Raw genomic sequence first — 57671 nt, forward strand, 5'->3', positions numbered from 1 at the left:
CCCGGCGTCGTCCATGCCGCCGACAAACGCGCCACGGCCACGTCGGCTGCTACGGGCCTGGCGTTTGCTGGCCGGGGTGATCAGCGCCCGCAACCCGGCAAAGCTGTCGGCATTGACCAGGCCGGCCCCCACCAGCTCCTGCAGGGCAATCTCCAGTTCGCTGCGCAGCAGGTGGGCCTCGTGCACCAGCTCATCGAAAAACAGTGCCCCGTGCTGGCTCAGGGCGGCATGCACCTTTTGCGCCTTGGGTGACAGTTCATGGCTCTCGGGCGGCGCGGTGAGTGAACTCCAGAGCGGCACCTGGGCCCGGGGCAGCAGGACCACTGGCGTGCTGCGCAGCGCGCTGCCGCTGAAGCTGGGCTGGGCGCTGAGGCGGCTCCACACCAGCTTGCCGCTGCGGCACAGTTCGTCGAGCCAGGTGGCGGAATAATCCTTGAGCCGCGCCGGCAACAGGTCGCTGTCCCAGGCCGAAGCCGCTGCCGGGTAGCCTTCCAGCTGGCCGACCACTTGCGCCAGCATGGCGCTGCCCTGGCCCCGGGTGTCGGCAGACAGGTGCTGCCAGTCGAATAGAAAACGCATGAAATCCTGCAACGCCACCGGTTCGATTTCCCGGCGCAGGCGCTTGACCGTGTAGCGATGAATGCGCGCCAACAGGTGCCGTTCACACCATTGCGCCTCCTCGGTGCCGGGGCTGAAATGCCCGCGCAGCACGTAGCCCTCGCTTTCCAGTTGGGCCAGGGCCTGGGCGATGGCCGAGGGCGGCATTGGCAGGGGTGCGGCGATCTGCTCCAGGGTCAGCGGGCCAAAGCCGCCCAGGCGCGCGCGGAGGATTTCCACCCGTGCCGCGTCGGCGTCCCAGGGCTGGTCAAAACCCGGCAGCGGGGCCAGCGCCGGCTGCGCGCGAGCCTCGGGGTACAGCGCTTGCAGGCACACCAGGCGCTCCCGGGCGACCCACAGGGCGTGGCCCTGGCCGAGTTGCAGGCAACTGGCTCGGCCCTGCTCGGCCAGGTCCTGCAACCACTGCGGCCATTGCGGTTGGGCCAGGGCCTCGCCGACGCTGATCGTGCCCAGGCTCATCAGCGCTTCGTGCATTTCATCGGCATTGGCCGGCAGCGGCCAGGCCTCGTCGCGCACGCTCTGGATCGCTTCGGGGTCCAGGGCGCCGAGGTCGTCGCTGGCTTGCGGGTCGCTCCAGCGCCGGTTGAGCACGGCCTGGGTCCGGCGCTCTTCGAGCGGCGCATCGTCGAGAAAGGTGTAGGGCTTGGCGTTGAGGATTTCTGCGGCCAGGGGCGAGGGCGCCGGCAAGTCGCGGCTGATCAGGCGCACCTGCCCCTGCTCGATGCGCCGCAGCAGCGCCAGCCAGCCTTCGCTGTCCATGGCTTCGTGCAGGCAATCGTCGAGGGTCTGTTCCACCAGCGGGTGGTCGGGGATTTCCCGCTCGCCGGCGAGGTTTTCCAGGCAGGCGATCTGGTCGGGAAAGACGCTGGCGATCAGGTCTTCGCTTTTCATGCGCTGGATCTGCGGCGCCACTTTGCGCCCGCCGGTAAAACGCGGCAGCGCCATGGCCACCCCGGCGTTCCAGCGCCAGCGCACCCCGAACAGCGGCGCATCGAGCACCGCCTGGATCAGGATGTGCTCGGCGCTGTGGCTGTGCAGGTAACGCCAGACCTCGTCGAGCTCGAAGCTGTGGCTGGTGGACAGCGACAGCACGATCGCGTCCTCGCTGGCCGCCGCCTGCAATTCGAAGTTGAAGGTGCGACAGAAGCGCTTGCGCAGGGCCAGGCCCCAGGCGCGGTTGATCCGGCTGCCGTAGGGCGTATGGATAATCAGTTGGGTGCCGCCGGACTCATCGAAAAAACGCTCCATGACCAGGGTGTCCTGGGACGGCAACGCGCCGAGGGCCAGCCGCGCCCGGGCCAGGTATTCCACCAGTTGCTCGGCGCTGGCGAGGTTCAGGCCCAGGTGTTCGGTGAGCCAGTCGAGGCTTGGTTGCAAGTCGCCGGGGCTGGCGGCCAGCAAGGTGTCGAGTTGCCCCAACAGGCGCGCCACGGCCTGGGACAGCTCGGCACTGCGCCCCGGCGTCTCCCCCAGCCAGAAAGGGATGGTCGGCGGCTGGCCCTGGGCGTCCTCGACCCGCACCCGGCCCGGTTCGACCCGCAGGATGCGGTACGAGGTATTGCCCAACTGGAACACGTCGCCGGCGATGCTCTCGACCGCGAAGTCTTCGTTGACGCTGCCGATGTTCAGCGCCTGGGGTTCGAGCAGCACGCTGTAGTCGGCGTTGTCGGGGATGGTGCCGCCGCTGGTCACCGCCGTCAGCCGGCTGCCCCGGCGCCCGCGCAAGGTGCCGCCCACGGCGTCGCGATGCAGGTAGGCGCTGCGGATGCCCTGGCGTCCGTTGTAGCCTTCGGCGAGCATTTTCAGCAGGGCCTGGTAATGCGCGTCGTCGAGGGCGGCATAGGGCGTGGCCCGGCGAATCATCTGCAACAGCGCCTGCTCCTGCCATTCCTGGCAACTGACTTCGGCAATGATCTGCTGCGCCAGCACGTCCAGCGGAGCCACGGGGATGTGCAGGGTGTCCAGTTCGCCACGACGCACACAGTCGAGCAGGGCCGCGCATTCGATCAAGTCGTCGCGGGACAGGGCGAATAGCCGGCCTTTGGGGGTGCCGCCGACCTGGTGCCCGGAGCGCCCGACCCGTTGCAGGAACGCGGAGATGGAGCGCGGCGAGCCGATCTGGCACACCAGGTCGACCTCGCCGATATCGATCCCCAGCTCCAGTGAGGCGGTGGCGATCAGTACCTGCAGTTCGCCGCGCTTGAGCCGCTGTTCGGCATCCAGGCGCTGTTCCTTGGCCAGGCTGCCGTGGTGCGCGGCTACCGCCTGCTTGCCCAGGCGCTCGCTCAAATGCCGTGCCAGGCGTTCGGCCAGGCGCCGGGTATTGACGAAAATCAGCGTGGTGCGGTGTTCCCGCGCCAGTTGGGCCAGGCGCTCATACACCCGCTCCCAGACATCGTTGGCCATCACCGCCGACAGCGGCACCGGGGGCACCTCGATGCCCAGGTCCCGGGGGCGTGCATGGCCGATGTCAACCATGGCGCAGGGCCGCTGGGTGCCGACCAGGAAGCGCGATACGGCCTCGATCGGCTTTTGCGTGGCCGACAGGCCGATGCGCATCAGCGGTTCGGCGCACAGCGCTTGCAGACGCTCCAGGCTCAGGGCCAGGTGGCTGCCGCGCTTGCCGGCGGCGATGGCGTGGATTTCATCGACGATCACCGTGCGCGTGCTGGCGAGCATGCGCCGTCCGGAGTCGGAACCCAGCAGCACGTACAGCGATTCCGGGGTGGTCACCAGGATGTGCGGCGCATGCTTGCGCATGGCGCTGCGTTCTTTCTGCGGGGTGTCGCCGGTGCGCACGGCGGTGCTGATGCGCAGCTCGGGCAGGCCCATGGCGCGCAGCTGTTCGGTGATGCCGGCCAGGGGGTTCTGCAGGTTGATCTGGATATCGTTACTCAGCGCCTTGAGCGGCGAGACGTACACCACCAGGGTCGCGTCCGGCAGCTCGCCGCCTTGTTCCAGGCCACGCCAGACCAGGTCGTCGAGCACCGCGAGGAACGCGGTCAGGGTCTTGCCGGAGCCGGTGGGCGCGGCGATCAGGGTCGACTGGCGCTGGCGAATCAGCGGCCAGGCCTGCGCCTGCGCGGCGGTGACCGCGGGAAAGGTGGCGTTGAACCAGGCGCTGACGGCGGGGTGGAAGCCGGCCAGGGCGTTGTCCGCGGAGTGGGGAAGATTCATGGGCTGAGTTATGCGGTCGCTTCAAGTCACTTGCAAGGCCCGCCGGGCGGCCTGGGCGGCACACCGGGCATGGCTGCGGCTACAAGGGTGATTTTTTCGGGTAAGGTGCCAACGGCTTGGCGCGTGTTTACTTTATCCGTGACGGTTGCGCCACAAACCCGCAAAATGCAACGATTCCGGCAATTCTCGATGGCTGAACCCGCGGGTTTGGCCGACTCAAACCATCGTTCCGAACAGACTGGGCCTGCTGACTCTATGCGAATGCGCCTTATGTTACTGGGCGGCGGAAATGCCCTTGGGCAGGCGCTGATTCGCCTGGGTGCGGAGGAAGACATCGGCTTCCTCGCCCCCCGTCCGCCGCAAGACGGCTGGGACGCCGCGAGCCTCACGCAACTGCTCGACGACACCCGCCCGGATGCCTTGATCAACCTTGCGTACTACTTCGACTGGTTTCAGGCGGAGGCCGTGCCCGAGGCACGCCTGGCCGGCCAGGAACGTGCTGTCGAGCGGCTGTCCGAGCTGTGCCAGCATCACAACATCATTCTTGTGCAGCCTTCGAGCTACCGGGTCTTCGACGGTTCGCGGGCCACCGCCTACAGCGAAAAAGACGAACCCGTCCCCCTGGGGCTACGCGGCCAGGCCTTGTGGCGGATCGAGCAAAGCGTGCGCGCCACCTGCCCGCAGCATGTGCTGCTGCGTTTTGGCTGGCTGCTCGACGACAGCGCCGATGGCACCCTCGGGCGCTTCCTGGCCAGCGCCGAAACCGCTGAAGAACTGTTTATGGCCGATGACCGGCGCGGCAACCCGACGCCGGTGGACGATGCGGCACGGGTGATTATCTCGGTGCTCAAGCAACTCGATTGCGCCGCGCCGCTGTGGGGCACTTATCACTACGCCGGCCACGAGGCGACCACCACATTGGCCCTGGGCCAGGCGGTGCTCACCGAAGCGCGCCAGCAACACCCTCTGGCCATCGAGTCGCCCACCGCCCAGGCCCACGCCGCGCGGCCGGACGCCGCCGACGAGCCGCAGCACGCGGTGCTGGCCTGCAAGAAAATTCTGCACACCTTCGGGATCAAGCCCCGCGCCTGGCGCGCCGGGCTCCCGGCTTTACTGGATAGGTATTACCGACATGGCTGATGATCGCCCTGTACTGATCACCGGCGGTGCCGGTTTCATCGGCTCGCACCTGAGCGATGCGCTGCTGGCCAAGGGCTACGCGGTGCGTATCCTCGATAACCTGTCGACCGGCAAGGTGCAGCAACCTGGCACTGGGTAACCCGCGCCTGGAATTGATCGAAGGCGATGTTGCCGACGCGGCCCTGGTGGCCCGGGCTATGGTCGGTTGCCAGGCCGTGGCCCATCTGGCGGCCGTGGCCTCGGTGCAAGCCTCGGTGGACGATCCGGTGCGCACCCACCAGAGCAACTTCATCGGCACCTTGAACGTCTGCGAAGCCATGCGTGAGGCCGGGGTCAAGCGCGTGCTGTTCGCTTCCAGCGCGGCGGTCTACGGCAACAATGGCGAAGGCCATTCGATCGACGAAGACACGCCCAAGGCACCCTTGACGCCCTACGCTTCGGACAAGCTGGCCAGCGAGTACTACCTGGATTTCTACCGGCGCCAACATGGGCTGGAGCCGGCGATCTTCCGCTTCTTCAACATCTTCGGCCCACGCCAGGATCCGTCCTCGCCGTACTCCGGGGTGATCAGCATTTTCTGCGCGCGCGCGCAGCAGGGCCTGCCGATCACCGTGTTCGGCGACGGCGAGCAGACCCGCGACTTCATGTATGTCGAAGACCTGGTCAGCATCCTGATCCAGGCGCTGCAAGCCGATCAGCCGGCCCCTGGCGCGGTCAACGTCGGCCTCAGCCGTTCCACCAGTCTCAATGACCTGATCGGCGAACTGGGCCGCGCCACCGGCAGCCCCTTGACCGTGATCCACCACGCGCCACGTCTGGGCGACATTCGCCACTCGCGCGCCAACAACGCTCGCCTGCTCGAGCGCTTCACCCTGCCAGCACCGACCTCCATCGGCGATGGCCTGGGGCAACTGATCCGCAGCTTGTAACTCGGTCCGTCACATCAGCCGAGACATCCACGTATCGGCTCAGTCATCTCAAGAGTGAGTTATGGAAAACGTTTTTCGCGGGACGCACTTCTGCTCGGCCATCAAACGCCTTCTGGCTGCCCTGACGCTCTGTTTTACCGGCGCGGCGGTGCATGCCGCGGCCCCGCTGGCACCCTCCAGCGTGGCGTTCTGGTACGCCGATAAACCGCCACTGCCGGAGCTGGCGCAATTTGACTGGGCCGTGGTCGAGCCGGGGCACATGGCGGCCGCGGATGTCAAAACCCTGAGTGGAATGGGCAGCCAGCCGTTCGCTTATCTCTCGGTGGGTGAGTTCCACGGCGGCAAGCGTGAGCTGGACCAGCAAGCCCTGGGCGGCGCCGTCAGCCCGACGCGCAACAAGGCCTGGAACAGTCAGGTGATGGACCTGGCGGCACCGGCCTGGCGCGAGCACCTGTTCGCCCAGGCCAAGGCGCTGCAGGCCCAGGGTTATGCCGGTCTGTTCCTCGACACCCTGGACAGTTTTCAGTTGCTGGCGGCCGCAGACCAGGAAGCCCAGCGCCTGGCCCTGGCCAGTTTCCTGCGGGAGCTGCATCAGCGCCAACCGGCCCTGAAGCTGTTTTTCAACCGTGGTTTCGAGGTGTTGCCGGAGCTGGATGGCGTGCCTGCGGCGGTCGCTGTGGAGTCGATCCACGCCGGTTGGGATGCTTCGGCCAAGCGTTATCGCCCGGTCCCGGAAGCGGATCGCCAGTGGCTGGAAACCCACCTGCAACCGCTGCGCGCCAAGGGTATCCCGCTGGTGGCCATCGACTACCTGCCGCCGGAACGGCGTGAAGAGGCGCGCAAACTGGCGTCGCGCCTGCGCGACGAGGGCTTCATCCCTTACATCGGCACCCCGGACCTGGATTCCCTGGGCATCAGCAGCATTGAAGTGCAGCCCCGGCGTATCGCCCTGGTGTTCGACCCGCGGGAAGGCGACCTGATCCGCAATGCCGGGCACACCCTGCTCGGCGGCTTGCTGGAATACCTGGGCTATCGCGTGGATTACCTGGCGGCCGATGCACTGCCTGAGTACAGCTTCAGCGGCCTGTACGCTGGCGTTCTGACCTGGATGACCAGCGGTGCGCCGCAAGACAGCCAGGTGTTCAACCGCTGGCTCAACAAGCGCCTCGACGAGCAGGTGCCGCTGGTGTTTTTCGCCGGCCTGCCGGTGGAAGACAAGGTCCTGCTCAAGCGCCTGGGGCTTGAACGCTCCGCGCCGCCGGCGACCCAGGCGTTGCAGATCACCTACCAGGACAAGGCCCTGATCGGTGCGTTCGAAGCACCGGTGCAGCCTCGCTCCCGTGACCTGACCGCCATCTCTCTGTTGCCCAAAGGTCCCAAGGCCGCGTTGCTGCTCAAGGGCGCGGGCGGCCAGGAATTTGCGCCGGTGGCGGTCGCGGCGTGGGGTGGCCTGGCGCTGGCGCCTTATGTTCTGGAAGTGAACAACGAGCGCAGCCGCTGGATTCTCGATCCGTTTGCTTTCCTCCAGGCGGCCTTGCGCCTGCCGGTGCAGCCGCGCCCGGACACCACCACCGAAAACGGTCGGCGCATTGCCACGGTGCACATTGACGGTGACGGTTTTCCTTCGCGCGCCGAGGTCCGGGGTACGCCCTATGCCGGCAAGCAGGTGCTGGATGATTTCATCCGTCCCAACCCGTTCCTGACGTCGGTGTCGATCATCGAAGGCGAGATTTCCCCGCGCGGCATGTTCCCGTTCCTGGCCCGGGAGCTGGAGCCGATTGCCCGGGATATTTTTGCCGACCCGAAAGTTGAAGTCGCCACCCACACCTTCAGCCATCCGTTTTTCATGCAGCCGGAAGTGGCGAAGAAGCGCGAAGGTTTCAACCCTGAGTACGGCTTGAAAATGGCCATCCCGGGCTACGACAAAATCGATTTTCGGCGTGAGGTCTTCGGTTCGCGGGACTACATCAACCAGCACCTGACCACCCCCGAGAAACCGGTCAAGCTGGTGTTCTGGCCGGGTGACGCCTTGCCTGCGCCGTCGACCATCAAGCTGGCCTACGACGCCGGGCTGAAGAACGTGAACGGCGCCGAGACCATGCTGACCCGCGCCAACCCTTCGCTGACCGGGCTCAACCCGCTGCTGCGTCCCACCGAAGGCGGCTTGCAGTATTACGCGCCGATCATCAACGAGAACCTCTACACCAACCTGTGGAAAGGCCCGTACTACGGCTTTCGCGATGTGATCGACACCTTCGAGCTGACCGACAGCCCACGGCGCATGCGCGGCCTGCACCTGTATTACCACTTCTATTCCAGCACCAAGCAGGCCTCGATCAAGGCCATGAACGAGATCTACGGCTACATGAAAGGCCAGCAGCCGATCTCCCTGTGGATGAGTGATTACCTGGATCGCCTGCACGGCCTGTACCAGTCCAGCCTGGCCCGCACCGCCGATGGCGCCTGGCAGGTACGGGGCATGGATGCCTTGCGCACCCTGCGCCTGGACCCGCAGATGGGCTGGCCGGACCTGGGCCGCTCCAGCGGTATCGCCGGGGTGCGCGATTTGCCCCAGGGGCGATATGTGCACTTGAGCAGCGACCGTGCGTTGCTGGTTTTGCGAGCCGATCGCGACCCGCGTCCGGCCCTGGAGGAAGCCAACCTGCCGCTGCAGGAATGGCGCTACCTGGATGAGCGCCGGGTGAGTTTCTCTTTTGCCGGCCAGGTCGATTTGAGTTTCTCGGTACGTGCGCCTGGCGCCTGCCGGGTTGAAGTCGACGGCCAGCGTTTCGCGGGTCAGGGGTCTGCCGGCCTCTGGCATTTCCAACTTCCCATGAAGCAGGTGAGTCATGCCCAACTCCTCTGCAACTGAAAACAGTCGGCTGCTCAACCCCTGGGCACTGGTGGTGGTCGCGGTCGCCGTGGGCGGCCTGTTGTGGCTGACCTTCCAGCGAGAAGAACTGTTCGAGCCCGATGGCCGACAGCCCGACGCCGTGTCGGCCAATTACGCCGAACTGCTGCTGGCTGCGCACCCGGAAGATGACCGCCTGCGCTTGCAACTGGTGGACCTGTTGATCCAGTTGGGCGACTACACCAAGGCCCGACAGAACCTGGACAGCTGGGCCCATCCGCAGCCGACGCTGCTCGCGTATTACCAGCTGGAAATCGACACCCTGGTCGCCGCCAGCAGCCACGAGCCGGGCGCCGCAAAGGGCCTGCTGGAGCGCCTGCAGGCCTTCGACCATCGCCAGTTGCCACTGCCGCAATTGCAACGCCTGGCCAAGTTGGCGCTGAGCCTGCAAGCCCCGGCGTTCGCCGCCGGGGTTTATGAAGAACTGGCCGGGCGCGACCCGCAGCAGCGTACCGAATCGCTCAAATCCGCTGCCCAGTGGTACCTGGCGGGGGAGGAGCCGGGCCGTGCCGCGGACATCTACCTGTTGCTCAAGCAGGACAGCCAGCAACCCGAAGAGCGCCGTCGCTACGCGCAGCTGGCTTTCAACAGCCTGCTGGCCGCCGGGCGTGGCGAGCAGGCGGCGCAGGTATTGGCCGATGAACTGGACCAGCTCACCAACCCGGAAACCGACGCGGCCTGGCTGGAGCAGGGCGTGGATGTGGCCGTGGCCAACAAGCGCTTCGACCTGGCGCAGTGCCTGGTGCAGCAATGGCGCACCTTGCAGCCGGATAACCCGCGGATCCTGGCCAAGGACTTCACGATGCGCCTGGCCCTGGGCGACCTCGACGGCGCCTGGAGTGCCGGCCAGCAACTGCTGGCGGTTCACCCGGATGACCCCGAGCTGCTGGAGCAGATGGGCCACCTTGGCGAATGGCGGGGCCAGACCTATGAGGCCCTGGGGTACTGGATCCGCCTGCTGGCGCTGCGTGAAGACCCGCAGACTCGCGAGCACGCCTGGCGCCTGGCGAGCCAGCAGTTCGACTTTGATCGCAGCATCCCGTTGCTGGCCGGCATCATGGACCAGCGGGCGCTGACCGACGTCGAGCTCGATGCGCTGATCTACGGCCATGAATCCCGTGGCACCCCGGAGCAGGCCCAGGCCTGGCTGCAGACCTATCTGCGCAAGTACCCGAAACACCGCCTGGCCTGGACCCGCCTGCTGCAGAACCTGGAAAACACCGGCCAGTTCGCAGCCAAGACCAAGGCCTACAGCGGCATGTCGAGCCGCTTTGCCCTGACCAGCACCGAGCGCGTCGACTGGGCCAACACCTGGCTCAAGCTCTTCGACAATCAGGCCGCCTGGAAGGTGTTGCAGGTGGATAACCGCAAGATCACCGACGACAGCTACTGGCGTACCCGCGCGGCACTGGCCTGGGACCTGGAGCTGGATGATGAGCTGCAGGGTTCCCTGGAAAAACTGCTGGCGCTCAAGGGCTCGCTGAACAGCGGCGATGAGAGCCAGTTGATCACCCTGTATCGCACCAGCGATCCGCAACGAGCCTTGGCCCTGATGGTGGCCGGCTGGCAGCGCAGTCATGATCCGCAGCGTCTGGTGGAAGCTTTGCAGCAAGCCCAGGAGCTGCAGGACTGGCCGCAGGTGGCCGCGTTGATCAAGGACGCCGAGCAGTACCCGGCGGTCTACGATCAGGCCCAGGTGCTGGCGGCGCGCGGTGCCCTGGCGATGCAGCAGGGGCAGTTCGACGAGGCGCAGCGCCTGTACCTGTCGGGCCTGGCCCGATTCCCCTACGACAACCTGTTTCGCGAGCGGTTGATGTGGCTGTATGTCGATCAGGGCCGGGTCGAGCAGCTCAAGCCATTGCTCAGCCAGTGGCGGACTCAGGCGCGGCAGGACCGGACCCTGTGGCTGCCATTCGCCAGCGCCAGCCAGATGCTCGGCCGCAACAGCGAGGCCCTGGCCTGGTATCGCCTGTACCTCAAGGGCAGCCCCAACGACTGGCTGGTGCAGGCGGCCTATGCCGATGCCCTGGACGGCGCCGGTTATCAGGACGCGGCCCAGCGTTTGCGGCTCAAGCTGTTGCGCAGCCCCGAGGGTGACAACCTGCAACCGCAATCGCCGCGCTACGGGATCTGGCTGCGCCTGGTGGCCAGCAGTTACTCGCCGCGCAAGGCCCAGCAGCAGGTGCTGAAGTGGCAGGACGGTTCGCCGGCCATGCTGCAACTCTGGTTCGACCGCTTGCTGGCGCGCCTCGACGCGACCAACCAGGAAGCGCAAAAGGATCAATGGCTGGCCTGGGCTCGCCAGCAAGGCCTGAAGGTCGAGCGCTATGAGCAGATCCAGGAAGCCCTGCGCAGCCGCAATACGGCGCAGGTCGAAACCTTGCTCGCCAGCACTGACCTCAACCCGGCCCAACGGGCCCAGGCCCTGAGTCGCCTGGGGCGTGACGGCGCGGCCCTGGACGTGAGCCTGTCGGCCCTCGGTGATGAGCAGCCCCAGGCCGTACGCGAGCAGTTGCGACGCCAGGCCGTGGAGATCCACGAGCGCACGCCCCAGGGCGCGCAACTGTCGTGGCAGGAGCAGGACTACGGCGGGCTGGAGTTCAACGCGCCGCGCCTGCGGGTTGCACGCAACCTGGGGGACCAGTGGTACGCCAACCTGGTCCTGGAGCAGGGCACCTATAACAGTGACCAGCTGATTTCTTCGCGCCTGGGCCAAGAGCGCAATGGTGAACTGACCTTGCAGCGTCAGGTGGAGAACGGCAGCTACAAACTGATCGCCGATACCAGCCAGCGCCGGGACGATGACCGCAATGGCCTGGGGCTCAGCCGCACTTGGCAACTGGGCGTCAGCGATGAGCTGGAGACCGGGGTCGACTGGCACCGCAAGAGCGAAGACAGCGGGCTGATGCGTGCTTTCGGCCAGCACGACAGTGTCTGGCTGGCCGGGCGCCATGGGTTGTCTGCCCGTGACCAACTGAGCTGGGAAGTGGCGCAGAAGTCGTTTTCCACCCGGGGTGGCGACTCCCTGGGCCAGGGGCAGGCGTTGAAGATGGAATACAACCACACCCTGGAATTCGAAGGGCCGAACTGGACCCTGCGCAGCGGTATCGACTACCAGCACAACCGGGTCGACAACCGCACCCTGGACGATCTGGCCAGTGGCAACGGTGGCCCGGTGAAGAACCCGGACGACCCGCTTGAGTCGCCCACGGTGCTGGCCAGTGATCTGCTGCAAAGCCGTTACGGCCAGTTGTATGTGGGCAGTTCGTGGCGGCGTGGCATGCCCGGCGCCTTGAACCGCACGCGCCCGCAATACACCTGGCTGGTGGATGTCACGGCCGGCTGGCAGTGGTTCGATAGAAGTTTCAACTACGGCCTCAGCACCGGTGTCGGTGTCGAGATTCTTGGGGATGACGAACTGGCCCTGACCCTGGGCTACCAATCTGCGCCACAAGGCGGCGACGGGCAGTCCGGCGGCATCCTGGGTGTGAGCTACGGCGTGCGTTTCGGACGCTGATCATGGAATGTCTACAGGAGATAAAACCTATGCAATCAATTCGTAACCTGAGCCTGGCGCTGGCCGCCCTGCTCATGGCCGGTTGCGCCAGCTTCACCAGCGAAACCAGCCCGGGCCTGCCGCGCAATGCACAGTGGGGCATCGTGCCGATGGTCAACTACTCGCAGACGCCCCAGGCCGGTGAACGCAGCGAGCAGATTCTGCTCAGCGTGCTCAGCAGCCATGGCGTGCAGCCGCAGGTCTATCCGGTCTCGACCCAGGGCGAGCAGGCGCTGATGGATGACAACGAGCGCCTGGCCGGTGCCCTGGATTGGGCCCGTGAGCAGAAGCTCGATTACGTGGTTGCCGGCAGTGTCGAGGAATGGCAGTACAAGAACGGTCTGGACGGCGAACCGGCGGTGGGCATCAGCCTGCGCGTGCTGGAAGCCGGCACCGGCCGTGTGCTGTGGAGCAAGAGTGGCGCGCGCGCTGGCTGGTCCCGTGAAAGCCTGGCCGGCACTGCGCAAAAGGTGCTCGGCAAACTTGTTGGCGCCCTTCGGTTCGAGTGATCGCAATGAATTCTCCGCACATGGATTACAGCCTGGCGCCTCGCGCCAGCGGCCCGGTGTCTTGGCTGGAAACCTTCCTGGTCACCGGCCTGGCCATCGGCCTGGGGCTGTGGCTGGCCCCGAACGACCCGCTGCAGATGTTCGCGCCATTTCCCTGGCCGGTGCTGGCGCCATTGCTGGTCGGGGTGCGCTACGGTTTTGTCCGTGGCCTGCTCAGCGCCGGGCTGTTGGTGCTGGCGGTGTTTGTCCTGCGCCATAACGGGCTTGAAGGTTATGCCGAGATCGAACCGTCATTCATTGTCGGCGTGCTGGTCTGCGGGATGCTGGTGGGCGAGGTCCGCGATCTGTGGGAACGGCGCCTGCAGCGCTTGCAGATGGCCAACAACTACCGCCAGTACCGCCTTGATGAGTTCACCCGCTCGCACCAGATCCTCAGGGTTTCCCACGATCTGCTGGAGCAGCGGGTGGCGGGCAGCGACCAGAGCCTGCGCAGCTCCTTGCTGGGCCTGCGCGACAAACTGCGGCTGATGCCGGGGCAGGGCGATGGCCTGGCGCTGTTGGCCGACGCGGTGTTGGCGGTGCTGGGCCAGTACGGCTCGTTGCGGGTAGCCGGTTTATACCGAGTGCATGAGAACGAAAAACAGCTGCTGCCTGAGGCCTTGGCCAGCATCGGGGTCATGGGCGCGCTGGATGTCGACGACGAGCTGATCAAACTGTGCCTGGAGCGCGGCGAACTGGTGAGCGTGCGTCAGGAACTGATCGATGCCGGTCATTCGATGCAGTTTTCTTCGTTGCAGGCCTGCATCCCGTTGATCGACGCCGAAGACCGCCTGCTGGCGATCCTGGCGGTGCGGCAGATGCCGTTCTTCGCTTTCCAGGAGCGCACCCTGAGCTTGCTGGCGCTGCTGGCTGGGCACATCGCCGACCTGCTGCGTCGCGACCAACAGGTCCTGCAACTGGCGGATGCCGATGCGCAGCATTTCACCCAGCAGCTCAAGCGTTCGCTGGTGGATGTCGAGCAGCACGGCCTGAGCGCCGGCCTGTTCGGTTTCGAAATGACCCGCGCCAACGACGAGCTGGCGCGGCTGTTCGAACGCAGCCAGCGTGGCCTGGACCTGCAGTTGCCGTTACTCAACAGCCGGGGCAATCGCCTGCTGCTGGTGCTCCTGCCCCTGACCAGCCCGCAAGGCGCCGAAGGCTACCTGGCCCGTATCGGCCTGATGCTGCACGAGCACTTCGGCATCGACAGCGACCTGGCCAGCCTGGGTGTGCGGGTGCTGCCTTACAGCCTGGAACCTGCCGGTGAGCGTAATGAGCTGCGTAATTTCCTGTTCAATGAGTGTGGTCTGAATGATCAGCAAGTGGCTGTTTAGCGGCGCACTGCTGCTGGAAGCGGGGAGTTGGGCCAGCCTGTGGATGGTCGCCCCGCAATGGCAGCAATTCCTGGCTTTTGTCCTCAGCCATGGCCTGGCCAGCGCGCTGTTGTGCGCGGCCGTGTGGCGCCTGTTGCCGGCACGCTACCGTGCGCCGTTGCCCTGGAGCCCGCTGTTTATCTTCAGCCTGGCGTTCTTTGTGCCGGTGCTGGGCACCCTGGGCGTGGTGGCGGCGATCTTCCCGGCGCTGTACCTGCCGCGCAAACGCGACAAGCAGGCCTGGCAGGCGGTGGGCATTCCCACGCTGCCGTTCCGTGCCCAGGTGCAATTGCATTCGCCAACCTTCGCCGATGCCGGGCTGCAGGATGTACTGCGCCATGCGCCGGACCCGGATCAGCGCCTGGCCGGCCTGCTGGCCACCCGGCGCATGCCCGGGCGGGACGCGGTGCCGATCCTCAAGCTGGCCCTGGGCGACCCGAGTGACGACGTGCGGCTACTGGCGTATTCGATGCTCGACAAGCAGGAAAACGACATCAACCTGCGGATCCAGCTGGCCCTCGCGCAGTTGCCCAGCGCAAACGCGCAGGCGGCGGGAGCCTTGCATGCGACCCTGGCGCGCTGGTACTGGGAGCTGGCCTACCTGGGCCTGGCCCAGGGCAGCGTGCTCGAACACGTGTTGAACCAGGCCAGTGAACATGCCGAGCAGGGCCTGCAGGCCGGCAAGGGCGGCGAACTGTTGCTGCTGGCCGGGCGTATCGCCCTGGAGCGGGGCGATATTCCACGGGCCGAAGTGCTGTTGAACCAGGCCCGCGCCAGCGACATGGATGAAGCCCAGGTGCTGCCGTTCTGTGCCGAGCTGGCCTTCGAGGCCCGGCGCTACCACGAGATCGGCGGGCTGCTGGCCCGTCTGCCGGAAGACATGCGCCAGCGTCCGCCCTTCGCGGCCTTGGTCAGGAGCTGGACATGAGCCATAGCGACGACACCCCGTTGACCGATATCTGCCTGCTGCTCGAAGGCACCTGGCCGTACGTGCGCGGCGGTGTTTCCAGCTGGATCCACCAGATGATCCTCGGTTTGCCGGACCTCACCTTTTCCGTGATGTTTATCGGCGGCCAGCGCGAGGCGTATGCCGAACGACGCTATGGGATTCCGGCCAATGTGCTGCATATCGAGGAGGTGTTTCTCGAGGACGCCACGCACCTGAGCGAAAACCGCGCCGCGCCGCGAGCGGCCGACGAGCAGCAACTGTCGGACCTGTACCGTTTTCTGCATCACCCGGAGCAGCCGGCGGTCGAGCTCGGTGAGCGCCTGTTGGCGAGCATCGCCCAGGGCCAGCTGACCCTGGACGATGTGCTGCGCAGCCGCGCCAGTTGGGCCACCCTCAGCGAGGGCTATCGCGAGCATTGCGCCGACCCGTCGTTCGTCAATTATTTCTGGACCCTGCGCTCGATGCAGTCGCCGCTGCTGATGCTGGCCGAAGCGTCGCGGCGCATGCCCCGGGCGCGGGTGCTGCATGCGATCTCCACCGGGTATGCGGGCATGCTGGGGTGCATTCTCAAGCAGCGCTGGAATTGCGCCTACCTGCTCAGCGAGCACGGCATCTACACCAAGGAACGCAAGATCGACCTGGCCCAGGCCAGCTGGATCGCCGAGAGCTCGGGCCAGGCGCTGAACGGCAGCCTGGATGCGGGTTCGGGTTACATCCGCACCTTGTGGGTTCGTTTTTTCGAACGCATCGGGCAACTGACCTACAACAGCGCCGACCAGATCATCGCCCTGTACGACGGCAACCGCCAACGGCAGATCAAGGACGGTGCCGACCCGGCGCGGACCCAGGTGATCCCCAACGGCATCGACCTGCCGCAATGGAGCGCCGCCCTCGAGGCGCGCGCGCCGGGTATCGCCCCGGTGGTCGGGCTGATCGGTCGCGTGGTGCCGATCAAGGACGTCAAAACCTTCCTGCGGGCCATGCGCGGAGTGATCAGCGCCATGCCCGAGGCCGAGGGCTGGATTGTCGGCCCGGAAGAAGAAGACCCGGAATACGTCAGCGAATGCCGCAGCCTGATGGCCAGCCTGGGGCTGGAGGGCAAGGTGCATTTCCTTGGTTTCCAGCGTATCCAGGACATCCTGCCGCAGTTGGGCCTGATGGTGTTGACCTCCATCAGCGAGGCCCAACCTCTGGTGATTCTCGAGGCCTGGGCCGCCGGGACGCCGGTGGTCAGCAGTGACGTGGGCTCGTGCCGCGAGCTGATCGAAGGCGGCAGCGCCGAAGACCGTGACCTGGGCAGTGCGGGCAAGGTGGTGGCGATCGCCGACCCCCAGGCCACCTGCGCGGCGATCCTCGAGCTGCTGCGCAGCCCGGCGAGCTGGCAGGCGGCCCAGGCCAGTGGCCTGTTGCGCGTGACCCGCTATTACACCGAGGCCTTGATGCTCAAGCGCTATCGCGAGCTGTACCAGACTGCCATGGAGAATTGCTAATGGCCGGGATCGGCTTCGAACTGCGGAAAATCCTCTCCCGGGATTCCTACACCGCCACCTTGCACGCCTATGTCTATGCCGGGCTGATCAGCTCGGGGCCCTGGGTCCTGTCGATTGTCAGCGTGATGCTGGTGGGCATCATCAGCCTCGGCCTGCTGTTGCCCGATGTGCTGGTGCGGCAGTTTCTGGTGACGGTCACCTATCTGATGGCCACCTCGCTGATTCTCACCGGCGGCTTGCAGCTGTTTTTCACCCGCTTCGTTTCCGACCGATTGTTCGAGCGGCGCTTTGAGCAGATCCTGCCCAACCTGCTGGGGGTGCTGTTGCTGGTGACCCTGGCGGCGGGAATCCTGGGGACGTTGACCCTGGCGCTGCTGTTCGATCAGCCGCTGATCTACCGGTTGCTGGTGCTGGCCAACTTTGTGGTGCTGTGCAACCTGTGGCTGGTGATCATCTTCCTGTCGGGGATGAAGGCCTATAACCGCATCCTGCTGGTGATGCTGGTGGGCTATACGCTGATGGTGGTCAGCGCCTACCTGCTGAGTTTCCTGCAGATGCCCGGGTTGCTGCTGGCGCTGTTGATTGGCCATAGCACGCTGCTGTTCCTGTTCCTGTACGACATCCTGCGCGAATACCGCGCCGAGAAACTGATCGCCTTCGATTTCCTCGAGCGCCGCCAGGTGTTCCTCAGTCTGTTGGCCACCGGCTTCTTCTATAACCTGGGAATCTGGATCGACAAGTTCATGTTCTGGTTCAACCCCGGGACCTCGGGGCAGGTGATCGGCCCGTTGCGCGCGTCGATCCTCTATGACCTGCCGATCTTTATCGCGTACCTGGCGATCATCCCCGGCATGGCGGTGTTTCTGGTGCGCATCGAAACCGACTTCGCCGAATGGTACGACCGTCTGTTCCGGGCGATCCGCGATGGCGAGACGCTGCAACACATCGGCCAGTTGAAAACCGAAATGACCCTGTCGATTCGTCAGGGGCTGCTGGAAATCTGCAAGGTGCAGGGGCTGACGGTGGTGCTGCTGTTTCTGTTTGCCCCGCGTCTGCTGGACTGGCTGGGGATCTCCAGTTACTACCTGCCGCTGTTCTACATCGACCTGGTGGGGGTGAGTATCCAGGTGGTGTTCATGGCATTGCTCAACGTGTTTTTCTACCTCGACAAGCGCACCGTGGTCCTGGAGTTGTGCGTGCTGTTCGCGGTATTGAACGCGGTCCTGACCCTGTTCAGCCAGTACCTGGGCCCGAGCTTCTTCGGCTATGGGTTCACCCTGTCGCTGCTGGTGTGCGTGCTGCTGGGCTTGCACCGGCTTTCCAGCGCCCTGGAAGACCTGGAGTACGACACCTTCATGCTGTCACGCTGAACCTTCAGCAGGCGCGGAAACCAAAAAAGGCCCGTCGGCAATCATTGCCGGCGGGCCTTTTTGGTAGGCGTGAGGCTACATCGACAGGATCAGGCGCCCGGCGAAAAGAATCAGGATCACCCCCATGCTGCGTTCGAACCAGTGCCCCAGGCGCATGAACAACTGGCGCACGCGGGCGCTGGAAAAGAACAGCGCGACGATGATGAACCACAGGGCGTTGACCATGCACATCCACACCCCGTACAGCGCCTGAATCTTCAGCGGCGTGCTGGCGCTGATGACCGTGGTGAAAATCGCCAGGAAAAACAGCGTGGCCTTGGGGTTGGTGGCGTTGGTCAGAAAGCCGGTCATAAAGGCTTTGCCCAGCGTCTGCTGTTGCACCGGTTCGACGCTGTCGTTGCTGCCTTCGACGGCGGTCTTGGGTTTGCTGCGCAACAGGCTGATCCCCAGGTACAGGATGTAGGCCCCGCCGATCACCTTGGCCACCGTCAGCAGCCAGGGCGTGGTGTGCATCAGCGCGCCAACCCCCAGCAGGGTGTACAGCACATGCACGGAAATACCCGCGCCAATGCCAATGGCGGTGCACAGCCCGACCATTCGCCCGAAACGCACGCTCTGGCGGATGGTCACCGCAAAGTCCGGGCCGGGGGCGACTACGGCCAGGAAGTGGATGGTCGCCAGGGCGAGGAATTCGCCTAGATAGTTGGAAAGCATTTCAACTCCAGAAAGTCAGGGGCGACGCGTTGCCGCGGTAGCCGACAAAGAACGACAGGCTCAGGCGCGGTGCCGCGATGCCGGGCGTGACCGAGTGCATGCGTCGCGAATTGAACATGATGAAATCCCCGGGCTCGGGCAGGATTTCCAGGGTCGGCGGGCCGAGCAGGGCCGGGTCGATGCCGTAGCTGTCGCCGCGCATCTCGTCGAACTGGTCGGGGGAAATATCGTGGTCCCACAGCTGCAAGGCGCCCCCGGCGTCGGGCATGTTCAGGTAGACGTTGCAGGCAAATTGCGCTTCCAGGCTGCGGGCCTGAAAGCTCTCCGGCGCGTCCTTGGCGAAGATGTCGTGGTGGGCCAGAAAGCACACGCCGGGTTTGACCACGCGCGACAGGCCGACGTACATCTTGCGTCCGTAGAGGTTCTCCAGGTGGGCACCGGCGGGCCAGGATTCGTCGAGCATGCAGCGCAGGGTGTCGACAGGGGAGGCGAAGGGCGCGCAGCGATTGCGCAGTTCGGTGATGTTGGAGGTGGCGCGCTCGAAGTAGTCCTCGATCAGCAGCGGCTGGTTTTCCGCTTCGTAGAACGCCATGCCGATGCGCCCGATGCTGGGGGCATTGATATAGCCTTCGAAGCCGGGCGCGAGAATCTTGTCGCCCAGTTCGATCGCCTGGGGCTGGCCCAGGAAGTTTTTCAGCCTCAGGGCGAGCACTTCCTCCGTGGCCAGTTTTTTTATGCACGTTTCATCGAGCCGCTCGACGTCAAGCATCATGTCCTAGATCCCTCTATCAGATATGTCTTGGGGACCGCGCACGCGCAATCCCCCCTTGCTTCAGGCGATGAGTCGCGCGTGATGTCTGCAGCGACATCGCTGAATGAGTCAGTCCACGCTGTAGTGAACCGAGAGCGTTCCCTTTTTGTTGGAAAGGGAAGCGATATTGACTGTGCCCAACTCCTGTAGGCGCTTGACGTGAGTGCCGCCGCATCCGTAGGCGGGCAACTCGCCGAAGCCGATTTCCCGCGAGCCTTCGCGTAGGGAAATCAGGCGTGGCAGGTCATCGTCGATCCATTGTTCGAGGGCGTGCTGAAGGGTTGCGGTGTCGAAATCCTGAGGGTTTTCCCCGGGCTTGAATGACACCCGACCTTCGCCCGGCCAGTGGTGGGCCTTGGTGGGTATCCAGCCCAGGGTTTCGCCGAAGTGGCCGATCAGGTGGCCGGCCGAATGCATTCGGGTATTGAATTGGCGTCGCTGGGGGTCGACCTGGATCTGAATCATCCCCGGCTTCACCGGCTGGTCGACGTAATGCACGATGCGCTCCGGTTCCTGGACTACTTTCAGTACCTGGCTTTCGCCGATCCAGCCGGTGTCGCAGGGTTGTCCGCCGCCTTGAGGGTGGAAAAGGGTGGCGCGCAGCACGACTGCAAAGTGGTCCTCGTGAGCGCTGCACTCGAGAACTTCCACGTTGGCCTTGAGTTCATCGCTGTGGAAGAAGAGGCGAAGCGTCATATTCCCGGCTCTTATTAAAATTGAATTTTTAATTATATGAAGGGGCTGATTGCGTGATAATCCATTCAAACATCAAAGGACTGTTGCGTTGTGAGCATAAATCTTCCGCTGCCGCTGCTGGGTGAAATGGCGATTTTCGTCAAAGTCGTGGAGACCGGAAGCTTCTCGGAGGCCTCGCGACAACTGGGCTCGTCGCCCTCGGCGGTGAGCCGCAGCATCTCCCGCCTGGAAAAGGCCCTGGCCACGCGTTTGCTGCAACGCACCACGCGCAAGCTGCGGTTGAGCGAAGGCGGGGAGGAGGTGTTCAAGCGTTGCAGCGAGATGGTCAGTGCCGCCAAGTCAGTGATGGAGATCAGCGGCCAGTTCACCCACGAGGCCGAAGGCTTGGTGCGTATCAGCGTGCCCAAGGCCGTGGGGCGGTTTGTCGTGCACCCTCATATGCCGGAATTTCTGCGCCGTTATCCCAAAGTGGATGTGGAGTTGCTGCTGGAGGATCGCAGCGTCGATCTGATCGACGATAACGTCGACCTGGCGATCCGCATCACCGATCGGCCGCCTGCGGGGTTGGTGGGGCGCCAGTTGTTGACCATCGACCACATCCTCTGCGCGACACCCCACTACCTGGCGCAACATGGCACCCCCCGCCACCCCCATGACCTGCTCGAGCACAGTTGCATCTACCTGGGAGAAACCCCGAGCGACGCCCGCTGGAAATTCAAGAAAGGCTCGAAGGCGGTGACCGTGGGGGTGCGTGGACGCTACGCCGCCAATCACACCGGCGTGCGCCTGGGCGCGGTGCTGGAGCATATCGGCATCGGCAGCCTGCCTTACTTCACCGCGCGTCATGCCCTGGCCCAGGGGCTGATCGTGCAGGTACTGCCGGACTGGACCTTCCACGCCTCCTACCACGGCGGCGCCTGGCTGCTGCATTCGCCGACCCGTTATCTGCCGCCCAAGTTGCGGGTGTTTATCGACTACCTGGTGGAGTGCCTGGCCAAGGAGCCGACCTTGAGCAAGCCGGGCAAGCAGGGCGACGCGGCCCGGGTCGCGGGTAAATACGAATTGCCCGAGTGCGACGGCTTGCTCTAGGGCGCCGCTTCGAACATAAAAAAAGGCCCGCCGGGAGTACCGTGCGGGCCTTTTTAGCAAGCGGTTCGAGCTCAGTGCTTGCTGTCCTGGGCGGAGAGCGCCAGCAGCTGTTTTTCCTGGTTCCAATCGAACGGCTCGTCGTTCTGCTCCGCTTCGAAGCGACGCTCTTCGAGGGCCTGGTACAGGTCGATTTCTTCATCGGGCATGTAGTGCAGGCAGTCACCGGCGAAGAACCACAGCAAATCCCGCGGCACCAGGTGCGCCACTTGTGGATAACGCTGGATGACCTGGCACATCAGGTCCTGGCCCAGGTACTGGCTTTCGATCGGGTCGACCGGCAGCAGGGCACGCAGTTCGTCGAAACGTTCCAGAAACAGGGCGTGGCTTTCTTCGGGAACCTGCTCGGCTTCACCTACCGCGACCAGAATGCTGCGCAGGTGGTCAAGCAGGACAAGATGATCGGCGACGACGTTGGACATGACATAAGTCCTCAAGAGCAAAACGGGCGCGGGAGTATATAGCTCCGGCGCCCGGTTTCATAATCGCCCCGCTGCGAGGCGTTCTGGCCTAGCGGATTTTCCCTTCGCTCAAGGTCAACTCATCCTTGGCGAAATCATCCACATCAATCACGCGGCGGCGCGCAGCTTCTGCGTCACGCAGGGTCTGGGCTTCCCCAGGCTGCAGGACGCCGGCTTGCAGCGCAGCCTCGATGGCATGTTCGCCGGAGGCGGGTTTGACCTGGCCGCTTTTGAGCGCCTCGTGGAGTTTTTTCTGCAGCGGATGGCTGGCGCCCAGCAAGTCATAGGCGTGTTGCAGGGCACCCACCGGGTCGTCGCTCGATTGCGGGCGATAACAGCCGGCGAGCACCGCTTCCAGCGCCGGATCACCTTTGGCCCGCCCCAGGATGGCCGCGACTTCAGCGTCCAGCTTGTCCGAAGGCCCGGTGTGACGACGGCCAAACGGGAATACCACCACTCGCAACAGGCAGCCGAGAGTCCGGCTCGGGAAGTTGCTCAGCAGTTCATCCAGTGCGCGCTCGGAATGCCCCAGGCTTTCTTCCATGGCCCAGGCGAACAGTGGCTGCAGGTATTCCGGCGAGTCCAGATCGTGATAACGCTTGAGCGCCGCCGAAGCCAGGTACATATGGCTGAGCACATCGCCCAGGCGCGCCGAGAGGCGTTCACGACGCTTCAATTCGCCACCCAGCAGCATCATGCTCAGGTCGGCCAGCATGGCAAACGCCGCCGCCTGCCGGTTGAGGGCGCGGAAATAACCCTGGCTGAGCTTGTCGCCGGGGGCCGGTTCGAGGTGCCCGAAGCCGAGGTTCAGGACCAGGGTGCTGGCGGCGTTGCTCACCGCAAACCCGATGTGGTCAAGCAGCAGGCCATCGAATTCGCGCAGGGCCTGATCCTTGTCTTCACGCCCGGCCAGGGCCATTTCCTTGAGCACGAACGGATGGCAGCGAATCGCTCCCTGACCAAAGATCATCAGGTTGCGCGACAGGATATTCGCGCCTTCCACGGTGATGAAGATCGGTGCGCCCTGCCAGCTGCGGCCCAGGTAGTTGTTGGGGCCCATGATGATGCCCTTGCCGCCGTGCACGTCCATGGCGTGGCTGATGCATTCGCGGCCGCGTTCGGTCAGGTGGTACTTGAGGATGGCCGAGAGCACCGAGGGCTTTTCCCCGAGGTCGACGGCGTTGGCGGTCAGCATGCGTGCGCTGTCCATCAGCCAGGCGTTGCCGCCGATGCGCGCCAGGGCTTCCTGGATACCTTCAAAGGCTGCCAGGGGCACGTTGAACTGCTCGCGCACCTGGGCGTACTGGCCGGTCACCAGGCTGGTGAACTTGGCCGCGCCGGTGCCCACCGCCGGCAGGGAGATGGAGCGCCCGACCGATAGGCAGTTCATCAGCATCATCCAGCCCTTGCCGAGCATTTCCTGGCCACCGATCAGGAATTCGAGGGGGATGAACACATCCTTGCCCGAGTTCGGACCATTCATGAACGCCGCGCCCAGGGGCAGGTGGCGCCGGCCGATGTCGACACCCGGGGTTTCGGTCGGGATCAACGCCAGGCTGATGCCCAGGTCTTCCTTGTCGCCCAGCAGGTGGTCCGGGTCATAGGCCTTGAAGGCCAGGCCAAGCAATGTGGCAACCGGGCCGAGGGTGATGTAGCGCTTTTCCCAGTTCAGGCGCAGGCCGAGGGTTTCCTCGCCTTGCCATTGTCCTTTGCAGATCACCCCGGTATCGGGCATGGCACCGGCGTCGGAGCCGGCCAACGGACCGGTCAGGGCGAAGCAGGGAATATCGTCGCCACGGGCCAGCCGCGGCAGGTAATGGTTGCGTTGCTCGTCGGTGCCGTAGTGCAGCAGCAATTCGGCCGGGCCGAGGGAGTTGGGGACCATCACGGTGGAGGCGAGGTCGCCACTGCGGGTCGCCAGCTTCATCGCCACTTGCGAGTGGGCGTAGGCGGAAAAGCCCTTGCCGCCGAACTCCTTGGGAATGATCAGGGCAAAGAAGCCATGCTGCTTGATGTGGTCCCAGGCTTCGGGCGGCAGGTCCATGGATTGGCCGATCTGCCAATCGCTGACCATGGCGCAGAGCTCTTCGGTCGGGCCGTCGATAAAGGCCTGTTCCTCTTCGCTCAGCTGGGCTTTGGGGTAGGCCAGCAGGGTGTCCCAGTTCGGCCGACCGCTGAACAATTCGCCGTCCCACCAGACGGTGCCGGCATCGATGGCGTCGCGTTCGGTCTGCGACATCGGTGGCAATACTTTTTGAAACCAATTGAACAGCGGCGCGCTGAAATGCTTGCGCCGCAGATCAGGCAGCAGCAACGGCGCGGCAACGGCCGCCAGCAGCACCCAGAAAATCAGCAGCAGCCAGCCTGGCGCGTGGCTGAATGCGCCCATGGCCAACAGGTAAACGGCGACCACACCCAGGGCGGGCAGGGGGGCGATGCGCCGGTGTGCCAGATAGGCAATACCGACCACCAGAACCAGTATCCACAACAACAGCATAATTAATCCTCCGTGAAACCAGGGGCAAAATCACCCTCAGAGCTTAGTCGGCATCCGATAAAACGGGTGATCAGCACGGTACCTTTGAATCGGTAAGAAATAGCCGACAGACAACGTCAGGCGGGTTCTTGAGTGGTGTGCAGCACACAGCGCCAGGCACTGATAATTGGCTGAAACGTCGTTATCTCTGGGCCGGATGCCTGGTTAGACTCCAGCTTTGCGCCGGAGACCAGCCTCATGCATCAGTACCTGAGCCCCAGCCGCTTCATCGATAGTGACCACCCAGCGGTGGTGGAGTTCGCCGAAACTCATCGAGGTTCCAGTCGTGACCCTCGACAGCAGGCGATAAGCCTCTACTACGCGGTTCGCGAAGCGGTGCGCTACAACCCCTACACCTTCAGTCTCGATCCCCAGACCCTGTGCGGCAGCTACGCGTTGCAGGCTGGCGAAAGCTACTGCGTGCCCAAGGCCACCCTGCTTGCCGGTTGTGCCCGGCATTGCGCGATACCGGCGCGGATCGGCCTGGCCGACGTGCGCAATCATCTGTCGACCCCGCGCCTCTTGGAGTTGCTGCGCAGCGATGTGTTTGCCATGCACGGCTATACCGAGTTGTACCTGGAAGGCCGTTGGGTCAAGGCCACGCCAGCCTTCAACGAAGGTTTGTGCACCCTGTTCGATGTGGCGCCGCTGGAATTCGACGGGGTGCACGACAGCGTGTTCCACCCGTTCAACCGCCAGGGCGCGCCGCTGATGGAGTATCTGGTGGACCACGGCCAGTTCCCCGATGTGCCCGAGGCTTTCTTCTTTGCCCACCTGGAAAAATGCTACCCCCATCTGTTTGGTGAGCAGCAACCCCAGTTGCTGGGGGATATGCAGAGTGATGTGAGTCGCGGCTGATCCGGCGTAGACTGCTGCGCACTCACTATTTAGGAGCGGTCATGCTGAAGATCTGGGGTCGGAAAAACTCATCGAACGTCAGGAAGGCACTGTGGTGCGCCGAGGAACTGGGGCTGAGCTACCAGGCATTGGATGCCGGCGGCGCCTTTGGTGTGGTGGACACTCCTGAATACCGGGCGATGAATCCCAACGGGCGGATTCCGTTGATCGAGGACGACGGTTTCGTGCTCTGGGAATCCAACACCATCGTGCGCTACCTGGCCGCGCGCCACGCCGCCGATTCGTCCTGGTACCCCGCGGATCCCCAGGCCCGAGCCAGCGCCGAGAAGTGGATGGACTGGACCACCTCGACCTTTGCCGAACCGTTCCGGCAGCTGTTCTGGGGCGTATTGCGCACTCCTGCGGCGGAGCAAGACTGGGTCAAGATCAACGCCGCGCTGAAAACCTGCGGTGATCTGTTGCAGGTGGTCGAGCAGGCACTGGCGCAGCATCCGTACCTGTCCGGCGAGGAAATCGGTGTCGGCGATATTCCCCTAGGCAGCTTTATCTATGCCTGGTTCGAGATGCCCGTCGAGCGGCCGCAGATGCCCAATCTAGAGGCCTGGTATCAACGTTTGAAGGCGCGTCCGGCGTATCGCCTGGCGGTCATGACCGCGTTGACTTAATACTGACTATCACTACGCGTGACTGTACTTGTGCGGCGTCGCCAAGCAACATTGCCGAGTTCGACGCCGTTGTAATTGCAACGGTGCGCCCTTATTTATTCTCTTTCCCCCTTCTTGGTGCATGAATCCGATATGAGTTCCGCTCTGTCCATCCGGCAGTTAACCAAAACCTACGGCAACGGTTTCCAGGCCCTGAGTGGTATCGATCTGGACGTCGCCGAAGGTGACTTTTTTGCCTTGCTCGGCCCCAATGGCGCCGGTAAATCCACCACCATCGGCATCCTCTCGACCCTGGTGAACAAGACCAGCGGTACGGTGAATATCTTCGGCCACGACCTGGATCGTCAGCCGGCCGCGCTCAAGCGCTGCATTGGCGTGGTGCCGCAGGAATTCAACTTCAACCAGTTCGAAAAGACTTTCGACATCGTCGTGACCCAGGCTGGCTACTACGGCATCCCGGCGAAAATCGCCAAGGAGCGCGCCGAGCAGTACCTGACCCAGCTTGGCCTGTGGGACAAGCGCGATGTGCCGTCGCGCTCGCTGTCCGGCGGGATGAAGCGGCGCCTGATGATCGCCCGGGCCCTGGTGCACGAACCGCGGCTGTTGATTCTCGACGAACCGACGGCCGGCGTGGACATCGAGCTGCGGCGTTCGATGTGGACCTTCCTCACCGAACTGAACCAGAAAGGCATCACCATCATCCTCACCACCCACTACCTGGAAGAGGCTGAACAGCTGTGCCGCAACATCGGCATCATCGACCACGGCACCATCGTCGAGAACACCAGCATGCGTAACCTGCTGGGTCAGTTGCATGTGGAAACCTTCCTGCTCGATCTGAAAAACGACATGCAGGTGGCGCCGCAACTGATCGGTTACCCGAATCGCCTGGTCGACAGCCACACCCTCGAAGTGCAGGTCGATAAAGCCGTGGGCATCACTGCGTTGTTCGGGCAACTGGCATTGCAGAACATCGAGGTCTTGAGCCTGCGTAATAAAACCAATCGCCTTGAGGAGTTGTTCGTGTCCCTGGTGGAGAAAAACTTGTCGAAGGTGGCGGTATGAGTTCCGAGCTGCAGCCCAACCTAGTCGCGCTCAATACCATTGTTTACCGCGAAGTGCGGCGCTTCACCCGGATCTGGCCCCAGACCCTGCTGCCGCCAGCGATCACCATGGTTCTGTACTTCGTGATCTTCGGTAATCTGATCGGTCGGCAAATCGGCGATATGGGTGGTTTCACCTATATGGAGTACATCGTGCCGGGGCTGATCATGATGTCGGTGATCACCAACTCCTACGGCAACGTGGTGTCGAGTTTCTTCGGCAGCAAGTTTCAGCGCTCCATCGAGGAACTGATGGTGTCGCCGGTGTCGCCGCACACCATTCTCATCGGCTACACCCTGGGCGGCGTGCTGCGCGGGTTGATGGTCGGGGTGATCGTGACCTTGCTCTCGCTGTTCTTCACCCATTTGCAGGTGCATCACCTGGGCCTGACCATCCTGGTGGTGGTGCTGACGGCGACGATCTTCTCCCTGCTGGGCTTTATCAACGCGGTGTTTGCGCGCAACTTCGACGATATATCGATTATCCCGACCTTCGTCCTGACGCCGCTGACGTACCTGGGCGGGGTGTTCTACTCCATTACCCTGCTGCCGCCGTTCTGGCAGACCGTGTCCCTGGCCAACCCGGTGCTGCACATGGTCAATGCCTTCCGGTACGGCATCCTGGGCGTGTCGGACATCAAGATCAGCGTGGCCATCACCTTTATGCTGGTGGCGACCGTGGTCCTGTACATCGGCTGCGCGCGGTTGCTGGTCAGCGGGCGCGGCATGCGCCAGTAGGCGTCATGGCCACGACCGCTGCATAAAAAAGGCCTCCCGTGCGGAGGCCTTTTTGCATGTCAGGAACGGCTGCGCTGGCGGCGTTTCCATTGTCGAGCCACCCACCAGCGCCAATAGAGCATCGTCAGGCAATAGGCGAGGGCGCCAAGCACCACGCCGGCCACTACCGAACCCAGCAGGAACGGTTGCCACAGGGTCGAGAGCTGGCTGCTGATCCATTCCCAGGTCAGCTCATCGGGCAAGCTGCGCGGCGGCACATTCATCAGCCAGGCGCCGAGCTGGTAAGTGCAGAAGAACACGGGAGGCATGGTGATGGGGTTGGTCAGCCACACTAGGCTGACCGCAATCGGCATATTGCCGCGCACTGTCACCGCGAGCACGGCGGCGAGCAGCATCTGCATCGGTATCGGGATAAAGGCTGCAAACAGACCCACGGCCATGGCTCGGGCTACCGAGTGCCGGTTCAGGTGCCAGAGGTTCGGGTCATGCAGCAGGGTGCCTAGAAAGCGTAAGGACTTGTGTTCCCTGATGCTGCTCGGATCGGGCATGTAACGTCTGATTAAGCGCCGGGGCATAAGGCTTCTCGGTCGGTTCGAGGGGCAAGTATGCCCGGATTCTACGAGGCGCCCATTCAGACTTTGTGACAAATGATATAGCGGTGGCGGCCGCCGCTGAGCTAAGCCAAGAGAGGGGATTCTCAAGGACTGGCTTATGCGCACAGGGATGTTGGCGCTGGCTACGGGGCTGCTGACGCTGCGTTTTCTGCCGCAGTTGCCGCCTGGCTGGCTGTTGGGGCTGATGCCGGTACTGGGCTTGATGCTGTTGCCGTTTCGCAGCTATCCGCTGGCATTTTGGCTGTTTGGCTTGAGTTGGGCCTGCATCAGCGCGCAGTGGGCGCTCACTGACCGTTTGTCGCCCGAGCTCGACGGCCAGACCCGTTGGCTTGAAGGGCGGGTCAGCGGCTTGCCGCAGCAGGTGGACGGCGTGATGCGTTTTGAGCTGGAAGAGGCCCGCTCCAGGCGCGGGCGCTTGCCGCAGCGCCTGCGCCTTGCCTGGCATGGCGGGCCGCCGATTCATGCCGGCCAGCGCTGGCGGCTGGCGGTCAAACTCAAGCGTCCGGTGGGGCTGCTCAATGTGCAGGGCTTTGACTATGAGGCGTGGTTGTTTGCCCAGCGCATCGGTGCCACCGGTACGGTCAAGGACGGCCAGTTACTGCGCCCCGCCCGCGCGCCCTGGCGTGACGACCTGCGCCAGCGTCTGCTGCAAGTCGATGCCCAAGGCCGCGAAGGCGGCCTGGTGGCCCTGGTACTGGGCGACGGATCAGGGCTGACGAGGGAGGACTGGCGGGTACTGCAAGACACCGGCACCGTGCACCTGATGGTGATTTCCGGGCAGCACATCAGCCTTCTGGCCGGGGTGATCTACGCCATGGTTGCAGGGCTGGCGCGCTACGGGCTGTGGCCGCGGCGCCTACCCTGGCTGCCGTGGGCCTGTGCGCTGGCTTTTGCCGCTGCGCTGGGTTACGGGCTGCTGGCCGGGTTCGATGTGCCGGTGCAGCGCGCCTGCGTGATGGTCAGCCTGGTATTGCTCTGGCGCCTGCGCTTTCGCCATCTGGGGGCCTGGTGGCCGCTGCTGCTGGCATTGAATGCGGTGTTGTTGTGGGAGCCGCTGGCCAGCCTGCAACCAGGATTCTGGTTGTCTTTTGCTGCGGTGGCGGTGTTGATCTTCACCTTTGGCGGGCGATTGGGGGCGTGGCGCTGGTGGCAGGCCTGGACCCGCGCCCAATGGCTGATTGCCATTGGCCTGTGCCCCGTGTTGCTGGCGTTGGGGCTGCCCATCAGCCTCAGTGGCCCCTTGGCCAACTTGCTGGCGGTGCCCTGGGTCAGCCTGGTGGTGTTGCCGCCGGCCCTGCTCGGGACCTTGTTGCTGCCGCTGCCGCCTGTGGGCGAAGGGTTGCTGTGGTTGGCCGGTGGTTTGCTCGACGGCTTGTTTCGGGCCCTGGCCCTGGTGGCCGGCTACTGGCCGGCCTGGGTCGCACCGCTGATTCCGTTCTGGGCCTGGGTGATCAGCACCTTGGGCGCACTGTTGCTGTTGCTGCCCAAGGGTGTGCCGATGCGCCTGCTGGGCTGGCCGATGTTACTGCTGGCGGTGTATCCGCCGGGCAACCGCGTACCCGAAGGGCAGGTCGAAGTCTGGCAGCTGGATGTCGGACAGGGCCTGGCGGTTATTCTGCGGACCCGCGATCACTCCATGCTGTACGACGCCGGCCCGCGCTTTGGCGACTTTGACCTGGGCGAACGCGTGGTACTGCCGGCCCTGGGGCAACTGGCGATCCGGCGCCTGGATCTGCTGTTGCTCAGCCATGCCGATGCCGATCACGCGGGCGGAGCCTTGGCGGTTCAGCGCGGCTTGCCCGTGGCTGAGGTCGTCAGTGGTGAGCCGGGGGCCTTGCCCGCCAGCTTGCAGGCCGGTCCCTGCCAAAGCGGACGCGGTTGGCAGTGGAACGGGGTGAGCTTCAGGCTCTGGCAGGCGCTCGACGGGGCGACCGGCAACCAGCGTTCCTGCGTGCTGCAAGTCGAGGCCAATGGCGAGCGCCTGTTGCTGACGGGAGATATCGACAGCTGGGCCGAAGCCCGGTTGCTCGACAGCCCATTGGCGGTCGCGACCGACTGGTTGCAGGCGCCGCACCATGGCAGTCGCAGTTCTTCATCCATGGCCCTGCTGCAGCAGTTGTCGCCGGCGGCGGTGCTGATTTCCCGGAGCCACGGCAACAGTTTTGGTCACCCGCACCCCGAGGTGCTGGAGCGTTATCGGCGGCTCGGAAGCGAGGTCTACGACAGCGCACGCCACGGCGCCCTGAGGCTGCAATTGGGTACTTTCAGCGCGCCGCAGGTGATGTGCGCGCAACCCAGGTTTTGGCGCCAGGGGTCAGCATCTCCTTAAATAGCCGTGAGTTATTAAAGCGTCGGAGGATGCGACATCACGGTCTTCGGTGCGCCCGGGCCCTATGTTAGAGTGGCGCACTTTTTCGAGGGGGCTGTCACTGTGTGGGAATTGGTCAAATCCGGCGGCTGGATGATGTTGCCGATCATTCTGAGTTCCATCGCCGCTGTCGGCATCATCGCCGAGCGTTTGTGGACCCTGCGCGCCAGCCGTGTCACTCCGCCCCATTTGCTGGGCCAGGTATGGCGCTGGATCAAGGACAAGCAACTCAATAAAGACAAGCTCAAGGAGCTGCGGGCCGATTCGCCCCTGGGGGAAATCCTCGCGGCGGGCCTGGCCAACTCCAAGCATGGTCGCGAGATCATGAAGGAATGCATCGAAGAGGCCGCGGCCCGGGTCATTCATGAACTGGAGCGCTACCTCAACGCCCTCGGCACCATCGCCGCCATGGCCCCATTGCTCGGGTTGCTGGGTACGGTGCTGGGCATGATCGATATCTTCAGCTCGTTCATGGGCTCGGGCATGACCACCAACGCCGCGGTGCTGGCGGGTGGTATCTCCAAGGCGCTGATTACCACGGCGGCCGGTTTGATGGTGGGTATCCCTGCGGTGTTCTTCCACCGTTTCCTGCAACGCCGGGTCGATGAACTGGTTGTGGGCATGGAGCAGGAAGCGATCAAGCTGGTTGAAGTGGTACAGGGCGACCGTGACGTCGACATGGTCGAGGGCAAAGCGTGAAATTCCGCCGCAAACCTCGGGAAACCGTCGATATCAACCTCGCGTCATTGATCGACGTGGTGTTTATCCTGTTGCTGTTTTTCGTCGTCACCACCACCTTCACCCGCGAAACCCAATTGCGTGTCGACCTGCCCGAGGCCGTCAGCGGTTCGCCCGCTGAAGACCAGCAGCTCAAGCAACTGGATATCGCCATCAGTGCCGATGGGGTGTTTTCGGTGAACAACCAGTTGCTGCCGAAAAACGACCTGGCCGGCCTGATCGATGCCTTGCAGAAGGAGTCGGGGGGTGACACCAATATGCCGCTGTCCATCAGTGCGGACGGCAAGACCCAGCACCAGGCGGTCATCACCGCCATGGACGCCGCCGGCAAGCTCGGTTTCAGTCATTTGCGCATGACCACCGTCGAGGCGGCACCGGCACCCTGATGGCACTTTCTGATCGCTTGCTCGCCGCCTGGTACAACGGCCATCCCGCGTTGAAGCTGCTGCAGCCCCTGGAATGGCTGTATCGGCGGGTGGTGGTGCGCAAGCGCGAGCGCTTTCTGGCGGGCGAGGGGGCTGTCTACCAGCCGCCGGTGCCGTTGATCGTGGTCGGCAATATCACCGTTGGCGGCACCGGCAAGACGCCGCTGATCTTGTGGATGATTGAACACTGCCAGCGCAGCGGCCTGCGGGTTGGCGTGGTCAGTCGGGGGTATGGCGCCAAGCCGCCGCAACTGCCCTGGCGCGTCACGCCGGAGCAGAACGCGCAGGTCGCCGGTGACGAGCCGCTGCTGATCGTCCAGCGCAGCGGCGTGCCGTTGATGATCGATCCGGATCGCAGCCGTGCCGTGCAAGCGCTGCTCGCCGCCGAAGCCCTGGACCTGATTCTTTCCGACGACGGCATGCAGCATTACCGCATGGCCCGTGACCTGGAGCTGGTGCTGATCGACGCCGCCCGGGGCCTGGGCAATCGCCGCTGCCTGCCGGCCGGCCCCCTGCGTGAGCCGGTGGAACGCCTGCAAAGCGTCGATGCCGTGCTTTATAACGGCGCCGGTGAGGATCGCGAGGATGGCTTTGCCTTTCGTCTGGAGCCCACGACGTTGGTCAACCTGCTGACTGGCGAACGCCGTGGGCTCGAGCATTTTGCGCCAGGCCAGGGGGTGCATGCGGTGGCGGGTATCGGCAACCCGCAACGTTTCTTCACCACCCTTGAAACGCTACACTGGCGACCCGTCCCCCATGCTTTTGCCGACCACGCCGAATACAGTGCCCAGGCCTTGAGTTTCACGCCGTCGCTGCCCGTGGTCATGACCGAAAAGGACGCGGTGAAGTGCCGTACTTTTGCGGCGGCCGACTGGTGGTACCTGGCGGTGGATGCGGTGCCGTCGCCGGCCTTCGTGGCCTGGTTCGATACCCAACTGATGCGCCTGTTGCCTGCTCGTCTTTTGCCTTAACGCTGTTATCCAGGGAATTCTCATGGACACCAAATTGCTCGATATCCTCGCCTGCCCGATCTGCAAGGGGCCGCTCAAACTCAGCGCCGACAAGACCGAGCTGATCAGCAAGGGCGCCGGCCTGGCCTTCCCGATCCGCGATGGCATTCCGGTGATGCTGGAAAGCGAAGCCCGTACCCTCAGCAACGACGAGCGCCTGGATAAATGACCACCGCCTTTACCGTTGTCATCCCCTCGCGTTATGCCTCCACCCGCTTGCCGGGCAAGCCGCTGCTCCTGATCGCCGGCAAGCCGATGATCCAGCATGTCTGGGAACAGGCCTGCAAAAGCAGCGCCGAGCGCGTGGTGGTGGCGACCGATGATGCGCGCATCCTCCAGGCCTGCCAGGCCTTTGGCGCCGAAGCCGTGCTGACCCGTGAAGACCACAACTCCGGCACCGACCGCCTGGCGGAAGTGGCTGCCCAGCTGGGCCTGGCAGCAGATGCCATTGTGGTCAACGTGCAGGGCGACGAGCCCTTGATCCCGCCTGCGGTGATCGACCAGGTGGCCGCCAACCTGGCCGCCCATACCGAAGCGCGCATGGCGACCCTGGCCGAGCCGATCGAAGACGTCGAGACCCTGTTCAACCCGAACGTGGTCAAGGTGGTCAGCGACCTCAATGGCCTGGCGCTGACCTTCAGCCGCGCCACCTTGCCCTGGGCCCGTGATGCCTTCGCCAAGAACCCCGAGCTGTTGCCGCAAGGCGTACCGTATCGGCGGCATATCGGCATCTATGCCTACCGCGCCGGCTTCCTGCATGACTTTGTCAGCTGGGGCCCTTGCTGGCTGGAAAACACCGAGTCCCTAGAACAGCTGCGTGCCCTGTGGCACGGCGTGCGTATCCATGTGGCCGACGCGCTGCAAGCGCCGCCGCCGGGCGTGGATACTGCCGAAGACCTTGAGCGCGTTCGTCGCCTGCTGGAGGCCTGATGCGGGTTCTGTTTGTCTGCCTGGGCAACATCTGTCGCTCGCCAACCGCTGAGGGCGTGCTGCGCCATAAGCTGCGTCAGGCGGGCTTGGCCGAGCAGGTCGAAGTGGCGTCGGCCGGCACCAGCGACTGGCACGTCGGCAAGCCTCCAGATGCTCGCAGCCAGCGGGCGGCCCTGGCGCGGGGCTACGATTTGTCGGCGCAACGTGGCCAGCAGGCCCGCCGCGAAGACTTCGCCCGCTATGACCTGATCTTCGCCATGGACCAGAGCAACCTGCGCCACCTCAAGGCCCTGCAGCCAGCGGGGGCCAAGGCTGAGCTGGACTTGTTCCTGCGCCGCTACGAGGGCGCGGTGGATGAGGTGCCGGACCCGTATTACGACGGCGACCAGGGTTTCGAGCAGGTGCTGGACCTGATTGAACAGGCCTGTGACCGGCTGGTGATCGAATTGAAGGGGCGCCTATGACCTTGCAGGTGCAGGATCGGGTTTCGCTCAAGCCGTTCAACACCTTTGGCGTCGATGTGCAGGCGCAGCAGTTCGCCGAGGCCCATAACGATGCCGACGTGCGCGAGGCCCTGGCCTACTGCGCCGAACAGCAGTTGCCGCTGCTGGTGATCGGCGGTGGCAGCAACCTGCTGTTGACCGCCGATATCCCGGCACTGGTGCTGCGCATGGCGACCCGTGGCCTGCGGTTGCTGAGCGACGATGGCCAGCGGGTCGTGGTCGAGGCCGAAGCCGGTGAAACCTGGCATCCGTTTGTGTTGTGGACCTTGGGCCAGGGCTTGTCCGGCCTGGAAAACCTGAGCCTGATCCCCGGCACTGTCGGCGCTGCGCCGATGCAGAACATCGGTGCCTACGGCGTGGAGATCAAGGATGTGTTCGCCGGCCTGACCGCCCTCGATCGCCAGACCGGCGAGTTGCGCGAGTTCAGTGTCGACGAGTGCGACTTTGCCTACCGCGACAGCCTGTTCAAGCGCCAGGCTGGGCGCTGGCTGATTCTGCGAGTGCGTTTCACCCTGCAGCGGGTGGCCCATCTGCACCTGGAGTATGGCCCGGTGCGTCAGCGCCTGACCGAGCAGGGCATCGATCAGCCGACCGCCAGTGATGTCAGTCGGGCCATTTGCAGTATCCGCAGCGAAAAACTGCCGGACCCTGCGGTACTGGGCAATGCCGGCAGCTTCTTCAAGAACCCGGTGATCCCGGCGGCCCTGGCGGCCGAGATCAAGCTTCAATACCCGGGGCTGGTGGGTTATCCACAAGCCGACGGGCAGGTGAAACTGGCCGCTGGCTGGCTGATCGAGCAAGCGGGCTGGAAGGGTTTTCGCGAGGCCGATGCCGGGGTGCATCGCCTGCAGTCGCTGGTGCTGGTCAACTACGGTGAGGCCACCGGTTTGCAGCTGTTGCAGCTGGCGCAAAAGATCCAGCAGGACGTGGCCCGGCGTTTCAAGGTGAACCTTGAGATGGAGCCCAACCTCTATTGAGTAACTGGCTTGAGCTAGTCTCAATGCTTGAACCAAAAGCCTTGCATGGGTCACTCCAGGCAAGGTTTTTTCATTAACGGCGGCTTAACCTGGCCTGCTGACAATACAGCTGTTTTGTCCCCCCAAAAGGTCCGGTGAAGATCCGTCCTCACAAGAGAGCCCATTAGCCTGAGTCGATCTGTTTGCGCCGCGAACCGCGCCATCTCACGGCAGATTGCTCGGCCCCATAACCGAACCTATGCGGGCGTGCCCATGATTACCCTGAAGCTCAATGGTCAAGATCATCAACTGGATGTCACCGAGGACATGCCGCTGCTCTGGGCGATCCGCGATGTGGCGGGTTACAACGGCACCAAATTCGGCTGCGGCATGGGGCTGTGCGGTGCCTGCACCATTCATATCGACGGCTCGCCGGCACGCAGTTGCATCACCCCGATCGCCCCGGCGCTGTGCAATGCGATCTTTGCCGCCACCGGGCAGCGGATTCGCAGCCTGCCGGTGCGCTATCAGTTGCAGGGCTGGCAGCAAAAGGCCGCCAGTTGATGGGCAGCGTCGACCTGAATGTCTTGCGCAGTGTGCTGGATTGGCGCCGTGCCGGGCACGCTGTGATGCTCTACAGCGTGGTCCAGACCTGGGGCAGTGCGCCGCGCGCCCCTGGCGCCATGCTGGCCTTGCGCGGCGATGGCGTGGTGATTGGCTCGGTGCCCGGCGGTTGCATCGAAGATGATCTGATTGCCCGCTTGCAGGACGGCCGCTTGCCCGCAGAGGGGCCGCCGGTGCAGTGGCTGACCTACGGCGTCAGTCGCGACGAAGCCGCGCGTTTCGGCCTGCCGTGTGGTGGCACCTTGCGCCTGGCCGAAGAGCGGGTTGGCGATCCGGCCTGGGTCGCCGAACTGCTGCGGCGCTGCGAGGCCCATGAAATCGTCGCCCGGGTGCTGGACCTGGAAACTGGGGCGGTCGAGCTTGAGGTGGCGAGCAAGAGCGACGTCTTGAGCTGCGATGGCCAGACCTTGCGGGCAATTTATGGACCGCGCTGGCGCTTGCTGCTGATCGGGGCCGGCCAGTTGTCGCGGTATGTGGCGCAGATTGCGCGCTTGCTGGATTTCGAAGTCCTGGTCTGTGACCCGCGCAAGGAGTTCGTCCACGGCTGGGAAGAGCAGCAGGGTCGGTTCGTCGGTGGAATGCCGGATGACGCGGTGCTGAATATCGAGACCGATGAACGCACGGCAATTGTCGCGCTGACCCACGACCCGCGCCTGGACGACATGGCGTTGCTCACGGCGCTGAACTCGCCGGCGTTCTACGTCGGGGCGCTGGGCTCGCGGATCAACAGCCAGAAGCGACGGGACAACCTTGCTCAGCTGGGGCTCTCGGCAGACGCCATCGAGCGGTTGCATGGGCCGATTGGCTTGCATATCGGCAGTCATACGCCGGCTGAAATTGCCCTGTCCCTGATGTCGGAGATCGTGGCGATCAAAAATGGCATCGACTTGTTGCAGAAAAAGCCCGCGCTGGTCGCGGACGAGGTGCCGGTTTGAGCCAGGAGCCTGCGGTGATTGTGCTGGCAGCGGGGCAGGGCAGCCGCTACCGAGAGTTGGCCGGGGCTGACCAGGACAAGCTATTAGCGCCCTGTATCGGTCGCGATGGGGTGGTGCGACCGGTGCTTGAACAGGTGCTGGTCAACCTGCCTGCGCGGCTGTCCCGGCGGCTGTTGGTGACTACGGCAGATCGGCACGCAGTCGCACGCCTGGGCCACGCCTATGGGTGTCAGGTGCTGCGCGTGGATTCGCCGGGCATGGGCCATAGCATTGCGGCCGGGGTTGGCGCCTGTACCGATGCGGGCGGTTGGCTGGTGATGCCGGGGGATATGCCATTTATCCTGGCGTCGACGGTCGAGCAGGTGTTGCAGGGGATGGGCGAGGGCACTATCAGCGTCCCCGTACTGGGCGCCGAGTATGGGCATCCGGTGGGGTTTGGCCGAGGTTATGGTGCTGCGTTGCGGGGGTTGTCCGGTGATCGTGGGGCCAGGCGGCTGTTTGCCCAGGGGACGCTGGTTCCGGTGCTGGTGACGGACCCAGGTGTGCTGTGGGATGTGGATGTGCCGCAGGCGCTGCTGTTTAGCACTTGAGTGCAGCAGCACGGCAAAAGCCATAAAAAAAGCCCCGCCTGGGTGACCAGGCGGGGCTTTTCAGTAGCGACCGGAATCAGACGAGGGGTTTAGGCTCGTGCTCTGCTTCCAGGGCTTTAGGTTGCTGCTCTACCGCTTCTTCGACCACCCGAGGGCTCTCGTCGATGGAAGCTGGCTGTTCAACAACCGGCTCGATCACTGCTGCAGGTTCGGCTTGGGCCACAACCGGAGCAGGCTCTTGCGCCACGACTGGAGCTGCGGCGCCAGCCTGTTCGGCTTCTTTCTGCAGACGCTCGGCTTCACGCTTGCGGCGACGCACTTCACGTGGGTCGTTCGGCGCGCGGCCATTGCTGCCCAAGGCGCTCACAGGAGCGGCTTCGACCACTGGCTCAGTCACCTCGGCAGCAACCGGAGCTTCAACGACGACTGGAGTTGGTTCAACGACTTCGGCTGCCACTGGAGCTGCCTGCTCAACCACGGCTTCAACCACTGGGGCTGGAGCCTCGACAGGTGCTTCGACCACGATCGACTCGGCAATGCGTTCGAAAGCGCTTGGCGCTTCTTCGGTAGGTGCAGCGGCCTTCTCGGCAGGAGCCTGGAACTCAGGTTCTGCAGTGACGGCTTCGCTGATCACCGGTTGCTCGATCACGACTGGGGTTGCCGGTTCGGCAATCACAGCAGGCTCGACCGAGACTTCAAGCTGAAGTTGCTCTTCACGAACCTCACGAACTTCGCGCACTTCAACCGCAGGAGCGACAGGCGCTTCGACCGGCGTGGTGGCTTCAACCACTGGCGCTTCAACCGCTGCAGTTTCCAGGGCGGCGGTAGCGCGCTCAGCCTGCTCGTTGGCCTGGGCTTCGGCAGGTGCGCTGATCACGGTGCTGGCAACAGCGGCAGTGACTGCCAGGCCGGCAGCCAGATCGGCAGAGCTTGGCTCTTCGCTGTTCTCTTCCGAACCTTCGATCACGTTGCCGTTGGCATCACGTTGACGTTCACGACGGTTGCTGCGGCGACGCTGGCCACGGGAGCGGCGACGTGGACGATCGTCCTCGGCGTTCTCCTGGCCGTCTTCCGACAGTTGCTCTTCGTTGTTCAGCAGCTCTTCATCGGCAACGGCAGCCGCTTGTTCAGTAGCCGGTTGACGCTCTTCACGCGGTGCACGTGGCTGGCGTTCTTCGCGTGGCGCACGAGCTGGACGCTCCTCGGTGGTCGCGGCAGCAGCCGCTGCAACGGCCGGGGCGGCATCCAGAGGTTCGCGCAGTTCACGGACCGGACGCTCTTCACGCTCGCCACGTGGCTTGCGATCTTCGCGCGGTGCACGTGGTTGACGCTCTTCACGTGGAGCGCGTGGTGCGCGTTCTTCGCGAGCGGTGGCTTGAACTTCTTCGCGAGCCTCGCGTACTTCACGTGGCTGACGCTCTTCGCGCGGCGCACGTTCTTCACGTGGGGCGCGTTCTTCGCGAGGTGCACGTTCTTCACGCGGTTTGCGTTCTTCGTCGCGGCGACCGTTACGGTTGCGGCTTTGCTGACGACCGTTGCGGCGCTCTTCGTTGCGAGCAGGGCGCTCGGTCACAGGCTTTTCAACCACGACCGGGGCGACAGGCTCTTCCTTGGTGGCGAACAGGCTGACCAGGGATTTCACCAGGCCCTTGAACAGGCTTGGTTCGGCGGCTGCAACTGGAGCTGCGACCGGCGCTGCGGCTTCAACCGGAACCGGAGCGTTGGCACGTGCCGGGGCGGTCTTGACGGCGGCTTCCTGGCGAACCAGGGTGCGGGTCGCGGCGGCTGGCTGGACTTCTTCAACTTCAGCAGCGGCAGCGGCGATTTCGTAGCTGGACTGGTTGATGCTGGCTTCCGGGCTGTCATCGCGCAGGCGCTGAACTTCGAAGTGCGGCGTTTCGAGGTGATCGTTCGGCAGGATGACGATGCGGGCGCGGGTGCGCAGTTCGATCTTGGTGATCGAGTTGCGTTTTTCGTTGAGCAGGAACGCGGCTACCGGGATCGGCACTTGGGCGCGAACTTCGGCGGTGCGGTCTTTCAGGGCTTCTTCTTCGATCAGGCGCAGGATCGCCAGCGACAGCGATTCCACATCACGGATGATGCCGGTGCCGTTGCAGCGTGGGCAGACGATGCCGCTGCTTTCGCCCAGGGATGGACGCAGGCGCTGACGGGACATTTCCAGCAGGCCAAAGCGCGAGATGCGACCGACTTGCACGCGAGCGCGGTCGGCTTCCAGGCATTCGCGGACTTTCTCTTCCACGGCGCGCTGGTTCTTGGCAGGGGTCATGTCGATGAAGTCGATGACGATCAGGCCGCCGATGTCGCGCAGGCGCAACTGACGGGCGATTTCTTCGGCAGCTTCAAGGTTGGTCTGCAGGGCGGTTTCTTCGATGTCGCTGCCTTTGGTGGCGCGCGCCGAGTTGATGTCGATGGACACCAGGGCTTCGGTCGGATCGATAACGATGGAGCCGCCGGAAGGCAGTTCAACGACGCGCTGGAAAGCGGTCTCGATCTGGCTTTCGATCTGGAAACGGTTGAACAGCGGAACGCTGTCTTCGTACAGCTTGATCTTGCTGGCGTACTGCGGCATCACCTGGCGGATGAAGGTCAGGGCTTCGTCCTGGGCTTCAACGCTGTCGATCAGCACTTCGCCGATGTCCTGGCGCAGGTAATCGCGGATCGCGCGGATGATCACGTTGCTTTCCTGGTAGATCAGGAATGGCGCGGAGCGATCCAGCGAGGCTTCTTTGATCGCGGTCCAGAGTTGCAGCAGGTAATCGAGGTCCCACTGCATTTCTTCGCTGCTGCGGCCAAGGCCTGCAGTGCGCACGATCAGACCCATGTCAGCCGGGGCAACCAGGCCGTTCAGGGCTTCACGCAGTTCGTTGCGCTCTTCGCCTTCGATGCGACGGGAAATGCCGCCGGCACGCGGGTTGTTCGGCATCAGAACCAGGTAACGACCGGCCAGGCTGATGAAGGTGGTCAGGGCGGCGCCCTTGTTGCCACGTTCTTCTTTCTCGACCTGAACGATGACTTCCTGGCCTTCGCTCAGGACGTCCTTGATGTTCACGCGGCCTTCAGGGGCTTTCTTGAAGTATTCGCGGGAGATTTCTTTGAGGGGCAGGAAGCCGTGGCGCTCAGAGCCGAAATCGACAAAGGCAGCCTCGAGGCTTGGTTCGATGCGAGTAATCCGGCCTTTATAGATGTTGGCCTTTTTCTGCTCGCGTGCACCGGATTCGATGTCCAGGTCGTAGAGGCGCTGGCCATCTACCAGTGCAACACGCAACTCTTCGGGTTGAGTTGCGTTAATCAGCATTCTTTTCATGTAGTACCGTCGGTTTCCGGGCTGCCGGAAACGGCGTTCGGCACACACGACTTCTCACGGTCGGTGTCAGGTGCGTCAGGAGTGGTTGGCCACTCGAGTGTCTAGCGAGGTTCGACCAAAGGGGGCGAAGTCGCGACTCACGCGTCCTGCTTGCTGTGGTGACATAAGGCACCGCTTAAGCAAAAGTTTGTCAGGAGGAGGAATCAACCGGTAACTGTGGACGAGATGAAGCGTCTTGATAAAGCCTAATGCTACACAGTCCGACGGTTGTGCATCTCCACCCTACACGTATCCCTGATAGTTCGGGTGCTGCCGCGCGCAGAATCCGCAGCGGGTTGGCATTTACCGTGAGCTCCGAAAGGGGAGGTCACGCATCATGGCTAATTTAGGCGTTGTTTCCGAAGCCTTCGCTCGGGGTCATTCGCAGCTGACTGCACTTTGTGAACTGGCCATGAATATTGGCTCGCAAGGCGAGTGGAAACTCTGCTTTGCGGCTTGATTCAGGCCTCATGTCACCTGCGCTCGTTACACCTGCAAACTCCACCGTTACGTAGCAAAAGCCCCGTAGGACGGCCTCGCGTCCTGGTGAATTGCGTTGGTCAGGGCCGGTTTTTGACCGTTAGTCCGCTGTCCAGGCCGCTTTTGGCGGCGTTCGCGACTATAGCAGCAATCATTAAGTGCTTCAAATCCATAAAAAATTGTTATCATTTGCGGCATGACGACTACTGCCCCCTCGACTCCAAGCGTGCAACTGCTTGAAGTCTCGCCGGAATATGCCGGCCAACGAATTGACAACTTCCTTCTCGCCCGGCTCAAAGGCGTGCCCAAAACCTTGATTTATCGCATTTTGCGTAAAGGCGAAGTGCGGGTGAACAAGGGGCGGATCAAGCCCGAATACAAGCTGCAGGCGGGCGATATTGTGCGCGTGCCTCCGGTTCGCGTGCCTGAGCGCGACGAGCCGGTGCCGCTGGCACAAGGCCTGCTGCAGCGCCTCGAAGCCTCGATTGTGTTCGAGGACAAGGCACTGATCGTGATTAACAAGCCCACTGGCATTGCGGTTCACGGTGGCAGCGGTCTCACTTACGGCGTGATCGAAGCCTTTCGCCAGTTGCGTCCTGATGCCAAGGAGCTGGAGCTGGTTCACCGTCTCGATCGCGACACCTCCGGCCTGCTGATGATCGCCAAGAAGCGCAGCATGCTGCGGCACTTGCACGCGGCCCTGCGCGGCGATGGCGTGGACAAGCGCTACATGGCGCTGGTACGCGGCAACTGGGCGGCCTCGATCAAGCAGGTTCGGGCGCCGTTGGGCAAGAGCAATCTGCGTTCCGGCGAGCGTATGGTCGAAGTCGACGAGGACGAAGGCAAGGAAGCGGTCACCGTATTCAAGGTGCTGCGCCGTTTCGGCGATTTTGCCACCCTGATCGAAGCCAAGCCGATTACCGGCCGGACTCACCAGATCCGCGTCCACACCTTGCACGCCGGGCATTGCATTGCCGGGGACACCAAGTATGGCGACGACGATTTCAGCAAGGAAATTCGTGATCTGGGCGGCAAGCGCCTGTTCCTGCACGCCTACATGCTGACTGTGCCGTTGCCCGATGGGGGCGAGCTCAAGTTGCAGGCGCCAGTGGATGAGGTCTGGGCCAAGACCGTGGAGCGCCTGAGTGCACCCTGATTACAAACTGCTGATTTTTGATTGGGACGGCACGCTGGCCGACTCCGTTGGTCGGATTGTCGAGGCCATGCATGTGGCCTCCGATCGTTCCAACTTTGCGCGTCGCGATGACTTCGCGGTCAAGGGCATTATCGGTCTTGGGCTGCCGGAGGCGATTCGCACCCTGTACCCGGACATCGACGACGAGCAGTTGATTGCCTTTCGCCAGCATTATGCCGATTGCTATATCGCCCTTGAGGCGCAGCCTTCGCCGCTGTTCGCTGGGGTGGTGCAGTCTCTTGATGCATTCCGGGCGGAGGGCTACCGCTTGGCAGTGGCTACTGGCAAAGCGCGGCGGGGGCTGGATCGGGTGTTGAGGGCTCATGGCTGGGAGGATTATTTTGATATCACCCGTGCTGCCGATGAAACCGCCAGCAAACCCCATCCGCTGATGTTGGAGCAGATTCTTGCCCATTGCGATGTGCGTCCCGAGCAGGCGCTGATGGTGGGTGACTCCTCTTTCGATCTGTTGATGGCGCGCAATGCGGGCATGGACTCGGTTGCCGTCAGTTACGGAGCCCAATCGCTGAAGGCCTTGCGCGCATTCGAGCCGCGCATCGCCATTGATAGTTTTCCTGAGTTGCACGCCTGGCTTAGCCGGCGCGCCAATTAAGTTTTTGCTGGGGTAGATGGCATGACCGATGAATGGAAGGCGCCAAGCAAGGCGAGTGCTGAAGGCGGCGATGACAAGAGCTGGAAGCTGCTGGAAAAGACCCTGTTGGCCAGTGTGCAGGAGCAGCGGCGTTCGCGGCGCTGGGGGATCTTCTTCAAGTTTCTGACGTTTATTTACCTGTTCGGCGCGCTGGTGTTGTTTACGCCGCTGATGGACATGGAAAAAAGCGCCACCCGGGGTGCGGGTTACACGGCGGTGATCGACGTGACGGGGGTGATCGCGGATAAGGAAGCGGCCAGTGCTGACAATATCGTCGGCAGCCTGCGCGCGGCGTTCGAGGATCCCAAGGTCAAGGGCATTGTCTTGCGCATCAACAGCCCGGGCGGCAGTCCGGTGCAGTCTGGCTATGTCTATGACGAGATTCGCCGTTTGCGCGGCTTACATGCCGACACCAAGGTTTATGCGGTGATTTCCGATCTGGGTGCCTCGGGTGCCTATTACATCGCCAGCGCTGCCGATCAGATTTACGCCGACAAGGCCAGTCTGGTGGGTTCCATTGGTGTGACGGCGGCCGGTTATGGCTTTGTCGGCACCATGGAGAAGCTGGGGGTGGAGCGACGCGCCTACACCTCGGGTGAGCACAAGTCGTTCCTTGATCCGTTTCAGCCGCAGAAGCCCGATGAGGCCAAGTTCTGGCAGGGCGTGCTCGATACCACTCATCAGCAGTTCATTGCCAGCGTCAAACAGGGTCGTGGCGATCGTCTGAAGGACAAGGATCACCCCGAGCTGTTCTCCGGTCTGATCTGGTCGGGTCAGCAGGCGCTGCAATTGGGCTTGATCGACGGCCTGGGTAATACCAGTTCGGTGGCGCGCGATGTGATTGGCGAGAAAGAGTTGGTGGACTTCACCATTCAGGAGTCGCCGTTTGATCGCTTCTCGAAGAAGCTCGGCGCCAGTGTGGCTGAGCAGTTGGCAATGTGGATGGGCTTCCAGGGGCCTACCCTGCGTTAAGTTTTTCGACGTTCTGGAAAAAGCCGGCCTTCGCGCCGGCTTTTTCGTGGGGGTGGATCAGGGAATCTCGATGCCTTCGACAAGCAGCATGTCCACCAGGCGAATCAGTGGCAGGCCGATCAGGCTGGTGGCGTCAGGGCCTTCGGTGCTGCGAAACAGGCTGACACCCAAACCTTCGGCCTTGAAGCTGCCGGCGCAGTCGTAGGGCTGCTCGGCGTGCAGGTAGCGTTCGATGTGTTGTGCAGTGAGGCAGCGCATATGTACGGTGAAGGCAATGCAGTCGATCTGGCAGGCTCCGGTCTGGCTGTTGAGCAGGGCCAGGCCGGTGAGGAAGGTCACGCTGTTGCCGCTGGCGGCTAGAAGCTGGTCGCGGGCCTTTTCGAAGCTGTGAGGTTTGCCGATGATGCGCTCGCCGAGCACGGCAACCTGATCCGAGCCAATGATCAGATGTTGCGGATGAGTGGTGGAGAGCGCCTGGGCTTTTTCCCGGGCCAGGCGCTTGACCAGTTCCGTGGCGGTCTCTTCGGATCGATGGCTTTCGTCGATGTCCGGGGAGGCGCAGGTGAAGGGCAGCCGCAGGCGGGCCAGCAATTCTCGGCGGTAGACCGAGCTTGAAGCGAGTAATAAAGGCAGCATGCGCATCTCCTGAGGCGGGTTGCGGATTCTAGCGAGGCTTGCAAGTGACCGACAGGGTTGAATTTCCTTTGACATGGCTGGGTGCATCCCTATAATGCTGCGCCTATGTTGAATGACCCGATTCCACCTCACGTTGACCCGCGCAAATTGGCTGACCGTGGCACCACCCTTCAAGGTGAACTGCTGCTGGCCGATTTGAAGAGACTCTGCGACCCGCTTTCCGACGATGTCGGTACGGTGCAGGCAAAATTCGTTTTTGAACGAGATGAACGTAAATCTGTGGTAATCCACAGCTTTATCGACACCGAAGTCAAAATGGTTTGCCAGCGTTGTCTTGAGCTGGTCACCCTGCCGATCCATAGCGAATGCAGTTATGCTGTGGTGAAGGAGGGTGCGAATACCCAGTCGTTGCCGAAAGGTTATGACGTGCTGGAACTGGGCGAAGATCCTTTGGATCTGCAGTCACTGATCGAGGAGGAGCTTCTGCTCGCCTTGCCCATTGTGCCTGCTCATCATCCGGAAGAATGCCAGCAGCCGGCGGGTCTCGATGAGCCCGAACCGAGCGAGGACGAGGTAACGCGGTCCAACCCGTTCAGTGTATTGGCGCAGTTAAAGCGTGACCCAAACGTTTAGGAGTTAATCAATTATGGCTGTTCAGCAGAACAAAAAATCCCGCTCTGCCCGTGACATGCGTCGTTCGCACGACGCCCTGACGGCGAGCACTCTGTCTGTAGAAAAAACCACCGGTGAAATTCACCTGCGTCACCACGTATCGCCAGAAGGCGTATACCGTGGCCGTAAAGTGATCGACAAGGGCGCTGACGAGTAATCACTTGTCTGCTCAAGTCATCGCGATTGACGCAATGGGCGGGGACTTCGGTCCCCGCAGCATTGTTCAGGCCAGTCTTGCTTGCCTGTCTGCTACGCCCTCGCTGCACCTGACCCTTGTTGGTCAACCCTCCCTTTTAGAAGATCTGATTTCCGGCCATTCGGCTGTGGATCGCGCGCGCCTGACGATTGTGCCAGCCGCCGAAGTGATCGGCATGGACGAAAAGCCCTCCCAGGCCCTGCGCGGCAAACCCGATTCTTCTATGCGGGTGGCCCTTGAGCTGTTGCGTGAAGGCAAGGTCCAGGCCTGTGTCAGTGCGGGGAATACCGGTGCGCTGATGGCGTTGTCGCGCTATGTGCTCAAAACCCTGCCGGGGATTGATCGTCCGGCGATGGTGGCTGCTATTCCAACCCAGCGTGGCTACTGCCAGTTGCTGGACCTGGGGGCCAACGTCGATTGCAGCGCCGAGCACCTGTTCCAGTTTGCGGTGATGGGGTCGGTCGCGGCCGAGACGCTGGGTATCGCGCGTCCGCGGGTTGCGCTGCTCAATATCGGCACCGAAGACATCAAGGGCAACCAGCAGGTAAAGCTCGCGGCGACCTTGCTGCAAAATGCCCGTGGCTTGAATTACATCGGCTTTGTCGAGGGCGATGGGCTGTATCGCGGCGAAGCGGATGTGGTGGTGTGTGACGGCTTTGTCGGCAATATCCTGCTCAAGTCCAGCGAGGGCCTGGCGACCATGATTGCCGCGCGGATCGAGGCGCTGTTCAAGCGCAATGTCGCTTCGCGCCTGGTGGGGGCGCTGGCGTTGCCATTGATGCGGCGCCTGCAGGCTGATCTGGCGCCAGCGCGGCACAATGGTGCGAGTTTTCTGGGTTTGCAGGGGATCGTGGTGAAAAGTCATGGTTCGGCAGGGGTTCAGGGCTTTCAGAGCGCCATTCAGCGGGCGCTGATCGAGATTCAGGAGAACCTTCCCGAGCGCCTGCACGGGCGGCTTGAGGATCTGTTGCTTTAGGCGTTTCCCCTCGGGAGTGCTTAAATGTGACCGCTCAGTTCAATTGGCCATCCAACTGTCAGTTTCTTGCGTCCGCTTCGGCAGGGCGTCAATTCTCCGACGACAAGATCATTAGGGGCTTGTTACATGTCTGCTTCCCTCGCATTCGTCTTTCCAGGACAGGGCTCGCAGTCCCTCGGCATGTTGGCCGAGTTGGGCGCGCAATACCCGTTGATCCTCGACACCTTCAAAGAAGCCTCCGATGCTCTGGGCTACGACCTGTGGGCACTGACCCAGCAAGGTCCGGAAGAGCTGCTCAATCAAACCGATAAAACCCAGCCGGCCATTCTGACTGCGTCCGTCGCCTTGTGGCGTCTGTGGCTGACAGAAGGCGGTGCTCGCCCTGCGTTCGTCGCGGGCCATAGCCTGGGTGAATACAGCGCGCTGGTGGCCGCTGGCAGCCTGAGTCTTGGCGATGCGGTGAAATTGGTAGAACGTCGTGGCCAACTGATGCAGGAAGCCGTTCCTGCGGGGCAGGGCGGCATGGCTGCGATTCTCGGCTTGGAAGATGCCGACGTGCTGGCAGCCTGTGCCGAGGCGGCTCAAGGCGAAGTGGTCAGTGCAGTCAACTTCAACTCCCCTGGCCAGGTGGTGATCGCCGGCGCCAAGGCGGCTGTAGAGCGCGCCATCGAGGGCTGCAAGGCGCGCGGCGCCAAGCGTGCCATGCCGCTGCCAGTCAGCGTGCCGTCGCACTGCGAGCTGATGCGCCCGGCTGCCGAGCGTTTCGCCGAGTCGATCGCCGCGATCGACTGGCAGGCGCCGCAGATCCCGGTAGTACAAAACGTCAGCGCGGCAGTGCCGGCAGACCTCGAGACCCTCAAGCGTGACCTGCTGGAGCAACTGTACAAGCCGGTGCGTTGGGTCGAGTCGGTCCAGGCCCTGGCCGCCAAAGGTGCGACCCAGCTGGTCGAATGCGGTCCGGGCAAGGTCCTGGCCGGCTTGAACAAGCGCTGCGCCGAAGGCGTATCGACCTCCAACCTGAATACCCCCGATGCCTTTGCTGCCGCTCGCGCAGCACAGGCCTGAATTAGGAGAAGCCTGCATGAGTCTGCAAGGTAAAGTTGCACTGGTGACTGGCGCGAGCCGCGGTATTGGCCAGGCCATCGCGCTTGAGCTGGGTCGTCTGGGCGCGATTGTCGTGGGTACCGCGACTTCCGCCTCGGGTGCCGAGCGCATTGCTGCGACCCTCAAGGAACACGGCATTCAAGGCACTGGCCTTGAGCTCAATGTCACCAGCGACGAATCGGTTGCGGCGGTCCTGGCGAGCATTCAGGTGCAGTTCGGCGCGCCGGCGATCCTGGTCAATAACGCCGGTATCACCCGTGACAACCTGATGATGCGCATGAAAGATGACGAGTGGTACGACGTGGTCGATACCAACCTGAACAGTCTGTTTCGTCTGTCCAAAGGCGTTTTGCGCGGCATGACCAAGGCTCGTTGGGGTCGAATTATCAGTATTGGCTCGGTAGTGGGTGCCATGGGCAACGCAGGCCAAGTAAACTACGCAGCCGCCAAGGCGGGTCTGGAAGGTTTCAGCCGTGCGCTGGCGCGTGAAGTGGGTTCGCGGTCGATTACGGTCAACTCGGTAGCACCGGGTTTCATCGATACCGATATGACTCGCGAATTGCCTGAAGCGCAGCGTGATGCCTTGCTGACGCAAATTCCGCTGGGCCGTCTGGGGCAGGCACAAGAGATCGCGCAAGTGGTCGCTTTTCTGGCTTCTGACGGTGCGGCATACGTTACTGGGGCTACAATCCCGGTCAACGGCGGGATGTATATGTGAGTTAAATGTGACGGATCGCTTCAAAAAAATGTCATACGAGCTGTCTAAAATCCGTTATAAAGCTGCAATCTATTTATAGGCAGATGGCCAAAGGGTTTGAGGAGTGAAGCTTTCAGTTGAAAAGCTGAAAAGCCTTTCTATACACTTACCCACTGGCCAGCTGCCTGAATTTGTCCATTAGGAGTGAAAACAAGGTATGAGCACCATCGAAGAGCGCGTCAAGAAAATCGTTGCTGAGCAACTGGGCGTTAAAGAAGAAGAAGTTGTTAACACCGCTTCCTTCGTTGAAGACCTGGGTGCCGACTCCCTTGACACCGTTGAGCTGGTGATGGCTCTGGAAGAGGAATTCGAGACCGAAATCCCTGACGAAGAAGCTGAAAAGATCACTACTGTTCAAGCTGCTATCGACTACGTTACTAGCCACCAGGCTTAATAGTTTGTAGTCGTTGCTTGCTGTCATGGAAAAACCGCACTGCCTCATGGCGTGCGGTTTTTTCTTTAGGCCTGATGCAAAGTCGTCATTAGAAAAAGGAGAGTGCTGTGTCGCGTAGACGCGTCGTAGTCACCGGTATGGGTATGTTGTCGCCACTGGGTACAGATGTGCCGAGCAGCTGGCAGGGCATTCTGGCTGGCCGCAGTGGCATTGGTCTGATCGAACACACCGACCTTTCTGCCTATTCCACCCGTTTTGGCGGCTCGGTAAAGGGCTTCAATGTCGAGGAATACCTGTCGGTCAAGGAAGCGCGCAAGCTCGACCTGTTCATTCAATACGGTCTGGCCGCAGGGTTTCAGGCGGTGCGCAACTCCGGCCTGGAAGTCACTGACGCCAACCGCGAGCGCATCGGTGTAGCCATGGGCTCGGGTATTGGCGGTTTGACCAATATCGAAGAAACCAGCCGCACACTGCATGATTCCGGCCCACGACGGATTTCTCCGTTCTTTGTGCCAGGCTCGATCATCAATATGATTTCCGGTTTCCTGTCCATCCATCTGGGTGCCCAGGGACCTAACTACGCCATCTCCACGGCGTGCACCACCGGCACCCATTGCATCGGTATGGCCGCGCGCAATATCGCCTACGGCGAGGCTGACGTGATGATCGCCGGTGGCGCCGAAATGGCTGCCTGCGGCCTGGGCATGGGTGGCTTTGGCGCATCCCGTGCGCTGTCGACCCGCAATGACGAGCCGACCCGTGCCAGCCGTCCGTGGGACAAGGGCCGCGACGGTTTCGTCCTGTCCGACGGTGCCGGGGCCCTGGTGCTGGAAGAGTTGGAGCACGCCAAGGCGCGTGGCGCCACCATCTACGCCGAACTGATCGGCTTCGGCATGAGCGGTGATGCGTATCACATGACTTCGCCACCCGCCGATGGCGCCGGCGCTGCGCGTTGCATCGCCAACGCCCTGTGCGATGCCAAGCTGAACGTTGAGCAAGTGCAATACGTCAACGCCCACGGTACCTCGACTTCGGCCGGCGACCTGGCGGAAGCCGAGGCGATCAAGACGGTGTTCGGTGATCACGCCTACAAACTGGCCGTGAGCTCGACCAAGTCGATGACCGGTCACCTGTTGGGTGCTGCGGGCGCGATCGAGGCGATCTTCAGCGTGCTGGCGATCAACAGCCAGGTGGCGCCGCCGACCATCAACCTGGATGAGCCCGATGAAGGCTGCGATCTCGATTTCGTGCCGCACACCGCGCGCAGCATGGACATCGATGTAGTGCTGTCGAACTCCTTCGGGTTTGGCGGGACCAACGGCTCCCTGGTGTTCCGCCGGTTCGCCGAGTGATGCACAGCTGGGTCGACGGTCAGCCGGCGGACACGTTGTCGCTAAAAGACCGGGGCCTGGCGTATGGCGACGGCCTGTTCGAGACCATTGCGGTCAAGGCCGGGCAGCCGCTGTTGCTGGAGCGGCACCTGGCCCGTCTGGCCGAGGGCTGTCTACGGCTGGCGATCACTGCGGACCACTCGCTGATCCGCAGTGAGCTGCTGGCCTATGCGGCCGCGTTGGGGGAGGGCGTGCTCAAGCTGATCCTCACCCGTGGTGACAGCCAGCGCGGTTACGCCGCCGACCCTGCCGCCCAGGCGCGCCGTATTCTCCAGGGCAGCCCGCCTGCCACTTATCCGACCGCCCATGCCGAACAGGGCATTCGCCTGTTCCCCTGTGCCACCCGTCTGTCCGAGCAGCCCTTGCTGGCCGGCCTCAAGCACCTCAATCGCCTTGAGCAGGTCCTGGCTCGCTCCGAGTGGCGCGATGCCGAGCATGCCGAAGGGCTGATGTGCGACGCGGGCGGCCGCTTGATCGAAGGCGTGTTCAGCAACCTGTTCCTGGTAGCTGAAGGGCGCTTGCTGACCCCGGATTTGAGTCGCTGCGGCGTGGCCGGGGTGATGCGCGCTGAAATAGTGTTTCAAGCCAAGTCCTTGGGCATCCCCGTGGAAATCGCCGATATCGGCCTCGATCAGTTGCGACAGGCCGACGAAGTCTTTGTCTGCAATAGCGTTTATGGCATCTGGCCGGTACGGGCCTGTGCTGACCTGAGCTGGTCGGTTGGGCCGCTCACCCGTAAACTGCAGGGCATTTCCCGTGCGCTACTGGATGTTTGATTCGTGAGACGTAAATTACTGCTTCTGCTGGAAACCGGACTGGTTCTGGCAGGACTGCTGGCGGGCGCCTGCGCCTGGAAACTGCACTCGGCCCTGGAGCAACCGCTCAACCTGCCACAAGAGCAGTTGCTTGATGTGCCCGCAGGTTCGACCCCGACCGGGACCTTCAATCGCCTGGAGGCCGACGGCGTGCTGCAGGACGCGTTCTGGCTGCGCCTGTACTGGCGCTTCAACCTCAACGGCCAGCCACTGCACAGCGGCGAATACCGCATGACCCCCGGCATGACTGCACAAAGCCTGATCGGTGTCTGGCAGCGTGGCGAAGTGGTGCAATACAGCCTGACCCTGGTGGAAGGCTGGAACTTCCGCCAGGTACGCGCGGCCCTGGCCAAGCATGAAAAACTCGAACAGACCCTGACCGGCCTCAGCGACACCCAGGTCATGGAAAAGCTCGGCCACCCCGGGGTCTTCCCCGAAGGCCGGTTCTTCCCCGATACCTACCGCTTTGTGCGTGGCATGAGCGACGCCGAGCTGCTGGAAAAAGCCTACGACCGGCTCGATGACGTGCTGGCCAAGGAGTGGAGCAAGCGCGCCGCCGATGTGCCCTATACCGACCCCTATCAGGCGCTGATCATGGCCTCGCTGGTGGAGAAGGAAACCGGCGTGCCTCAGGAGCGCGGGCAGATTGCCGGGGTGTTCGTGCGGCGCATGCAGATCGGCATGCTGCTGCAGACCGACCCGACCGTGATCTACGGCCTGGGTGAGCGCTACACCGGCAAGCTGACCCGGGCTCACCTCAAGGAGTCGACCCCGTACAACACGTATGTGAACGCCGGCTTGCCGCCGACGCCGATTGCCATGGTCGGTCGCGAGGCGATTCACGCCGCGCTCAACCCGGTGCCGGGCAAGAGCTTGTACTTTGTTGCCCGTGGCGATGGCAGTCATGTGTTTTCCGATGACCTGGACGCGCACAACAGCGCGGTTCGCGAGTTCCAGTTAAAACGCCGCGCCGACTACCGCTCCAGCCCGGCGCCGACGCCTGCGCCTGCCCCAGCGGTTCAGGAGGCACCGAGCCCGGCACCGGCAGCCGACCCGGATGCCGCGCCGCCCGCGCCTGTACCGCAGCAAGCGCCGGCCGAGGCTCCCGTCGAGCCTGAGCCGAAAAGCCCGCAATGACTTTGATTAAGGACCGCCCGTGACTGGCTTGTTTATTACCCTGGAAGGCCCGGAAGGCGCCGGCAAGAGCACCAACCGCGAATACCTCGCCGAGCGTTTGCGCGCCGCGGGTATCGAGGTGCTGCTGACCCGCGAACCCGGCGGCACACCGTTGGCCGAGCGCATCCGCGAAGTGTTGCTGACCCCTGGTGACGAAGTCATGGATGCCGACACCGAGCTGTTGCTGGTGTTCGCCGCCCGCGCCCAGCACCTGGCCGGGGTGATTCGCCCGGCGCTGGCCCGTGGCGCCGTGGTGCTCTGTGACCGCTTTACCGATTCGACCTATGCCTATCAGGGCGGCGGCCGTGGCCTTTCCGTGGAGCGTATTGCCACCCTGGAGCGTTTCGTCCAGGGCGACCTGCGTCCCGACCTGACCCTGGTGTTTGATCTGCCGGTAGAAGTCGGCCTGGCGCGCGCCAGCGCCCGTGGTCGGCTGGATCGCTTCGAGCAGGAAGGCCGGGCATTCTTCGATGCAGTTCGCAGCGCTTACCTGGCCCGTGCCGAGGCGGACCCAGTGCGTTATCGCCTGGTTGACGCGGCGCAGCCCCTGGCGCAGGTCCAGCAGTCGCTGGATGCATTGCTGCCGCAATTACTGGAGCTTTACCGTGGCTGAGGCCTATCCCTGGCAGGACGCCCTCTGGCAGCAGCTGGCGGGCCGTACCCAGCACGCCCATGCCTATCTGCTGCATGGCCCGGTCGGTATCGGCAAGCGGGCCCTGGCCGAGCGCCTGATGGCGCGCTTGCTGTGCCAGCGCCCGGATGGGCTGGATGCGTGCGGGACCTGCAAGTCATGCATGTTGCTGCACGCCGGCAGCCACCCGGATAACTACGTGCTGGAGCCGGAAGAAGCCGACAAGGCGATCAAGGTCGACCAGGTGCGTGATCTGGTCAGTTTCGTGGTGCAGACCGCGCAACTGGGCGGGCGCAAGGTGGTGCTGATCGAGCCGGTCGAGTCGATGAACATCAACGCGGCCAACGCCCTGCTCAAAAGCCTCGAAGAGCCTTCCGGCGAGACGGTATTGCTGTTGGTCAGCCACCAGCCGAGCCGCTTGTTGCCGACCATCAAGAGCCGCTGCGTGCAGCAAGCCTGCCCATTGCCCAGCGAGGCCTTGAGTCTGCAATGGCTGGCCCGGGCGTTGCCGGAGTGTGGCGAAGAAGAGCGGGTGGAACTGCTGACCCTGGCTGCCGGCTCACCGCTGGCGGCGGTGAGCTTGCACACCCAGGGCGCTCGCGAGCAGCGGGCGCAGGTGGTGGAGGGGGTCAAGAAGCTGCTCAAGCAGCAGCAATCCCCGACCCAACTTGCTGAAAGCTGGAATGCGATTCCGCTGCTGTTGCTGTTCGATTGGTTCTGCGACTGGTCGAGCCTGATCCTGCGTTATCAATTGACCGAAGATGAGCAGGGCCTGGGCTTGGCCGATATGCGCAAGGTGGTGCAGTACCTGGCGCAGAAGTCGACCCAGGGCAAGGTCCTGGATATTCAGGACTGGATCCTCGCTCACCGCCAGAAAGTGCTGAGCAAGGCTAACCTCAACCGTGTGCTGCTGCTCGAAGCCCTGCTGGTGCAGTGGGCGGCCTTGCCCGGCCAGCGCTAAGCTCGGCGCCCTCAGGCACACCGAACCATTGGCCGCCGCCCCGGGCTGCGGCCCTTTCATTGACTGGATGTAGTTGCGGCCTCTTATGCTCGTAGATTCCCATTGCCACCTCGACCGCCTTGATCTTGCCGCCCATGACGGCTCCCTGGATGCTGCGCTGGACGCGGCGCGCCAGCGTGGCGTCGGGCATTTCCTGTGTATCGGGGTCAGCGTCGAAAACGCTGCCGACGTCAAGGCCCTGGCCGAGCGCTACGCCGATGTCGATTGCTCGGTTGGCGTGCACCCGCTGGACGTGCAACCGGGGGCCGCGCCGGCGCTCGACTGGCTGCTGCGCGAGCTGGATCATCCGCGGGTGGTGGCCATCGGCGAGACAGGGCTGGACTACCACTACGAGCCGGAAGCCGCCGAGTTGCAGCAGGCGTCCTTTCGGCTGCATCTGCAAGCGGCCCAGCAGACCGGCAAGCCGGTGATCGTGCACACCCGTGGGGCGCGGGCCGACACCCTGGCGCTGCTGCGTGAGGCGGCCTTGCCCCAGGCCGGCGTGCTGCATTGCTTCACTGAAGACTGGGACATGGCCAAGGCGGCCCTGGACCTGGGTTTCTATATTTCTCTTTCCGGCATCGTCACCTTCCGCAACGCCGATGCGCTGCGCGATGTGGCGCGTCAGGTGCCGGCCGATCGCCTGCTGGTGGAAACCGACTCGCCGTACCTGGCGCCTATCCCTTATCGCGGCAAGCCCAACCTGCCGCAGTACGTACGCGAAGTTGCGGAGTTCCTGGCGATGTTGCGCGGTGAGTCCTACGATGCCTTTGCCGCACAGACCACCGAGAATTTCCAGCGCCTGTTTCCGTTGGCCCATGTCGGGCGGGCTGACTGAGGACTTCGCTGTAACAGCGCGGCGTCGGTCCAAGGGGAGGGGGTTGGCTGAATCCCAGGCAAAAAAAACCCGGGTTCTGGGGGGTGAATCCGGGTTAAGACCATTAGGAGTAAAACAAAGGCACGCGGTCCTTCGGTACCTTCATCGGCGCTTCACTTGGGGGAGATGTCACGCCGACAGTTCAAGTATTGATCACTATCGCGTTCAGTCCAGTTAGGGCTGCTCGTTTTTTAAACAATTTTGGAATACGCCCGCTTCGGTTGGGTTCTCATCGTCCCGGTCGGCCCGGCGGCATCGGGCGCGTTCGCGGATCAGCGCCTATCGGTCGTCAACAGCAGCCAACGCCCGGGTTTCTCAAGGCACTTTCAGCACACACCCTGTTGCAGTTCAGGGCCTGGAAGGGCTCCCTGGCGGATACCAGCCCGTTGGTGAAAACACTATCAAGATGACGCAGGGCTGGCCTACGCTGTGTTTCTGACCCGTTAGGCATCAGGCGTCGATATTGGGTGTGGTAGGTCGGATAAGCGTTCATACAATTGCTGCGCAAGTACTGTAAAGTCTCGATGGCGCCGCGGAGTGGCTGTAGGGTTCTGTATTTTTTCCGCTGCGCCCAGGCCGCATCGGCTGGATAAGCAGGAGCAGGGCCGGAGCCCCCGGGGCAAATGGCTGGCACTCGCAGTCGATGCAAAATCATCCAGATACATCGTCATCTTCGGATGATCCGTGCATTTTTGCGCAAGTTAGGCATAATACGCGGCTTCGATTTTGACCCCGACAGACCTTTTCTTATGCAGAAAGAACCTCGTAAGGTCCGTGAGTTTCGTCGCCGTGAGCAAGAAATTCTCGATACCGCGCTCAAGCTGTTCCTCGACCAAGGTGAAGACAGCGTCACCGTCGAGATGATTGCTGATGCCGTGGGTATCGGCAAAGGCACCATCTACAAACACTTCAAATCCAAGGCCGAGATTTATCTGCGCCTGATGCTCGACTACGAGCGCGATTTGAATGAGTTGCTGCACTCGGCCGATGTCGACAAGGACAAGGAAGCCCTGTCCCGTGCCTACTTTGAGTTCCGCATGCGCGATCCGCAGCGTTATCGGCTGTTCGATCGCCTGGAAGAGAAAGTGGTCAAGGGCAACCAGGTGCCGGAGATGGTCGAGGAGTTGCACAAGATCCGTGCCTCCAACTTCGAACGCCTGACCTTGTTGATCAAGGGGCGCATCAGCGAAGGCAAGCTTGAAGATGTGCCGCCTTACTTCCATTACTGCGCCGCCTGGGCGCTGGTGCACGGCGCGGTCGCGCTGTATCACTCGCCGTTCTGGAGCAATGTGCTGGAAGATCAGGAAGGCTTCTTCCAGTTTCTGATGGATATCGGCGTGCGTATGGGCAACAAGCGCAAGCGCGATACCGACACCCCGAGCAGCTGATTCATTCAGCAGCCTGATTGCGCCGTGATTCTCCTATATGGCGCAGTGCCCCAGGAATATACTCAGGCATGGGACTTGCCAAAACCTGATTTATAAGTCAGGTTTTGCCGGTTCTCTACTTCCTCCGCCGGAGTTCTCCATGATCGTTGATCGTCAAGGCAGGCGTTTTCGCAATCTGCGGATCAGCCTGACCTCAGCCTGCAACTACGCCTGTACCTACTGCGTGCCCAATGGCAAGCGGTTGGTGGCTGCGCAGGATGAACTGTCGGCCGAGGCAATGGCGCGGGGCGTGGCCTACCTGATCGAAGCCGCAGGCATCGAGCGCCTGCGCATCACAGGTGGTGAACCCCTGGTCAGTCCGAAGCTGGAAGCCTTTATGGGCGCCGTCGGACAAATGGGCCTGGACGATATCAGCCTGACCACCAATGGCCAGTTGCTGGCGCGCAAACTGCCGCTGCTGGTAGACGCCGGTATCCGCCGGATCAACGTTTCCCTGGACACCCTGGACGCTGAGGCCTTCCGTGGCATTGCCCGCGGTGGTGACCTGGCCACCGTGCTGGACGGCATGGATCAGGCCAGCGCGGCGGGTTTGAAGATCAAGGTCAATATGGTGCCGCTGCGCGGACAGAACCTGGACCAGGTCATGCCGCTGCTCGATTACTGCCTGGAACGGGGCTACGAGCTGCGGTTTATCGAATTGATGCGCATGGGCCACCTGGCCAGTGATTCGAATGCCTTCCTGCAGCAGTTTGTCAGCCTGCAGCAACTGCTGAGCCTGATCGGCGAGCGTTATGAATATCAGCAAGCCGATGCGCCCGTGGATGCGACGGCGGTGCGCTATGGAATTCCGGGAAGGGGGCACTTTGGCGTGATCGCCAACGAAAGCGTGCCGTTTTGCCGGACCTGCTCGCGCCTGAGGTTGTCCTCCACGGGGTGGCTGCACGGCTGCCTGTCGTCGAGCAATCGGCATTACGTCGGCGACTTGCTGGACAAGCCTCGGCACCAGGCATTGCCGGCGCTGCAGGGGCTGTTGATGAAAGCCCTGGGCGATAAGCAGGAGGTTGCATTCTCCGGAGGCGCGACGGTGATGAAAATCATCGGCGGCTGACCGCTGGCAGTGGTCATTGCTGGCCGTCGGGCAAGCTGGCGCGGAAGCTGCATCTCGTGCCCATTCGCCGGTTTTCCGTCACCGGCTTCTGGAGGGTAGGATGCGTAGCCTGGTTTTGCTGCTGGCCTTTTTGGCGCTTGGCGGCTGCATGAATGTCAGCGATATGGGCGAGGGCGTGCGTTATCACTTGAGCGACTCGGGCATGCTCGATCACAGCGATACGCGCCGCACGAGCTCGTTCCGCATTCAGCCGGACTCGTTCATATTTATCGCCCAGGGCGCTTTCGTGCCGCCTGGCAGCGCCTATCCGCGACCTAACGTCGTCGCCGAAGAAGCCTTTAACGGCTTTATCGAATACTTCCCGATGGTGCGCCGCGCACGAGCGCCCGAAGGCCTCAACCAGGC

General features: G+C 63.1%; 50 protein-coding genes and 3 pseudogenes (1 of these 53 running past the window's edge). 44 read left to right on the forward strand and 9 right to left on the reverse strand.

Annotated elements, in window-relative coordinates:
- Positions 1-3795, reverse strand: a 3795-nt coding sequence (locus CF161_RS29185; protein WP_020300232.1) for a DEAD/DEAH box helicase, incomplete at its 3' end; no start/stop codon positions are given.
- A gap of 255 nt (positions 3796-4050) precedes the next feature.
- On the opposite strand from CF161_RS29185, the gene CF161_RS29190 reads away from it, so the two are divergent.
- The 9 genes and pseudogenes from CF161_RS29190 (at position 4051) to pelG (ending at position 18061) form a co-directional block, all read left to right on the forward strand.
- Positions 4051-4935 (forward strand): sugar nucleotide-binding protein, encoded by an 885-nt coding sequence (locus CF161_RS29190; RefSeq protein WP_043230831.1) that lies wholly within the window; start codon positions 4051-4053, stop codon positions 4933-4935.
- Positions 4928-5864, forward strand: a pseudogene (locus CF161_RS29195) (NAD-dependent epimerase/dehydratase family protein). Before CF161_RS29190 ends, CF161_RS29195 begins: the two are co-directional and overlap by 8 nt.
- A gap of 61 nt (positions 5865-5925) precedes the next feature.
- Complete coding sequence (locus CF161_RS29200; protein ID WP_020300234.1) at positions 5926-8736, forward strand: bifunctional glycoside hydrolase 114/ polysaccharide deacetylase family protein; 2811 nt, start codon at positions 5926-5928, stop codon at positions 8734-8736.
- Positions 8714-12292 (forward strand): tetratricopeptide repeat protein, encoded by a 3579-nt coding sequence (locus tag CF161_RS29205; RefSeq protein ID WP_020300235.1) that lies wholly within the window; start codon positions 8714-8716, stop codon positions 12290-12292. Before CF161_RS29200 ends, CF161_RS29205 begins: the two co-directional genes overlap by 23 nt.
- A 29-nt stretch (positions 12293-12321) precedes the next feature.
- On the forward strand, positions 12322-12840 hold the full coding sequence (locus CF161_RS29210; RefSeq protein ID WP_020300236.1) for a hypothetical protein: 519 nt from the start codon (positions 12322-12324) through the stop codon (positions 12838-12840).
- 5 nt (positions 12841-12845) lie between these two features.
- Positions 12846-14213: a PelD GGDEF domain-containing protein gene (locus CF161_RS29215; RefSeq protein ID WP_043230834.1), complete on the forward strand. Its 1368-nt coding sequence runs from the start codon at positions 12846-12848 to the stop codon at positions 14211-14213.
- Positions 14191-15180: a hypothetical protein gene (locus tag CF161_RS29220; RefSeq protein WP_020300238.1), complete on the forward strand. Its 990-nt coding sequence runs from the start codon at positions 14191-14193 to the stop codon at positions 15178-15180. The genes CF161_RS29215 and CF161_RS29220 overlap by 23 nt, the downstream gene beginning before the upstream one ends.
- Complete coding sequence (pelF, locus tag CF161_RS29225; protein WP_020300239.1) at positions 15177-16691, forward strand: GT4 family glycosyltransferase PelF; 1515 nt, start codon at positions 15177-15179, stop codon at positions 16689-16691. Before CF161_RS29220 ends, pelF begins: the two co-directional genes overlap by 4 nt.
- Positions 16691-18061: an exopolysaccharide Pel transporter PelG gene (pelG, locus tag CF161_RS29230; protein ID WP_020300240.1), complete on the forward strand. Its 1371-nt coding sequence runs from the start codon at positions 16691-16693 to the stop codon at positions 18059-18061. Before pelF ends, pelG begins: the two co-directional genes overlap by 1 nt.
- 75 nt (positions 18062-18136) lie before the next feature.
- Here pelG and CF161_RS29235 read toward each other — a convergent pair whose 3' ends face one another.
- From CF161_RS29235 to CF161_RS29245, 3 genes are all read right to left on the reverse strand, one after another.
- A complete protein-coding gene (locus CF161_RS29235; protein ID WP_020300241.1) occupies positions 18137-18775 on the reverse strand; it encodes a LysE family translocator in 639 nt (212 codons plus the stop codon).
- A 1-nt stretch (position 18776) separates the two neighbouring features.
- Positions 18777-19547: a 2OG-Fe(II) oxygenase gene (locus CF161_RS29240; RefSeq protein ID WP_020300242.1), complete on the reverse strand. Its 771-nt coding sequence runs from the start codon at positions 19545-19547 to the stop codon at positions 18777-18779.
- Between the two features lie 108 nt (positions 19548-19655).
- Positions 19656-20282: a hypothetical protein gene (locus CF161_RS29245; RefSeq protein ID WP_020300243.1), complete on the reverse strand. Its 627-nt coding sequence runs from the start codon at positions 20280-20282 to the stop codon at positions 19656-19658.
- 90 nt (positions 20283-20372) lie between these two features.
- Between CF161_RS29245 and CF161_RS29250 the strand changes: the two genes are divergently transcribed.
- The gene (locus tag CF161_RS29250) at positions 20373-21371 is read left to right on the forward strand and encodes a LysR family transcriptional regulator (RefSeq protein WP_020300244.1); all 999 of its coding nucleotides are present in this window, start codon (positions 20373-20375) and stop codon (positions 21369-21371) included.
- A 71-nt stretch (positions 21372-21442) separates the two neighbouring features.
- Here CF161_RS29250 and CF161_RS29255 read toward each other — a convergent pair whose 3' ends face one another.
- Positions 21443-21850: a PA2817 family protein gene (locus CF161_RS29255; RefSeq protein WP_020300245.1), complete on the reverse strand. Its 408-nt coding sequence runs from the start codon at positions 21848-21850 to the stop codon at positions 21443-21445.
- An 88-nt stretch (positions 21851-21938) separates the two neighbouring features.
- Positions 21939-24386, reverse strand: a complete 2448-nt coding sequence (locus tag CF161_RS29260; RefSeq protein ID WP_020300246.1) for an acyl-CoA dehydrogenase — start codon at positions 24384-24386, stop codon at positions 21939-21941.
- 237 nt (positions 24387-24623) lie between these two features.
- Here CF161_RS29260 and CF161_RS29265 point away from each other — a divergent pair, with 237 nt between their 5' ends.
- From CF161_RS29265 to CF161_RS29280, 4 genes are all read left to right on the forward strand, one after another.
- Complete coding sequence (locus tag CF161_RS29265; RefSeq protein WP_020300247.1) at positions 24624-25283, forward strand: transglutaminase family protein; 660 nt, start codon at positions 24624-24626, stop codon at positions 25281-25283.
- Between the two features lie 41 nt (positions 25284-25324).
- On the forward strand, positions 25325-25948 hold the full coding sequence (locus CF161_RS29270) for a glutathione S-transferase family protein (protein ID WP_020300248.1): 624 nt from the start codon (positions 25325-25327) through the stop codon (positions 25946-25948).
- A 132-nt stretch (positions 25949-26080) separates the two neighbouring features.
- On the forward strand, positions 26081-27013 hold the full coding sequence (locus CF161_RS29275) for an ABC transporter ATP-binding protein (RefSeq protein WP_020300249.1): 933 nt from the start codon (positions 26081-26083) through the stop codon (positions 27011-27013).
- Entirely contained in the window at positions 27010-27789 is a 780-nt protein-coding gene (locus CF161_RS29280) for an ABC transporter permease (protein WP_020300250.1), read from the forward strand. The genes CF161_RS29275 and CF161_RS29280 overlap by 4 nt, the downstream gene beginning before the upstream one ends.
- Positions 27790-27848: 59 nt before the next feature.
- Here the strand turns inward: CF161_RS29280 and CF161_RS29285 are convergent, their stop codons facing one another.
- Positions 27849-28364, reverse strand: a complete 516-nt coding sequence (locus CF161_RS29285; RefSeq protein ID WP_043230839.1) for a DUF2062 domain-containing protein — start codon at positions 28362-28364, stop codon at positions 27849-27851.
- 136 nt (positions 28365-28500) lie between these two features.
- Between CF161_RS29285 and CF161_RS29290 the strand changes: the two genes are divergently transcribed.
- The 12 genes and pseudogenes from CF161_RS29290 (at position 28501) to CF161_RS29340 (ending at position 37482) form a co-directional block, all read left to right on the forward strand.
- Positions 28501-30732, forward strand: a complete 2232-nt coding sequence (locus CF161_RS29290; RefSeq protein ID WP_043230842.1) for a DNA internalization-related competence protein ComEC/Rec2 — start codon at positions 28501-28503, stop codon at positions 30730-30732.
- A gap of 102 nt (positions 30733-30834) precedes the next feature.
- The gene (locus CF161_RS29295; RefSeq protein WP_020300253.1) at positions 30835-31470 is read left to right on the forward strand and encodes a MotA/TolQ/ExbB proton channel family protein; all 636 of its coding nucleotides are present in this window, start codon (positions 30835-30837) and stop codon (positions 31468-31470) included.
- A complete protein-coding gene (locus CF161_RS29300) occupies positions 31467-31895 on the forward strand; it encodes a biopolymer transporter ExbD (RefSeq protein ID WP_020300254.1) in 429 nt (142 codons plus the stop codon). Before CF161_RS29295 ends, CF161_RS29300 begins: the two co-directional genes overlap by 4 nt.
- The gene (gene lpxK / locus CF161_RS29305; protein ID WP_020300255.1) at positions 31895-32905 is read left to right on the forward strand and encodes a tetraacyldisaccharide 4'-kinase; all 1011 of its coding nucleotides are present in this window, start codon (positions 31895-31897) and stop codon (positions 32903-32905) included. The genes CF161_RS29300 and lpxK overlap by 1 nt, the downstream gene beginning before the upstream one ends.
- A 22-nt stretch (positions 32906-32927) precedes the next feature.
- Positions 32928-33113 carry a Trm112 family protein gene (locus CF161_RS29310; protein ID WP_020300256.1) on the forward strand — a complete coding sequence of 62 codons (186 nt, stop codon included), beginning with the start codon at positions 32928-32930 and terminating at the stop codon, positions 33111-33113.
- The gene (kdsB, locus tag CF161_RS29315; protein WP_020300257.1) at positions 33110-33874 is read left to right on the forward strand and encodes a 3-deoxy-manno-octulosonate cytidylyltransferase; all 765 of its coding nucleotides are present in this window, start codon (positions 33110-33112) and stop codon (positions 33872-33874) included. Before CF161_RS29310 ends, kdsB begins: the two co-directional genes overlap by 4 nt.
- On the forward strand, positions 33874-34338 hold the full coding sequence (locus tag CF161_RS29320; RefSeq protein ID WP_020300258.1) for a low molecular weight protein-tyrosine-phosphatase: 465 nt from the start codon (positions 33874-33876) through the stop codon (positions 34336-34338). Before kdsB ends, CF161_RS29320 begins: the two co-directional genes overlap by 1 nt.
- A complete protein-coding gene (gene murB / locus CF161_RS29325) occupies positions 34335-35354 on the forward strand; it encodes a UDP-N-acetylmuramate dehydrogenase (RefSeq protein ID WP_020300259.1) in 1020 nt (339 codons plus the stop codon). Before CF161_RS29320 ends, murB begins: the two co-directional genes overlap by 4 nt.
- A gap of 252 nt (positions 35355-35606) precedes the next feature.
- Positions 35607-35801: pseudogene (locus tag CF161_RS29330) on the forward strand ((2Fe-2S)-binding protein); the annotation flags it as partial.
- Positions 35781-35897, forward strand: a pseudogene (locus tag CF161_RS33830) (hypothetical protein); the annotation flags it as partial. The pseudogenes CF161_RS29330 and CF161_RS33830, both read left to right, overlap by 21 nt.
- The gene (locus CF161_RS29335) at positions 35897-36892 is read left to right on the forward strand and encodes an XdhC family protein (RefSeq protein ID WP_020300261.1); all 996 of its coding nucleotides are present in this window, start codon (positions 35897-35899) and stop codon (positions 36890-36892) included. The pseudogene CF161_RS33830 and the gene CF161_RS29335, both read left to right, overlap by 1 nt.
- A complete protein-coding gene (locus CF161_RS29340; protein WP_043230847.1) occupies positions 36889-37482 on the forward strand; it encodes an NTP transferase domain-containing protein in 594 nt (197 codons plus the stop codon). Before CF161_RS29335 ends, CF161_RS29340 begins: the two co-directional genes overlap by 4 nt.
- A 76-nt stretch (positions 37483-37558) precedes the next feature.
- Here the strand turns inward: CF161_RS29340 and rne are convergent, their stop codons facing one another.
- Positions 37559-40807: a ribonuclease E gene (gene rne, locus CF161_RS29345; protein WP_043230850.1), complete on the reverse strand. Its 3249-nt coding sequence runs from the start codon at positions 40805-40807 to the stop codon at positions 37559-37561.
- A 715-nt stretch (positions 40808-41522) separates the two neighbouring features.
- Between rne and rluC the strand changes: the two genes are divergently transcribed.
- From rluC to sppA, 3 genes are read left to right on the forward strand one after another with little or no spacing between them, the layout of a single operon-like run.
- Complete coding sequence (rluC, locus tag CF161_RS29350; RefSeq protein WP_020300264.1) at positions 41523-42482, forward strand: 23S rRNA pseudouridine(955/2504/2580) synthase RluC; 960 nt, start codon at positions 41523-41525, stop codon at positions 42480-42482.
- Positions 42472-43134: an HAD-IA family hydrolase gene (locus CF161_RS29355; RefSeq protein WP_020300265.1), complete on the forward strand. Its 663-nt coding sequence runs from the start codon at positions 42472-42474 to the stop codon at positions 43132-43134. The genes rluC and CF161_RS29355 overlap by 11 nt, the downstream gene beginning before the upstream one ends.
- 21 nt (positions 43135-43155) lie before the next feature.
- On the forward strand, positions 43156-44145 hold the full coding sequence (gene sppA / locus CF161_RS29360; protein WP_020300266.1) for a signal peptide peptidase SppA: 990 nt from the start codon (positions 43156-43158) through the stop codon (positions 44143-44145).
- A 57-nt stretch (positions 44146-44202) separates the two neighbouring features.
- On the opposite strand, the gene CF161_RS29365 is transcribed toward sppA, so the two are convergent.
- Positions 44203-44781, reverse strand: a complete 579-nt coding sequence (locus CF161_RS29365) for a nucleoside triphosphate pyrophosphatase (RefSeq protein ID WP_020300267.1) — start codon at positions 44779-44781, stop codon at positions 44203-44205.
- A gap of 105 nt (positions 44782-44886) precedes the next feature.
- Between CF161_RS29365 and CF161_RS29370 the strand changes: the two genes are divergently transcribed.
- From CF161_RS29370 to CF161_RS29440, 15 genes are all read left to right on the forward strand, one after another.
- Positions 44887-45414 carry a YceD family protein gene (locus CF161_RS29370; RefSeq protein ID WP_020300268.1) on the forward strand — a complete coding sequence of 176 codons (528 nt, stop codon included), beginning with the start codon at positions 44887-44889 and terminating at the stop codon, positions 45412-45414.
- A 13-nt stretch (positions 45415-45427) separates the two neighbouring features.
- Positions 45428-45610, forward strand: coding sequence for a 50S ribosomal protein L32 (gene rpmF / locus CF161_RS29375; protein ID WP_008152339.1), 183 nt, complete (start codon positions 45428-45430; stop codon positions 45608-45610).
- Between the two features lie 4 nt (positions 45611-45614).
- Positions 45615-46625: a phosphate acyltransferase PlsX gene (plsX, locus tag CF161_RS29380; RefSeq protein WP_084471769.1), complete on the forward strand. Its 1011-nt coding sequence runs from the start codon at positions 45615-45617 to the stop codon at positions 46623-46625.
- Between the two features lie 126 nt (positions 46626-46751).
- Positions 46752-47690 (forward strand): ACP S-malonyltransferase, encoded by a 939-nt coding sequence (gene fabD, locus CF161_RS29385; protein ID WP_043230857.1) that lies wholly within the window; start codon positions 46752-46754, stop codon positions 47688-47690.
- A gap of 16 nt (positions 47691-47706) precedes the next feature.
- Positions 47707-48447 carry a 3-oxoacyl-ACP reductase FabG gene (gene fabG, locus CF161_RS29390; protein ID WP_020300271.1) on the forward strand — a complete coding sequence of 247 codons (741 nt, stop codon included), beginning with the start codon at positions 47707-47709 and terminating at the stop codon, positions 48445-48447.
- A 196-nt stretch (positions 48448-48643) separates the two neighbouring features.
- Positions 48644-48880, forward strand: a complete 237-nt coding sequence (gene acpP / locus CF161_RS32610) for an acyl carrier protein (RefSeq protein WP_003175607.1) — start codon at positions 48644-48646, stop codon at positions 48878-48880.
- 107 nt (positions 48881-48987) lie between these two features.
- Entirely contained in the window at positions 48988-50232 is a 1245-nt protein-coding gene (gene fabF, locus CF161_RS29400) for a beta-ketoacyl-ACP synthase II (protein ID WP_043230861.1), read from the forward strand.
- Entirely contained in the window at positions 50232-51047 is an 816-nt protein-coding gene (pabC, locus tag CF161_RS29405; RefSeq protein WP_020300273.1) for an aminodeoxychorismate lyase, read from the forward strand. Before fabF ends, pabC begins: the two co-directional genes overlap by 1 nt.
- Positions 51048-51050: 3 nt before the next feature.
- Positions 51051-52223: an endolytic transglycosylase MltG gene (gene mltG / locus CF161_RS29410; RefSeq protein WP_020300274.1), complete on the forward strand. Its 1173-nt coding sequence runs from the start codon at positions 51051-51053 to the stop codon at positions 52221-52223.
- Between the two features lie 19 nt (positions 52224-52242).
- On the forward strand, positions 52243-52875 hold the full coding sequence (gene tmk / locus CF161_RS29415) for a dTMP kinase (RefSeq protein WP_020300275.1): 633 nt from the start codon (positions 52243-52245) through the stop codon (positions 52873-52875).
- Positions 52868-53854 carry a DNA polymerase III subunit delta' gene (locus CF161_RS29420; protein ID WP_020300276.1) on the forward strand — a complete coding sequence of 329 codons (987 nt, stop codon included), beginning with the start codon at positions 52868-52870 and terminating at the stop codon, positions 53852-53854. Before tmk ends, CF161_RS29420 begins: the two co-directional genes overlap by 8 nt.
- A gap of 85 nt (positions 53855-53939) precedes the next feature.
- Positions 53940-54731 (forward strand): TatD family hydrolase, encoded by a 792-nt coding sequence (locus CF161_RS29425; RefSeq protein WP_020300277.1) that lies wholly within the window; start codon positions 53940-53942, stop codon positions 54729-54731.
- A gap of 788 nt (positions 54732-55519) precedes the next feature.
- Entirely contained in the window at positions 55520-56158 is a 639-nt protein-coding gene (locus tag CF161_RS29430; protein WP_020300278.1) for a TetR/AcrR family transcriptional regulator, read from the forward strand.
- A gap of 139 nt (positions 56159-56297) precedes the next feature.
- A complete protein-coding gene (locus CF161_RS29435; protein WP_020300279.1) occupies positions 56298-57266 on the forward strand; it encodes a GTP 3',8-cyclase MoaA in 969 nt (322 codons plus the stop codon).
- A gap of 100 nt (positions 57267-57366) precedes the next feature.
- A protein-coding gene (locus CF161_RS29440) for a DUF4823 domain-containing protein (RefSeq protein ID WP_020300280.1) crosses the window boundary here: on the forward strand, positions 57367-57671 show its 5' portion. Its footprint extends 298 nt past the window's final position; 305 of the gene's 603 nt are visible here — the first part of the coding sequence; the start codon lies at positions 57367-57369; its stop codon lies beyond the right edge, outside the window.

The sequence above is a fragment of the Pseudomonas sp. CF161 genome (genome assembly GCF_000416215.1).
Lineage (GTDB): Bacteria > Pseudomonadota > Gammaproteobacteria > Pseudomonadales > Pseudomonadaceae > Aquipseudomonas.

Coding starts and splice junctions, on each gene's coding strand:
- CF161_RS29290 (WP_043230842.1), top strand. CDS start 28,501: ATGCGCACAGGGATGTTGGCGCTGGCTACGGGGCTGCTGACGCTGCGT.
- CF161_RS29210 (WP_020300236.1), top strand. CDS start 12,322: ATGCAATCAATTCGTAACCTGAGCCTGGCGCTGGCCGCCCTGCTCATG.
- CF161_RS29285 (WP_043230839.1), bottom strand. CDS start 28,364: ATGCCCCGGCGCTTAATCAGACGTTACATGCCCGATCCGAGCAGCATC.
- CF161_RS29425 (WP_020300277.1), top strand. CDS start 53,940: ATGCTCGTAGATTCCCATTGCCACCTCGACCGCCTTGATCTTGCCGCC.
- CF161_RS29435 (WP_020300279.1), top strand. CDS start 56,298: ATGATCGTTGATCGTCAAGGCAGGCGTTTTCGCAATCTGCGGATCAGC.
- CF161_RS29235 (WP_020300241.1), bottom strand. CDS start 18,775: ATGCTTTCCAACTATCTAGGCGAATTCCTCGCCCTGGCGACCATCCAC.
- kdsB (WP_020300257.1), top strand. CDS start 33,110: ATGACCACCGCCTTTACCGTTGTCATCCCCTCGCGTTATGCCTCCACC.
- CF161_RS29280 (WP_020300250.1), top strand. CDS start 27,010: ATGAGTTCCGAGCTGCAGCCCAACCTAGTCGCGCTCAATACCATTGTT.
- CF161_RS29265 (WP_020300247.1), top strand. CDS start 24,624: ATGCATCAGTACCTGAGCCCCAGCCGCTTCATCGATAGTGACCACCCA.
- CF161_RS29200 (WP_020300234.1), top strand. CDS start 5,926: ATGGAAAACGTTTTTCGCGGGACGCACTTCTGCTCGGCCATCAAACGC.
- fabG (WP_020300271.1), top strand. CDS start 47,707: ATGAGTCTGCAAGGTAAAGTTGCACTGGTGACTGGCGCGAGCCGCGGT.
- fabD (WP_043230857.1), top strand. CDS start 46,752: ATGTCTGCTTCCCTCGCATTCGTCTTTCCAGGACAGGGCTCGCAGTCC.
- acpP (WP_003175607.1), top strand. CDS start 48,644: ATGAGCACCATCGAAGAGCGCGTCAAGAAAATCGTTGCTGAGCAACTG.
- CF161_RS29255 (WP_020300245.1), bottom strand. CDS start 21,850: ATGTCCAACGTCGTCGCCGATCATCTTGTCCTGCTTGACCACCTGCGC.
- pelG (WP_020300240.1), top strand. CDS start 16,691: ATGGCCGGGATCGGCTTCGAACTGCGGAAAATCCTCTCCCGGGATTCC.
- pelF (WP_020300239.1), top strand. CDS start 15,177: ATGAGCCATAGCGACGACACCCCGTTGACCGATATCTGCCTGCTGCTC.
- rluC (WP_020300264.1), top strand. CDS start 41,523: ATGACGACTACTGCCCCCTCGACTCCAAGCGTGCAACTGCTTGAAGTC.
- CF161_RS29205 (WP_020300235.1), top strand. CDS start 8,714: ATGCCCAACTCCTCTGCAACTGAAAACAGTCGGCTGCTCAACCCCTGG.
- CF161_RS29260 (WP_020300246.1), bottom strand. CDS start 24,386: ATGCTGTTGTTGTGGATACTGGTTCTGGTGGTCGGTATTGCCTATCTG.
- CF161_RS29275 (WP_020300249.1), top strand. CDS start 26,081: ATGAGTTCCGCTCTGTCCATCCGGCAGTTAACCAAAACCTACGGCAAC.
- CF161_RS29320 (WP_020300258.1), top strand. CDS start 33,874: ATGCGGGTTCTGTTTGTCTGCCTGGGCAACATCTGTCGCTCGCCAACC.
- sppA (WP_020300266.1), top strand. CDS start 43,156: ATGACCGATGAATGGAAGGCGCCAAGCAAGGCGAGTGCTGAAGGCGGC.
- pabC (WP_020300273.1), top strand. CDS start 50,232: ATGCACAGCTGGGTCGACGGTCAGCCGGCGGACACGTTGTCGCTAAAA.
- rpmF (WP_008152339.1), top strand. CDS start 45,428: ATGGCTGTTCAGCAGAACAAAAAATCCCGCTCTGCCCGTGACATGCGT.
- CF161_RS29190 (WP_043230831.1), top strand. CDS start 4,051: ATGCGAATGCGCCTTATGTTACTGGGCGGCGGAAATGCCCTTGGGCAG.
- CF161_RS29365 (WP_020300267.1), bottom strand. CDS start 44,781: ATGCTGCCTTTATTACTCGCTTCAAGCTCGGTCTACCGCCGAGAATTG.
- CF161_RS29430 (WP_020300278.1), top strand. CDS start 55,520: ATGCAGAAAGAACCTCGTAAGGTCCGTGAGTTTCGTCGCCGTGAGCAA.
- CF161_RS29240 (WP_020300242.1), bottom strand. CDS start 19,547: ATGATGCTTGACGTCGAGCGGCTCGATGAAACGTGCATAAAAAAACTG.
- CF161_RS29215 (WP_043230834.1), top strand. CDS start 12,846: ATGAATTCTCCGCACATGGATTACAGCCTGGCGCCTCGCGCCAGCGGC.
- CF161_RS29335 (WP_020300261.1), top strand. CDS start 35,897: ATGGGCAGCGTCGACCTGAATGTCTTGCGCAGTGTGCTGGATTGGCGC.
- CF161_RS29310 (WP_020300256.1), top strand. CDS start 32,928: ATGGACACCAAATTGCTCGATATCCTCGCCTGCCCGATCTGCAAGGGG.
- CF161_RS29245 (WP_020300243.1), bottom strand. CDS start 20,282: ATGACGCTTCGCCTCTTCTTCCACAGCGATGAACTCAAGGCCAACGTG.
- lpxK (WP_020300255.1), top strand. CDS start 31,895: ATGGCACTTTCTGATCGCTTGCTCGCCGCCTGGTACAACGGCCATCCC.
- CF161_RS29220 (WP_020300238.1), top strand. CDS start 14,191: ATGATCAGCAAGTGGCTGTTTAGCGGCGCACTGCTGCTGGAAGCGGGG.
- CF161_RS29370 (WP_020300268.1), top strand. CDS start 44,887: ATGTTGAATGACCCGATTCCACCTCACGTTGACCCGCGCAAATTGGCT.
- CF161_RS29270 (WP_020300248.1), top strand. CDS start 25,325: ATGCTGAAGATCTGGGGTCGGAAAAACTCATCGAACGTCAGGAAGGCA.
- rne (WP_043230850.1), bottom strand. CDS start 40,807: ATGAAAAGAATGCTGATTAACGCAACTCAACCCGAAGAGTTGCGTGTT.
- murB (WP_020300259.1), top strand. CDS start 34,335: ATGACCTTGCAGGTGCAGGATCGGGTTTCGCTCAAGCCGTTCAACACC.